The sequence below is a fragment of the Providencia sp. PROV_01 genome (genome assembly GCF_053098325.1).
This window is the reverse complement of the sequence record NZ_JBRFKD010000002.1, coordinates 1,189,478-1,247,148: the sequence shown is the minus strand read 5'-3', so window position 1 is coordinate 1,247,148 and position 57,671 is coordinate 1,189,478. Positions and strand designations below refer to the sequence as shown.

Below are 57,671 nucleotides of genomic sequence, written 5' to 3'. Positions count from 1 at the left end.
TTGAAGCAGCGATGAAAGAATACCCAAATATTAAAATCGTAACTAAATTGAACGGTAAACAAGAACGTGATACTGCGATGAACGTTACCGAAAATATGCTGCAAGCGAATCCAACTCTCAATGGGATCTTCAGTGTTAACGATGTCGGTTCTTTAGGTGCACTAGCAGCGATTGAATCTTCTGGCCGTGATGTCAAATTAGTGAGTGTTGACGGTTCTCCTGAAGCTGTTGCTGAAATTGCCAAAGGCAACTCTCCATTTATTGCAACTTCAGCGCAATTCCCTCGTGATCAAGTGCGTATTGGTTTAGCAATGGGCTTAGCAAAATACTGGGGTGCCAATGTTCCTAAAGAAGTCCCAATTGATGTTAAATTGATCGACAAAACCAATGCAAAAGATTTCCACTGGTAATCGCTAGTTATCAATAACCGATGTATTGCACCTGTATTTCTGATGTTCGGTGCAATACATTTTCATAAATATTAATTATTAAATGCATATTGGAATAAAAATTCCAAATGGCTTTGTTACCCATTTTTAAGCAGTTGAGAAATATAGGGAAGCAATATGATGCAATTATTAGCATTAAAAGATGTCAGCAAAACTTTCCCTGGGGTTAAGGCGTTAGATAATATTAATCTTTCCCTCGAAAAAGGAGAGGTTCACGCATTATTAGGTGAAAACGGCGCAGGTAAATCAACGCTAATGAAAGTGTTATGTGGAATACATAAACCTGACAGCGGACAAATCCTGATTGAGGGCAAAGAGCACACCTTTCATAACTACAGAGATGCAATCAAAGCTGGCGTAGGTATTATTTTCCAAGAATTTTCTCTTATTCCTTATTTAAATGCTTTTGAAAATATATTTTTAAATCGAGAGTTAAAAAATAAGTTTGGTTTATTAGATAGAAAATTAATGCGAAAAAAATCACAGGAAATCTTAGCTGAGCTGGGTGTCAACATTAATATTGATGAACCTATTAGCCATTTAAGTATCGCGGAACAGCAGTTTGTTGAAATCGCAAAGGCATTATCTTTAGACGCTAAAATTTTAGTATTAGATGAACCAACTGCAACATTAACCCCCAATGAAGCAAATCATTTATTCGATGTAATGCGTGATTTAAAAGCTAAAGGGGTTGGAATGTTTTTTATTTCACATCATTTAGAAGAAATTTATGAAATCTGTGACACCATCAGTGTACTGCGTGATGGACAATATATTGGGTCACGTAAGGTTGATGAAACAGATTTAGACGTTATCATCGAAATGATGGTTGGCCGTGAAGTTGAAAATATTTATCCTCATAAACGCCAATTCAACGAGCAAGAAGTCATCTTAGATGCTGAAATTCAGCGCTTCTCATATAGCCCAACTAACCACCTTCAATTAAAAAAAGGTGAAATTCTGGGGCTTGCGGGGTTGGTCGGTTCCGGTCGTACAGAGACTATTCTTGCCATGATTGGTGCTGACAAAGCATACAAGAAAAAAGTTATTTTAGAAGGCAAAGAAGTTAAAGTTAAATCGGCTGCAGCTGCGCTGCAATTAGGTATCGGTTTATTACCCGAAAGCCGAAAAACCCAAGGTCTTGTATTACCCTTCTCCGTTAAAGAAAATATATGGTTAAACAATCACGCTCAAAAATTATTTTTAATTCAAAATAAAAAAGAACTCACTTTATCTATTGATCTAATTTCCCAAGTAAAAGTTAAAACACCAGAGCCTCACACTGCGGTTTCTACTTTAAGTGGTGGAAATCAACAAAAGGTTGTTATTGCTCGCTGGCTAAATAAACAAGCCAAAATTCTTATTTTCGACGAACCCACTCGAGGAATTGATGTCGGGGCAAAATCAGAAATTTATCAGTTAATGCGCTCTCTAACTGAAAAAGGAATTTCCATTATTATGATTTCATCGGAGCTACCAGAAGTTATTGGTGTCAGTGATAGAGTTTTGGTTTTTCGAGATGGCGAAATTGCCGCTGAGTTAACTGGAGATGAAATAAACTCAACTCAGATCATGGTACATGCGGCCGGCAATATTATATAGGATAACGACTATGTCTAATCAAAGTGCAATTCCATTAACTAAAAATAAGTTTAGTTTTTCTAAGTTAACTAAAATACCTGCATTTTTACCACTTGTTGGTTTAATTCTTTTATTTGTCTGCATGTCCATTTTTAATGAACATTTTTTAACTGTAAATAACCTTTCTACTATTGCTCGTCAGGTTTCTATTAATGCCATTATCGCTATCGGTATGACATTTGCTATCTTAACTGGTGGAATTGACTTATCCGTTGGTGCTGTTATGGCACTTTCTGGAACCTTGATGGCTGGCTTAATGAAATATTATGGAATGGATCCTTATGCAGCCATTGCTCTGGGGTTATTATCCGGTGTTGCTTTTGGCTTTATTAATGGGATTTTAGCGGCTTATGGTAAAATGCCGCCCATCATTGTCACCTTGGGTGCCATGATCATTGCTAAAGGCCTCGCCTTAATTTATACCGGTGGCTACCCAGTTTCAGGATTACCTCAAGAGTTTGCTTTTTGGGGACGAGAAGAATTAATGGGGATCCAAGTTCCTATTTTATTAATGCTTGGCCTTTATCTTATTTTCTATGTTGTACTAAATCATGTCTCTTTTGGCCGCTATATTTACGCGATAGGCGGTAATGAAGAAGCCGCTCGTCTCAGTGGTATCCGCGTTGAACGTTATAAAATGTTAGTTTACGTCATTAGCGGTTTTACTGCGGCTTTCGCTGGGTTAATATTTACCTCTCGAGTCATGAGCGGGCAACCCAATGCAGGCGTAGGCTTTGAGTTAGATGCAATTGCTGCAGTCGTACTCGGCGGTGCTTCAATCGCAGGGGGCCGTGGTATGATCATTGGCACACTCATTGGCGCAATGATCTTAGGTGTACTCAATAATGGTTTAAATTTATTAGGTATTTCACCTTATGTTCAATATATTGTAAAAGGCCTAATTATTTGGGGGGCGACCTTAATTAGTTCAATGAAACGCTAAATGAATAGTTTCTCATAACCATTAAAATAGGCAGGTATCGTTACCTGCCTATTTATATTTTTCATACATTAAATTACATGTATGTTAACTGTGCTCATATGCAACTCAAATTCTTTAGAGTACATATAAAAATCATAACGTACTTTATTTCTGATTCTTATTAATAAACAACAAGTTTCCCATCAACAAATATTTGTTTTGTTTTATGATCTTTATGTGAATCTCGTTCTATCTCAGAAAACAATAACTCAGTTGTTAATTCACCAAGATATACCGAATCATGGTGTACACCAGAAATAGATAAATGGTAAGTATCTGCATAGGGAGGTAAATCAACAGAAAAATAGCGGCAAGAAAGGCCTAATTCTAAAATGATTTTATACATTCCAGCTGTAATAATTCCATTCAACCCAACTATATACATATTAGGTGTGTACAGCTCTTGGACTTTTTTCCTTAAATAATCTTCATCATTCTTATTAAACATATAGCTACTGTATAAGACATTGATGCTTTTTCTATTTGGAAAATTTTCATATATCCCCGCTAAACGGGATAAACTAATTTCGGAGCCTTCTGGCCCTGAAACAATAAGTGTATTCTCACTATTTTGTTGGTTAAGAAATTTTCCTGTTAAAGCACCTATTTCAAAGTTTTTCAAGAATAAACCCGAATACTTATTTTGATAACCATAAATTGAACGGTCAACAAAAACCAAAGGCACATTGTGTTGGTCAATTAATGATAAGTAACTTGGTTGATAGTCTTTATCGTCACGAACTGGCGATAGTAGAATACCGCTCGCCTTGTAACTGACTAACGTTTCAATTGCTGTTTTTTCTGCTTTTTCATCGCTATCTGAATCAAAAATCATGACTTGATAGCCTTTTTCTTTCGCTAAGCGTGAAACTGTTTGAATAAGCACCACATAAAATGGGTTAAATGTACTGTCAGTGACCACACCTATTATACGGCTATTTTTATTTTTCAGATTACGCGCAAAAAGGTTTGGGACATAATTGAGTTCTTGCGCAATAGCTAATATTTTATCTCGAGTTTCTTTCTTTACCATCTCAGGATGATTAAATGCTCTAGAAACTGTAATATCAGTTACATTAGCACGTTTTGCTATATCAATTATCGTTGTTGAGCTATCTTGTTTTGTCATAATTATACTAGTCAACCTTTAATGATTACCCGGAAGAATATATTAGCAATCCATTTTGCTATTATCTGGGTAGATAAAATGCGATTATTCATTATACCTCTTTGAGCTTGAAGATAAATCAATTTAACTTTCATTAAGGAGAATAAATGACTGATAATTCAAAATAGTGACACATGCCGCATGAATTATAAAAAACCACTTAATTGCTTGATATTTAAAATCTATTTTAAATAATATTTAATTCAATCAGTACTGATAAAATCAACCATAGAGCAACAAAGATAACAACACTTGAAAATAATATTTGGATAGCCTTATTGGAAATATAATGCGTTATTAATCGACCAATTAATAAACCAATAACACAAGAAGCAATGAAAACAAGACTAATTTCTTTAGGGTACTGGAACCCATTCCAGACATTAATGAAAATACTAATACTACCAATACAAAAAATGACCATTAATGATGTTGCAATAATACTCTTCATATTTAAATTAGTGAATTTTCGCAATGCAGGAACAATAATAAAACCACCTCCCACACCTAACAGCCCAGTAAGTAACCCAGTAACAACACCAATGCCCCCCAAGATTAAAGCAGTTTTAGTATTCCAAATAAATTTTCCAGTGTCTTTATTAATTATACAATGAACATCATTCTGCACATCTGCTCGATTGAAAAATATACGGCATCCGACGTAAATCATAACGAAACTAAAAGCAAGCGTTAACCAAATTGGTGGGGTAACATGGGCAAGATAAACACCATATTTAGCGGAAGGAATGCTCAATAATGCTATCCAAATAGCCGCTTTATAGCGAATGTTATTTTTTATAAGGCCCTGAACAACACCAATAAATGCAGCAATTGTAACCGCTAAAAGACCAACGGGTGCCGCTAATGCCACACTCCAATTTTGGCTTGCCATTAACGCTGGAACAGCAAGAATACCACCACCGGCTCCCGTTAAACCAAGTAGGCAACCTATCAATAACCCTTCTAATATCAGTATTAGCATTGTGAATGACTTATCATTATTTTCAAATATATTCGCTGAGCATTAACGCTTCCCAAGTGCTTTATTCAATACCATTAATGCACAATTAAATGACACTTCTCCAGCAATAATATCGATTAAACGAGTATCTTGGAAAATCGCAATTGTCGGCACTGATTTTATACCATATTTAGGAGCCAAAGTGGGTGACTGAGCAATATCCACAAGACCAAAAACAATATTATTTTGTTGAAAATGCTCAGAAAGTTTAATGAAAATAGGGTGCATGCTTTTACAAGGCAAACACCAAGACGCCGAAAAATAAACAACTACCGTTTGATGCTCTTCCTGACCTAGAGGGTAAAGTGTGCTTGAGAAATTATCACTATCTAACTGTAAGATATGAGGCATTATACGCTACCTTTTTATACATTTTTTCTTGAACTAACATACTGAAGTGATGCTTCAGATAATATATCACCTCTTATCCATTAGTTGTTCAATATTATTGATAAATTAAATATTACCTAAAAATCAATTGGTTGAGTTAAATTTAATCATAAAAAAATACACGTGTGAAAAATAATAAGTAGTTAAAATAAAATCTGTATTCATTTAACAAAAAATAACCATACAATATATATACGCTACTTTTATTTTTTATTATGCATTAATTTTTTGTTTGTGAATATTCTTGTCGTTATAGTAACGACGTCGTTTAATATAACTTAAAGGTGTTCATAATGAAAAATAGACTATATCTTTTACTCTTATTAATATTTAGCCCTTCAATTTTTGCTCATTTAGATTCTGCTTATTACAGAAGCGCTTCTGATGGATTTACGGCGAAGCCTAAATGGATGGATACTCTTAGAGATGATATAATGCTTTCCGAAATAGCATTACCTGGGACTCATGATAGTGCTGCATATAAAAATTTTGTAGATAGTGTGTCAACACAAGCATTAAATTTTGACCAACAATTAGAATATGGTATTAGAGTATTTGATATCAGGGTGAGGCATACGAGTAATGCATTTGCCCTACATCATGGTAGTATATTTCTTGATGTTATGTTTGGTGATTTTATGAATTCCATTAATATTTTTTTATCAAAAAACCCTTCTGAAACCATTATTTTTAGGTTAAAACAAGAAATAGCCCCTGACAATAATAACACTCGCCCCATGAATAAAACATTAGAGTATTACATTGAATTATATAAAGATAAATATTTTAATTTACAGTCTATGGATACAAAATTAGGTGATGTTAGGGGAAAATATATGATACTTAGCAATAATGCTGCTTTTCATAATTATGGTTTAGCTTACGAACTTACAAGTATACAAGATAATTTCCATTTAAAAACCAATTGGCATTTATATTCAAAATGGGAGGCAGTAAAAACACAATTAGACCGTGCAAGTAATGGAAATAATAATAGAATCTATATCAATTACTTGAGTGGCTCTGGCGGTTCGTTTCCTTATTTTGTTGCAAGCGGGCATTCATCTCCAGGTACCTCAGCACCCCGTCTTTCTACCGGCTTAACCACTCCAGGATGGAAAGATAGTTATCCGGATTTCCCTAGAACATCTTGTGCTGGTATTTGTACAATTTCCTTTGAAGGTACAAATATTCTAACTCGAGATAAATTAAAATATTATAATAGCCTAAATATGAAACGCTCTGTCGGGATAATTATGGCTGATTTTCCTGGTGAGTCTTTAATAAGCCATGTAATAGATAATAATAAGAACCTACGAAAATAATTATTTTAAAATAAAGCATATAAAAGAATAAATTTTTTCCTTTATTTTTAATAATATCCAAACAGATTTTATTTTAACTAGAAATTTATTACAAAATCACTTAACACCCAAATTTCTAATTTGCTATTTGGCTGGTGAGAGATAAGTTTATTAATGCAAGTCCCAGTATTTTCTAAGACTTGCATCCGTCCCGCAATATCCGTGATTTGTTTGCCTAACTGCTAATGACCGCACCATCGAGCTGGGCGTGAATGCCAGCGGTCACTTCTGTGTCGGTATAAAACTGGCTGTCACTCTTTTCAAATCCGCTGCCTTTATTCACACTCACATTGACATTCCAACCGCCTGTACTGATACCCGCACCGATTGAGCCACCTTTACTTTCATTTTTGCCACCCACCGTTTGCGTATTCGTCGCACTGGTCAGGTTAATATCATTTTTGGCAGTTATCCGGGTATTTTGTCCACTGATCTCACCTGAAAGTTGATTAATAACGGTCGTTGTGTTTAAAGCCAGTTCGCCAAGACTAGAAAATAAACAAGGAAAAACAATTTATTGATTTTCGGCTGATAACACAAAGCGGGAAAAAATACGCTTTATCCCGCTTTGTCAACAACCTCAAGGGCAGTTTTACTTTGCCCTTATATTCTGTGAAAGGAAAAATATCTAACTATTACTTATATTCAGTTTCAATGCAGCGGCGATAGCGAGAGGAGAAAAGGTAATGCTCGCTGCAAATAACGCGGCAAGAATGGCAAAATAGCCATCGAGAGGCATTTTAAAGCTATGTGCCTCCATCGTACCCGTTGCATAAATAAGCACTGGAATATAAAGCGGCAAAACGAGCAGACTAACTAAAACCCCGCCTTTTTTTAAGGAAACCGTTAATGCCGCACCAATCGCGCCAATAAAACTTAATACCGGCGTCCCTAGTAATAAAGTACCCGCCAACACCAATAGCGTGTCTGCACTAAAAGACAACATTAATGCCGCAACCGGAGATAACAAGATCAATGGCAACCCAGTTACTAGCCAGTGGGCGATCACCTTAGCAAATACGGTTATAAATAAAGGATGTGGCGCAAGTAACAATTGCTCAAGGGAGCCATCAAGATAGTCATCCTTAAATAAACGCTCTAGTGATAATAGTGAAGACAAAATAGCCGCGACCCAAAATACCCCAACGGCAATACGCGCTAATAATTGAGGCTCAGGACCGATACTAAGCGGAAATAATGTGATAACAATTAAGAAAAACCACAACGGGTTAACGAGCTCAGAAAAACCTCGGAAAGCAATTTTAAGCTCCCGTTTAATTAATAACCAAAACATGATTCAACCCCACCCGTCAGTTTTAGTGAACCAAATTGCCCTGACATCGCTTGGTGAGAGGTAAACAAAATAATCCCCCCCTGCTCTGCATGCTGATGAAAACGTTCTGTTAAACGAGCGACTCCCGCCACATCAATTGCGGTGAAAGGCTCATCAAGTATCCACAGAGGGGCTTCGCTTAGCCATAGCCTGGCTAAATTAACGCGCCGTTGTTGCCCTGCAGAAAGTTGGCTAACAGGAATATCTTCATAACCGATTAATGAAACTTCCTCTAAAGCAGACCAAATCCGCTCGCCTTCATGCCCTTTATGGTGCATTTGATAATAAAACTTGAGGTTTTCATAAGGTGTCAGTAACGATTTAACCGCAGGTTTGTGGCCTAAATAAAGTAAATGGCGAGTGAATTCTTCTTTTAGCTTATCAATCGATTGATTATTCCAACAGACCGCACCTTCATCAGGTTTTAATAACCCAGCCATCATACGTAGCAGGGTTGTTTTTCCCGCTCCATTAGGCCCTTCAACTTGTAAGATTTCACTGGGCTGCACAATAAAATCAAGTTGATGGAATAACACCCTATTTTGCCGATGGCAACTCACTTGTTGAGCACTTAGCATGAAGCACAATTCCTGTTGTTTTTATTTTGAGGTTAGCTTTTTGCAACTTTGTTCAACAGCATATCACTAATAGAGTCACTCGATATTGCTTCACCGCAAAGCACTTGCATCAAAACCTCTGAACCTAAGGTCGATAATGAAAACAACATATCAGGTTTAAGTAAGCGAACTTTATCCATATTACTTTCTTGATTAATTAACACCACGGTTTTCACCGTGCCCTCAACACCCGCTTGTTCTTTCACGCCCAATAGGGCAAAAGTGCTGAGCGAATCGCTATCCGTCATCACCAGTACGCACTTAGCATGTTTTACGTTTGCTGCTGCTAGCAATTCCGAACTGGTGGGGTCGCCCGTTACAATGTTATCTTTTTCTGGATAATGGCTACGATGGTTTTCTTGGCAAATCACGGCTACAGGTAGCTCTCGTTTTTTCAGCCCTTGATAAACATTGACGGCCATCGGTGTGCTACCAATCACCACATAATGATTTTTCATATAAGAAAACCTCTTACGCACAATTTCTTTCGTGCCTTTTGCTAACACCCCAACAATATAAACCACTGAAGTGGTAAAAATTGTGATCCCTAAAATAATCACTGTCACCGTGAACACACGCGCATCCACGGTGACCGGTACAATGTCACCAAACCCGACCGTCGTCATGCATACTAAAGCAAAATAAAAGGCCGTAGTGCCATCTTTAACCACTGGCGAAAATTCATTACCAATGTATAAAGTGCCAAAAATGGAGTAAAGCAACAATGCGATAATACACGTGATCGCCACAAACCCTGCACTAGTTAAGCTATGATGATGATATAGCTTCCAAAACACACACAATGCAATTAATAAAAAGAGCGAGAAATAACCTTGGTGAATGTTTTCTTGCGCTAACCTCAAATCAACAAATGAAATAATTCCAAGTAAAAATAATGAGAACACCCAGGCGATACGGGCTCCATTAACCATAAATAGCGATAGGAAGATAAGCGAAATCCCCAATAGAAAACGAGGAATATCCAGCAGTTTCATAAAACCGAGTGATTTCAACCACTGTGTCAGCCCAGACTCACGCCAATCAATATAGTCGGTATAAGCACTTAACACAGGCTTTAGAATCATTGTGCCATCAATAATAATTAATAATGAGAGCAGCACCCTGATTGATAAGGATGATTTCAAAAAAGCCACAAATGAGTTGTCTAACATAAGTTGCTCTCACCCTTTATTGATAATGTTGGTCAAATTTTTATACACCATAAATAGGTTAAAAGATAATATCAACTGAATGAAATATTATTAAACAATAATTCAAGATTTTACTGTTTTAGTATCAACGTATAAAACATTGTCTATAATGCAATATCATAGAAACAGTTTCGAGCTGTAACTTGGCTCAGAAGTGCAGTTAACCCCCTGCATCTTGAAAGATGCCGATTCATACTCTAAATATTTCGAGAGGCAGGTAGGCGACAAATGACGATAGGCAAGGAGCATAGGTAAACTATGTGACTTGGCGAGCGGAGTACAGTTAACACCCCTGCATCTTGAAAGATGACGAGTATGGGGAACTTAAATTACATCTTCATATCTAAAAATCGATTTCTCAATTATTTTTCAATTCGACTTAACAATAATAGAAAACAAGAGTTTAAAAACCTATGAGTAACACTACACACTCGGAAAAGTTTAGCTGGACCTCTCTGTTCTGGTTACTAATCTACTTTTGGTATTTTTCATCGTTATTACAGCTGTATGTGCTCGTAACAGGGCAAAGTAACTCCATTGGCCTTAGAGACTCACTACTTTATAGCTCCCTTTGGCTAATTCCTGCTTTATTGTTCCCAAAAAGAATCAAATTAGTTGCTGGGGTGATAGGTATTGTTCTTTGGCTATCCTCTGTTGTCGCACTCGCCTATTTTGTGGTTTATGGCCACCAAATATCGCAAAGTGTCATGTTCGTCATGTTTGAAACTAATACCAATGAAGCTGGTGAATTTCTTAAGCAATATTTTAGCTTCAAAGTCCTAGGCGTCATACTCGCCTATACTGTCGTGGCAATTTTCCTTTGGACGCGTCTAAAACCTGTCACATTACCCAAATCAGGGCGAATTGGTATTTCATTACTGATTTTAGTTATTTTATTCGGAATTCCTTATTATAACAAAGGGATAAAACAAGACCGACCAATGGCTAATGTTGCGTCTTATTTGAATAGTAAACTCGCCTATGCTGCACCATGGCAATTTGTTAGCGGTTACTTTTTATATAAAAACCAGTTGGCAAACATGGAAGAGCTAATCCGTGACAACAGTAAAATTCCGCCACTAGAAAACTTCGTCGATGCAAACGGTGATACTCCACGTACATTTGTATTAGTGATTGGTGAATCCACCAGCCGCGATAGAATGAGCCTGTATGGTTATTCACGCCCAACCACGCCTGAGTTAGAAGAACTTGCAAGGGATTATCCTAACAACTTATCAGTATTCAATGATGTTGTGACATCACGACCTTATACCATTGAAGCGCTACAGCAAATTCTGACGTTTGCGACACAAACTGAACCTGAATTGTTCAATTCACGCCCTTCTATCATGAATATGATGAAGCAAGCGGGCTTTAAAACGTTTTGGATCACCAACCAGCAGACAATGACTGAACGTAATACCTTATTAACCGCATTTTCTCGCCAAACAGATAAGCAATATTATTTGAATAATGATATGGCTCAAAGCTCACGTATTTATGATGACGTGGTTTTTTCTCCATTCAAAGAAGCACTTGCAGACCCTGCTGAAAAGAAATTTATCGTTGTTCATCTGTTAGGGACTCATATGCGCTATGAATTCCGCTATCCTGAAGATAAAGCTATTTTCAAAGACAAAGATAGCGTAGTTCCCGCTAATTTAAATGAGGATGAAGTAAAAGATTATAATGCGTATGATAACGCACAACATTATAATGACTATGTTGTTTCAACATTAATCAAAGACTTTGATTCTTCAAAAGAAAATGGTTTTTTGGTATTTTTCTCGGACCACGGTGAAGATGTTTATGATACCCCACCTCATGAAATGTTAGGGCGTAGTGAAGGTAAGCCGAGTAAGGTCATTTATAATGTGCCTTTCCTAGTTTGGCAATCACCCGAGTGGTTATCAACTCATCAATTTGATTTGAATGATAAAACAACTCGACCGTTCAGTAATATGGACTTTATCTATGCATGGTCTGATTTAGCAGGTTTAAATTATACTGGATTTGAACCTGAAAAAAGCCTGTTTAATGAGTCATTTAAGCCTCAGCCTCGTTATATTGGTGACCCAGATAATAAATCTTCATTAATGCTCTATGATGATTTGAAAAAGTAATTAAGCCCCTGTCGGTGAAATATTTTTTGTATTTCACCGACCTATTCATTTAAGCAATGACTTTTAGATGCTGTGCATTTTTGCGGTTTATTTTACCATCTCGCAAAATAAACGTGACTTCACCGCGCCAAAATTCAGCCAAGAAAATATCATTTATTGATTCAATGCCTTGTAATTCAATTTGCTGCATTAACCAGCTTTCATCTCTTTCGATGGACTCCAAACCATAGCTTCTAATAACCCCTTCTTTTATCAGGATCACTGATGGCATATTTTTTTCATCGCAAATAATAGTTAACTGCCCATCGGGCTCTATTTGTGCATAATAAATTTCTTGAAAAGAGTGGATTCCTTGCGCATGAATTCGAGATGAAATATTGATAAGGTCTATCTTATTGGATTTCTCTAAAATGTTTTCCATTATAAATTGGCCTTTTTTAATAATGGGTATGGGATTACCAATCGCCACATTACGAAAAAAATTAAATCTTTTTGTTAAAAAGTTTAAAAAGCTAATAAACAAAACACCAATAATTAAAATAGTCACATACTGGTACAATGGGATAGTATCACTGTAAATCACCCCGCCAATAATGCCCCCTAAGACGAAATTACCAATGAAATCAATAGGAGTCATTTGAGAAAGCTGCGTTTTTCCCGATAGGTTCATATGAGTGATAACAATGGCAAAACCGATAATAAACTTTAAAATAATCAACGAATAATAGTACGCCATATTGCTATTCCTTTGTTATCTAAAACATACATTTGTTTTCATTATTTATTTAACTATTAAGTTTCGAACAGTTTAGCTTGATTATCTACTTTTTATAACGCTATAGCATGGAACAAACGATTATTTTCCCAAAAAATAGGTTTCAACCCAAATCCAAATTCGAAAAATATCTTTATATTTCATCATGTTATATATTTGTTTTATAATACTCTTAATTTCAACTATAGTTAAATATACACATTGGCAATCATGCCAATATCGGGCTTTAATAATGTTTTTACCTACATCGTGCTAAGGATATGTTTATGAATATAAAACTCATCACTTCACTTCTTTTCGCGGGTCTTGTTACTGTTATCGCTGGTTGTGATGACTCATCCAAACCAAGTGATACCGTTAAACAAGCAGAAGAAAAAGCCCAGCAATTAAAAGAAGATGGTGAACAAAAAGCCAATGAGCTAACTAAAGATGCGCAAAATAAAGCTGAAGAGTTGAAACAAAACGCGTCAGAGCTAAGCCAAGAAGTCAAAACAGATGCGATTAATAAAGCCGATGAAGTGGCAACCGATATGAAAGAAAAAACGGAATCGCTCAAAGCAGAAAATGACGCTGAAACTGATAAAAAATAATTTCCTCCTCAGTTCTCTTCAAGAATGTGGGCTTTAAATGCCTGCATTCTTATTTGGTGCCAAAAAAAACAACAAAACCCGCCTAACTAGTTCGCCATTCCACGATATAATTACACTTCTTATTCATTAGCAACTAGGAAAACTAATGCAAATTAAACACAGTATTGGGTACGCAAACCCAGAACTCCTTACCGATGCTTTCAGCCTGCGCCAACAAGTTTTTACTCAAGAGCAGGGGTTCCCCGCTGATATCGATGTCGATGAATATGATGAATCCGCATTACATGTAGTTTTGTATTTAAATGATCAGCCAGCAGCTGTATTACGCTGCGTACTACTTGAAGACACTCTCATCAAAGTTGGTCGTGTCGCAGTACAAAAGCCACACCGCGGCAAAGGGCTTGGACGTGAACTAATGAAATTTGTAGAACAATATGGTCGCTCCCACCATTACCCTAGAATTGCTCTTTCAGCACAACATACGGCCATTGATTTTTACCATACCCTTGGGTATCAAACTGAAGGTGAAATGTATGATGAGGACGGAATGAACCACATTTACATGACATTATCTTTAGAGTAATAATTGCCCTTGAATTAAATTCTCTCGTCCCTATATTGATAGAAGGTCAAGATTCAATCAAATAGAGGTGAATAATGGCAAATGGTTGGGCAAATGAAGATGCCGTTCAAGAACAAATTGATGCCACTCTTGATGATGCGGTAGCGAAAGCGCGACGGCAATTACACTCCGGTGAAAGCGCCGAGTTTTGTGAGGAGTGTGGTGAAGCCATTCCTGAAGCCCGCCGCTTAGCATTGCCCGGCGTTAAATTCTGTATTAACTGCCAAAATGAATTAGATAAAAAACAATCTGCATTTAGTGGTTATAATCGACGTGGCAGTAAGGATAGCCAATTACGTTAGTTACATTTTCATCCCAATTTATCTGTGCTTTTTACTTACCTAGCACTTACTTTCACGTATTTGCGTTAACTTATTGGTAAAACATGTAAATAGTGCATCATTAACTATTAATTTAATGATAATTAACATGATATTTTCATCCCTTATTTAATCTTATTTCCCACTTTTGTTGATCATTCATCTATATCATGGCAGTATAACCGCCTATTTTTTAACTTATGAAGGTGGCAAAGACTCGGATTTCATTACTACTTTAGGCAGTTTAGCCTGTCATCAACACCATATTATTGTTCTTTCTATCTTGTTTCCTTAGGGAACCTTTTCGCAATTATTCATTGTTTCATTAAGAAGGACAGCGCGTTGCATACTTTGTCAATTTCGGTATGCCAAAAATAAAATAAAACAAAAGAAGGTTGTTATGAGTCAAATTGCTACTGATTCTAAAAAAGTTCGTTCTAAAATTAGTCCCCCTGTGTTTTATAGCTCTGCCATTATTATTTTGGTTATCGTTGGCTTTGCCGCTTTGATGCCAGAAGTCGCAGAATCTCATCTAAGTCATCTTCAACAAAATTTATTTAATAACGCAAGTTGGTTCTACATTCTTGCTGTCGCTATTATTCTTTTGAGTGTGACTTATCTGGGACTCTCCCGTTACGGGCAAATAAAATTGGGGCCAGATCATGCCCTACCAAATTTTAGCTATGTATCATGGTTTGCGATGTTGTTCTCCGCGGGTATGGGGATCGGCTTAATGTTCTTTGGGGTTGCTGAGCCTGTCATGCACTACCTCAACCCGCCCGTCGGTGAAGCACAAACGGTTGAAGCCGCTAAAGAAGCTATGCGCTTAACGTTCTTCCACTGGGGGCTACATGCTTGGGCTATCTATGCCATTGTCGCGTTAATTTTAGCGTTTTTTAGCTATCGTCATGGCCTCCCTCTGACATTACGTTCAGCCCTTTACCCCATTATTGGTGAGCGAATTTATGGCCCTATTGGTCATGCGGTTGATGTCTTTGCCGTTGTCGGTACCGTATTTGGTGTTGCCACTTCTCTCGGGTTCGGTGTGCTACAAGTAAACGCAGGTTTAAACCATTTGTTTGGTTGGCCTGTGAATGAAACTGTGCAGGTGATCTTAATTATCACCTTTACGGGTTTAGCGACACTTTCTGTGGTTTCGGGCCTTGATAAAGGTATCCGTATTTTATCTGAACTCAACCTTGGCCTTGCTTTCTTATTACTGGTACTTATTGTTGCTTTAGGGCCAACAGTACTTCTGCTTAAATCTTTCGTTGAAAATACGGGGGGTTATCTATCAGAGATCGTCACTAAAACCTTTAATTTATATGCGTATGAACCTAAGTCCAGTGGCTGGTTAGGGGGTTGGACCTTACTGTATTGGGGTTGGTGGTTATCATGGTCACCATTTGTCGGGATGTTTATTGCACGTATCTCCCGCGGCCGCACCATCCGTGAATTTGTCATGGGCGTATTATTCGTCCCTGCAGGGTTCACATTGATGTGGATGACGTTCTTTGGTAACACGGCGATAGATTTAATCAAAAATAAAGGCGCAACACTATTAGCAGATACGGTACAAGCTGATGTGTCTCTCGCTTTATTTGAGTTTCTTAATTACTTCCCATTTTCTTCTGTGCTCTCCTTTTTTGCTATGTTGATGGTAATTGTATTCTTTGTTACTTCAGCAGATTCAGGCGCTATGGTCGTTGATACCCTAGCCTCTGGTGGTGACTCAAATACCCCAATTTGGCAGCGTATTTTTTGGGCTGGGTTAATGGGTGTCGTTGCCATTACCATGCTGTTAGCTGGTGGTTTGCAAGCCTTGCAAACACTGACAATAGCCAGTGCGCTACCGTTTGCGATGGTGTTATTGGCCTCTATTTATGGGTTATTTAAAGCACTTCGAGTTGATGCGTATAAACGCGATAGCCAGCAATTAGCGACCATCGCCCCAACCGCCAGTCGTAACCCTATTCCATGGCAAAGGCGTTTACGTAACATCGTATATTTCCCTAAACGCGCGCATGTTAAACGCTTTATGGAAGAATCTGTGAAGCCATCAATGGAAATGGTATCGGAAGAACTGGCCAAACAAGGTACTGTATGCCATATCCATACTGACAAAGATGACCGAATAGGTTTTGAGGTCGATTTAGGCGACGATATGAACTTTTTATACGAAGTTCGCCTCCGTTACTATATTCAGCCCTCTTTTGCCTTAGCGGGTATGGGCACAGAAAGTGATGATGAAAAGAGTGAAGAACAACGCTACTACCGCGCTGAAATTCACTTAAAAGAAGGTGGGCAAGACTACGATGTGATGGGCTGGGCAAAAGAGCAGATCATTCACGATATTCTTGATCAGTACGAAAAACATATTCACTTTTTACACTTGTTGGGTAAGTAGCCCAAAAAGAGTGAGATTGAATATTAAAGACTGAAGTTTACACAGTAGTAACCGCCATCGTTACGTAAAGATGGCGGTTATTTATGATTATTTCCTAGCTTTGCCTTGTTTTATTTTTTCGCTTAATAGCCCATAACCTTAGTCATGGTACATACGCGGAAAATACTCACTAATTTTATCGTTATCCAGTAGCCTATCTTTTGTGAAATCAATAGTATCAGATATCGCAATTCCATGGCGCAATTCTTCAGGAAAGTCTTCAATTGAAGCATAAATAGTCGGCATCAAATAACGAAAATAATCCCCCATCTTAGTTTCACCTTCATAGCCGACAGGGTAATCATCTCCAGGGTTATTGCCTTCTATCGCTTGATAAATAAAAAAACCTTTATTGACTGTCAGATTAGTATCACTGTAATGTCCCGAAGTCATTAACTCATTTTCTATGCACTCTTCAACTTCTTTTTTCGAAGATAGATGTCGATAAAGACATGATGAATATAAATCTAAAATAGCTGAGCCACCTTTATTGAGGGGATAATTTACAAAGGTTGCTGATTCTTCCCACATGTATTCATTTAAATCATTCAAAAGCTCTGTAACATTATTAATCGCCAATAACGATTTAGGTAAATCACCAAAACCATTATTAATCATGACTGCAATTTTTCCGTTTTTATCCATGGCAAACCAAGTAAAAACCGAACCAAAGCTAGGTTTCCAATTAATATCTAACATACTCATCTATCTACTCCTGTTGGCCATGTAACTAGGCAATTGTCACATGTTTCTTTTATTGCTTTTAGCGAAATTGTATCTTTTCCCCAAACCTCTCTAGGCCTGACCGCTTGGGTAAATCGGATATTTTCTGGCTTAACTCCTTGGCGGATCAACGAGTCTGCTGCTGATACCTCAGCACAGGCGCCCACTTTATTTTTACAAAATGTTGTATATTCAGCTATTTTAACACCAAGTTTTTTCTCAACATAAATTACAGTGTCCTTGTTCAGCATTTCAGCTGAAATTTTACCATCGCTGTATCCAATAGCTATCTTCCCCGTTACAGGATCATATGCACCTATCATGGTGGCTGTATTTGCAGCCTGCGTCTTAGACGGGAGTCTATTAATTTCCGCAACCAATTTGTTAGTCGCAGAGGCATGTAATTGCTCTTTTTCTATGATGGGGATTAATTTAGAGGTATTAAGTTTGCCAGATGTTAATAACTCCTTTGAGGTAGTTGGTATTGCATTTTTTAATGATTTAAGTGCCTCCTCAGAGTTCGCTACAACCTTAAAGCCAGCGGCTGTAGAGGTTCCATAAGTAGCAGCCGCTACAGCAATGGCAATCACAGCACCTACGACTGGATTAAGGCTTTCAGTTTTTATATCCCACTGGCTATAAGCATCTTTTACAACAGCCCAATTGATGTTTTTGTTATTTTTAACGTCCCCGAGCCACTCATACCCCGGAGTGCGACTTAATATGGCTAGCGCCTGCTCGAATGACTGTCCTTCTTTGGTTTTGACATCCGCAGTGATCCCTTTATTCGCATCAACCGTCAACTTGCCACCAATATGAAGGCTGGGTAGAATCCATTTATCTGAGGTATACCCTTTATTGCGCTGTGTAATATAAAACCCGTTAGAATTTGTAATCACCTGTTCAAATTGCGAGTTTTTGACAGCCTTAAAATTCACCTTACCGGTTTGACTGGTGATTTTGGCATTCTTGCCCGTATTAATTTTGGTGGCTTCTAAGGTGACATCATCCTTGGCATATAGGTTAATATCACCACCTGCGGTAAATTCAGTGACTTTATTGGTTTTATCACTGCGTGTTTTTCTCACTTCCTTTTTCGTGATACAAAGCGTCCATCTATTGCATTTCTTTTTATACTCTTCGAAGTAACTGCTTTCCTCCATGGCTTGGGCATAGAGATACCCACCTTTTGCCGCAATATCCATCGCGCCTTTGGCAATGAGACGAGACGCTTGGAAAAGAATGCTCCCCTCAGACAAAATGGTCAGCGTTTTACCACTGTTAATTTCAGTGCCAATTTGGCGATATAACTCTTCATATGTTTTCCCTGACTGTTTTCGATAATTCGTTTTAACCGACTCTAACCGTACATTTCCCCCGCTTGGTCGCCACCAAAATCAACAATCCCCTGATATGTCTCAGACGTTACACTCGGAATAACCGATTCTGGCTTAACATTGTCATAAGATGGTGTTTTAAACGATGCACTCGGCTTTTTATCCGTCATTTCAATCTGTAATGCCGGTTTACCTGGTGCAATTTCAACAGAATATACACCTGGTCGCCCAGTTTTTTTAGCTTGAACAACATTGACCTGTTGCGGGTTTTTAGTCATTGCGGGCGTAACTTTATTCTTTTCTGGCGAAACAACCTGTTCAACCACAACCTTAGCCGGCACTGTTTTTTGACGAGAAATATCTTTAACGGGCATATCTGTCACGATGCTGACAGGAAGAGCCGTTAATGAATATGTTTGACTCTGTAATTTCTGATTAGCGACTAAATTGGCTAATTGTTGCTGATGTTCCCGAAAAGCAGGGTCCATTGTATCTAAAGCAATAGGGGTAGGTGTAAGTAAAGCACCAACGGCAGTTAAACGACCAGCCATCGGTAAGCTACTCTCCAATAACCCAGCCAAACGGGCAAAAGGCGAAGTGAGTGCAGTCGTATTAATTGTAATACCCCACGTTCCCTCAACTATCGCTATTTGGGACGGAATCGTCATTAACATGGCTGAGGCAATAGCTTGTTTTTCCGGCGTTTTGCTGAAATTCACCGATGAACCATTCCCTCCACCGCCTGAGTTACCGCCATCCCCATTACCTTCCGGACCAGTGCCTTTTCCGCTGTTATCATTTCCACCGTACGGATCATTCTCAGAACTCCATCCTGAACCATCTGAAGCATGTACACCCATAAAAATTTCCTTTTTTTATTAAGAATCCGTTTCATGGCACTGTGTAAATACACAGTTAAGTTAAATTAAATATAAACCTAATTCATGAATAAGAAAAAATACTAATGAATATTATTTTTGTTTGCATTACTTTTTACCTTCGCTTTCCTGCTCCCTCATCCACTCTTCATGAAATAAATCATCCTGCAGAAGGTAGCAATTGATTTTCTGTGTAGCCATAAGGCGAAATCATGAATAACGGTAAATATAATAAACGCCATATAATTTGATTATTTGTCATGTTGTTTAAGTTTTTGTCATTAACAGTCAGTTAATAGTAATGTAACTTATTCTCATTAACTGTTTTTAGATAAAAAATATTCACTATGACTAAAATTGAACACTTTCCTGTTTAATACGGTTTTTTGTGTTTATTTCATTCCATTATTTCGGTTAATACTTCATTAAAGATAATATTTAATATTACACACTGAAAATCAATCGATTGATTTTATTAGAAAATAATTTTGCTGAAGACTTTGTCACAAGTAGCCCTACAGGTAATTTCACAATTGCAAAAAAGGATATGACAGTGGGGAATTTAGCGTTTATCTAATGAGTATAAGTAAAGTTCGATTGCAGTGAATCTACAGGGAAAGGGAATTATTCAAGTGATAACTATACTCTAAATAATTCGAATTGTAGGAGCAGCAATTGAAGATAGTCAGATGAGCATACATCAGTATGTGACCCAAATAACCGAAAGAAGCCAACACAGCTAGAGCTCGAAATATGACGAAAATTTAGGCACTTTTCCGCTTATTCATCTCACGTATGTAACCCAAATAACCGAAATATGGCCAATGATTAAATTTCTAAATAGTTCGAACTCTAGCAAGGCGGCAATTGAGGATAGTTTGGGGAGCATACATCAATATATGACCCAAATAGCCGAAAGAAGCCAACACAGCTAGAGCTCGAAATATGACGAAAATTTAGGCGCTCTTTCTCTTATCAGCAGCGATATTACTATAATCTGGACTCTCTAAAGCGATTAGCTCATCCAACAACGCAGTTAATTGCTGCATTTTCTCTGGTGAAAATGCCAGCTCTATTTTTTGATAGCCTTCTTCCACTTCCTGCCGTGCTTTGTCATAGAGCTCTTGCCCTGCAGGTGTCAAAGAGACATATAATTTACGTTGGTCATTCAACGGTTTTAAGCGGAAAATTAAACCTTCGCGCTCCATACGGGTTAGGATCCCCGTTAAACTTGGGCGCAGAATACAGGTTTGAACTGATAATTCATGAAAATCAATTGAACGCTTATCAGCTAAAACTCGAATGATACGCCATTGCTGTTCAGTCAAATTATACGACTTTAATATCGGCCGGAAAAAACCCATTGCGGTTTCTCTTGCCTGCAATAATGCAATTGTCAATGATTCATGCATAAGATTAAAACTCACCACTTAATTAACGTTACTTAACCCAATTTTGGCATTTTATGGCAGTTGCCATTTCGCTTTGTTGGCCCTGTACTTTGATGAAATCACATACCATAACTATGAGCTTTCACATCACCAGTTTGCCTTATTTAAGAGTAGCACGGTCAAATAACAATCTCAAAGAAAAACCCTAAAATATTAATGAGTAAATAATTTAAAAACTCACTTTTAAGTTAATTTTTTGTAAATCAAAAAAAATTTAAAAAATAATAATTTCTTTTATAACATCAACTTACAAAAAGATAACTTAATTATGTTAATGAGATCACAATTAAAATTAACATTTCCATAAACCTATTGCTAATTTCAAAATTATACTTTATTAATATATTAATAATTACTCGAAAGTTGAATTCTTTTCATTAAGGAGTTGTCAATGAAAGGCACTGTATTTGCCGTTGCCCTCAATCATCAAAGCCAGCTTAGCCACTGGCTTGAGGCATTCCAGCAAGCCCCTTATAAAACCCCACCAAAAACCCCAGTGTGGTTTATTAAGCCGCGTAATACGCGTATCAATTCAGGCGAGAAAATTTTGCATCCCGCTGGTGAAGAAGTGCAAAGTGGCGCTACGCTTGCTTTGGTGATCGGTAAAAATGCACGTAAAGTCAGTAAGACAGATGCACATCAGTTTATTGCTGGGTTTGCGCTGGCAAATGAAGTGAGCTTGCCAGAAGACACCTTCTATCGCCCTGCCATTAAAGCAAAATGCCGCGACACGTTTTGTCCAATTGGTGAAATGGTTGCAACTTCGCTAAATAATCCTGTCGATATCATCACCCTAGTAAATGGTAAAGAAGTGGATCGCTGGTCAACAAAAGATCTGATCCGTGATGCGAGTGAGTTAGTTGCTGCATTAAGTGACTTCGCCACCTTAAAGCAAGGGGATGTGATCCTGCTCGGCACACCACAACAACGTGTCACCATCAAACCCGGTGACGAAGTGGTTATTCAAGCGGAAGGCTTTCCTAGCCTGAAAAATACCGTTGTGGCAGCAGGAGGAAAATAATGTCTACGATTACAAAACACGCAAAAATCCTTTTTAAAGGCACTGAATATTCCGTCACCGTCGGTGATAACGAAGCCATTACGTTACCTAACGGGGACGTGATTGCGGGTGATTCTCCTGATGTTGAATGGTTACCTCCTGCGCAAGGAACCTTGTTTGCCCTAGGCCTGAACTATGCCGACCACGCTGCCGAATTAGAATTTAAGCCACCTGAAGAGCCTTTAATTTTCTTAAAAGCAGAAAGCAGTTTAACGGGTCATCGCCAAGTTTCTGTTCGTCCTGATAATGTGGAATATATGCATTATGAGTCTGAATTAGTGGTGGTGATTGGCAAAACAGCTCACAAGGTCTCAAGAGAAGATGCCATGGACTATGTCGCAGGTTACACCGTGTGTAATGACTATGCGATCCGTGACTATTTAGAGAACTATTATCGCCCAAATTTACGTGTTAAGAGTCGTGATACTTTAACGCCGATTGGCCCTTGGATTGTCGATAAAGATGCCATTAAAGATCCGCATAATTTGGCTTTGTACACCTATGTAAATGGTGAATTGCGCCAAAAAGGCACCACGGCCGACCTAATTTTCGATATTCCCTTTTTAATTGCTTACCTCAGTGACTTTATGACATTGCAACCGGGAGACATGATTGCTACGGGGACACCAAAAGGGCTGTCTGACGTGGTACCGGGCGACGAAGTCATTGTTGAAGTTGAAGGCGTTGGCCGACTGGTCAACACCATTATCAGCGAAAAAGACTATGAGGAACGAGTGTAATGACTAAGATTAATCATTGGATCAACGGTAAAAACGTTGCCAGCAAAGACTATTTCGAAACCACCAACCCTGCAACGGGTGAAGTATTAGCAGAAGTCGCCGCGGGTGGACAAGATGAAATCAACCAAGCCGTTGCCGCAGCGAAAGACGCTTTTCCAAAGTGGGCCAATACCCCAATGAAAGAGCGCGCTCGCTTAATGCGTCGCCTTGGTGAATTGATCGACGAAAACGTCCCGCAAATCGCGGAAATGGAAACCAAAGATACCGGTTTACCTATTCACCAAACTAAAAACGTGTTGATCCCACGTGCTTCACATAACTTTGAATTTTTTGCTGAAATTTGCCAGCAAATGAACGGCCGTACATACCCTGTTGATGACAAGATGATGAACTACACCTTGGTTCAACCTGTGGGTGTCTGTGCGCTAATTTCCCCATGGAACGTGCCATTTATGACCGCCACATGGAAAACCGCCCCTTGTTTAGCACTGGGTAATACTGCGGTTCTGAAAATGTCTGAATTATCACCATTATCGGCAAATCGCCTCGGTGAACTGGCACTAGAAGCCGGTATTCCAGCAGGTGTTCTGAACGTGGTTCAAGGTTACGGTAGCACTGCGGGTGATGCGTTAGTTAAGCATCATGATGTCCGTGCGGTTTCCTTTACCGGCGGTACGGCTACTGGCCGCACCATTATGCAAAATGCAGGCTTGAAAAAGTATTCTATGGAGTTAGGTGGTAAATCACCTGTGTTGGTGTTTGAAGATGCCGATATTGAGCGTGCACTAGACGCAGCTCTGTTTACTATTTTCTCCATTAATGGTGAACGCTGTACAGCTGGCTCACGTATTTTCATTCAAGAAAGCATCTACCCTGAGTTTGTTAAACGCTTTGCTGAGCGGGCAAATCGCCTGATCGTCGGTGACCCGAACGATCCCAAAACCCAAGTGGGTGCATTGATCAGCCAGCAGCACTGGAACAAAGTTTCGGGTTATATTCGCTTAGGTATGGAAGAAGGCGCAACCTTGTTAGCGGGTGGTCCAGACAAACCGACTGATCTACCTGATCACCTCAAAGGCGGTAATTTCTTGCGTCCTACCGTATTGGCTGATGTCGATAACCGCATGCGTGTCGCCCAAGAAGAGATCTTTGGGCCTGTTGCTTGTTTAATTCCGTTTAAGTCTGAAGAAGACGGTTTACGCATGGCAAATGATATTGAGTACGGTCTTGCTTCGTATATTTGGACACAAGATGTCAGCAAGATTTTACGTTTATCACGCAGCATTGAGGCAGGCATGGTGTTTGTTAACACCCAAAACGTGCGTGACCTGCGCCAGCCTTTTGGTGGTGTAAAAGCTTCGGGTGTAGGCCGTGAAGGTGGCGAGTATAGCTTCGAAGTCTTCGCGGAAATGAAGAACGTCTGTATCTCCTACGGAGACCACAACATCCCTCGCTGGGGTGTGTAATAAAAAGCAAAATTATTCCGTAGCAAGCTACACCATTCTTTATTCTAAGTAATTTTGAATCAATGATAATTAATTTGGCTACTTATCCTAAATAATTCGTGTTGTAGCTAGGCGGTAAGTGAAGTTATCCCTAGGAGCATACTGAAGTATGTGACTAGGGTAACTTTATGAAGCCAACAACGCTACGGCGCGAAGTATGACGGATAAGCGAAGGAGGAAGGAAATGGGTAAGTTGGCACTCGCAGCAAAAATAACACACGTCCCATCCATGTACCTATCAGAACTACCAGGTAAAAACTTTGGATGTCGCCAAGCCGCTATCGATGGGCACAAAGAAATCAGTCGCCGCTGCCGTGAGTTGGGCGTTGATACTATTATTGTTTTTGATACACACTGGTTAGTTAACAGCGCCTATCATATTAACTGTGCTGACCACTTCAAAGGTATTTATACCAGTAATGAGCTTCCACATTTTATTCGTGATATGGAATATGAATATGATGGGAACTCCGTATTGGGCCAAATGATCGGTGAGGAAGCACGTAAATTAGGCGTTCGTGCTCAAGCACATGAAATTCCAAGCTTAACCCTCGAATACGCCACATTAGTCCCTATGCGCTATATGAATAGCGATCGTCACTTTAAAGTCATCTCGATTTCAGCCTTCTGTACTTCTCATAGTTTTGAAGACAGCCGTAAGTTAGGCGAAGCCGTACTGACTGCGATTGAAAAATACGATGGAACTGTGGCGGTACTAGCAAGTGGTTCATTATCTCACCGCTTTATTGATGACCAACGTGCTGAAGATGGCATGAACAGCTACACACGTGAATTTGATGAGCAAATGGATAAACGCGTCGTCAAACTTTGGCGTGAAGGACGTTTTGAAGAATTCTGCAAAATGTTACCTGAATATGCCGACTACTGCTATGGCGAAGGCCATATGCACGACACCGTGATGCTATTAGGTATGCTGGGTTGGGATAAATACGCCGAAAAAGTGGAAATTTTAACTGACTTGTTCGCAAGCTCTGGAACAGGGCAATTAAACGCGGTATTCCCTCTGCCTAGTTATATTACTGACAAACAAGCCACCACTGCGTAAGGAGTTGTTATGCCTCATTTTTATGCAGAATGTACAGAAAACATTCGTGATGACGCTCAGCTACCTGAGCTCTTCGCCAAAGTGAATGAAGCCCTTGCGGGAACAGGTATCTTCCCATTAGGTGGCATTCGTAGTCGTGCTATTTGGCTAGATACTTGGCAAATGGCCGATGGCAAGCACGATTATGCTTTTGTCCATATGACGTTGAAGATAGGTGCTGGGCGTTCTCTTGAAGATAGGCAAAAAACGGGGGAAATGATTTTTGAGCTGATCAAAAAACATTTTGCCGATTTGATGGCAAAACGCTACCTCGCATTATCTTTTACCATGGAAGAGCTTGATCCAGTTTTAAATTATAAGCAAAACAATGTTCATGCCTTATTTAAGGGTTAACAGTTTAAAGGTTAATGGTTTAAATCTTTATTTATCGTTTTATTGAGAGGGCAAGATGGTTAAAAATTTCGATAAACACATACCGCACTATTTGATCCCATTACTAGGGTCATTAGTGGCATTCGGTCCATTGTCTATCGATATGTACCTTCCTGCCCTCCCTCAAATGGGTATTGCGTTACACGCCACTCAAGGGCAAATGCAGTACACTCTTGGCGCCTTTTTTGCCGGATTCTGCATTGGAATGCTGTTTTATGGCCCACTAAGTGACCTTCTAGGTCGTCGGAAAATGTTGTTAAGTGGCCTTGCCATTTTTACTGTCGCCAGTTTGTTGTGCGCCCAAGCCACCAATGCAACTACTTTGATTGTATTCCGAGCGCTGCAAGCTTTTGGCAGTGGAGCGGCCATTGTGATGGCAAGAGCTATCGCTAGGGATGTTTACCCTGCTCATGAGTTACCTAAAGTACTGTCATTAATGACACTTGTGACCATGATAGCGCCATTACTGGCACCGCTATTGGGTGGTTTTTTACTCATTCATTTTCAGTGGCAAGTGATTTTCTATTTGCTGGCAGTGATTGGCTTGGCTTCGGTGTGTGCAATTTTTTTCTTACTCCCTGAAACGTTAACCCACCAGCGCGGTTCTGAAAATATACTTTGTGTCGCTTTCAAGAATTATGCACAGGTGCTCACAGACCGAGAAGCACTGAGTATTATTGGCACCATGGCTTTCTCCTTTGCCGGTATGTTTGCCTTTATCAGTGGTTCACCGTTTGTGTACATCAATTATTTCGGTGTTTCTGAACAACATTATGGTTTGCTGTTCGGCTGTAACATCTTGGGGATGATTGTCATGCTGTTGTTGAACGTTAAACTACTAAAAACCTATAGTTTAACGCGCATACTGACTATGCAAAGTGGGTTTCAATTAGCGTTTGGTCTGTTGTTACTCATATTTTACCAACAAAGTTTGCCCATAATTGTTATTCTAGTCGTACTGTTCTTATCGATGGTCAATGCTATCGGCACGAACAGTTTGTCACTATTACTGCAACATCGCGGGAAAATTGCAGGAAGTGCCAGTGCACTTGCCATTTCTATTCAGTTTGCCTTAGCGGCTGTCGCCAGCGTTGCAGTTTCTGTATTACAAGATGAATCCCCATTCGCTATGGCACTTGTTATGGCGCTTTGTGCCGGGTTAAGTTTTGCTAGCCAACAGCTATCAGCTAAAAATATCCGCCCACAAGTCCAATCAGTGTCTTCGGAGAACAACGAAAAATGAGCATAAATACCAATTCTACATTATTTCGCCAACAAGCTTATATCAACGGCCAATGGGTTGATGCCCAAAATAAAAGTGTATTTGAGGTCACTAACCCAGCAAATAACGAGGTTATCGCTAACGTCAGCAATGTCGGTGCTTTAGAAACTCAACAAGCTATCGAAGCCGCAGAAAAAGCCCTGCCGGCATGGCGTGCTAAAACCGCCAAAGAGCGCAGCCAAATTTTAAACAAATGGTTCCGTTTAATGATGGATAACCAAAAGGAATTGGCCGAATTACTCAGTGCTGAGCAAGGTAAGTCGATCACTGAATCGATGGGAGAAATTGCCTACGGTGCCAGCTTTATTGAGTGGTTTGCTGAAGAAGGTAAACGAGTGTATGGGGAAACCATTCCATCACCTCTGCCAGGACGTCGTCTGGTGACGATAAAACAGCCCGTGGGTGTGGTTGCGGCTATCACGCCATGGAACTTCCCAAATGCCATGATCACTCGCAAAGTCGGCCCTGCGCTTGCAGCTGGTTGTACGATGGTATTAAAACCTGCGGCAGAAACGCCATTATCAGCATTAGCATTGGCAGCGTTAGGGGAAGAAGCTGGCATTCCTGCTGGCGTGTTTAACATTGTTCCAGGTACTGATGCTAAAGCTATTGGTGGCGTTATGACTTCCAGCCCAATTGTTCGCAAACTCACATTCACGGGTTCAACGCGAGTCGGTAAGTTGCTGATGGAACAGTGTGCCAATACGGTGAAAAAGATGTCTCTGGAACTCGGTGGTAACGCGCCATTTATCGTGTTTGATGATGCTGATTTAGATGCAGCAGTACAAGGTGCATTAGCGGCTAAATTCCGTAATAGCGGGCAAACTTGTGTGTGTGCTAACCGTATTTTAGTCCAAGAAGGGGTTTACGATGAATTTGCAGCTCGTTTGGCAAAAGCGGTGAATGAACTGAAAATCGGACCAGCCACACAAGCAGACTCCCAACAAGGTCCTCTGATTAACCAAGCCGCGGTCGATAAAGTCACTGAACATATTGCAGATGCCGTTTCACACGGTGCAAAAGTGATTGCAGGGGGTAAACCAGCCCAATTAGGTGGCTTGTTCTTTGAACCGACGGTTATCACAGGTGTGACTGAGTCCATGAAGGTCGCAAAAGAAGAAACGTTCGGCCCACTGGCACCATTATTTAAATTCCGCGATGAACAAGAAGCGATTGCTCTTGCCAATGATACTGAATTTGGCTTGGCATCTTATTTCTATTCAAAAGATATCGGGCGTATCTACCGTGTTGCAGAGGCATTAGAAAGCGGCATGGTGGGTATTAATGAAGGCATTATTTCAAATGAAGTAGCCCCATTTGGTGGTATTAAGCAATCGGGTCTGGGGCGTGAAGGTTCACGCTACGGAATTGAAGATTATTTGGAAGTGAAATACCTCTGCTTTGGTGGTCTTTCCAATTAGAAAGACACATTAGCTGGCGGTCTTCGCTTTTAAAATCTTAGCTCTAAATAATTCGAGTTAGAACAAGGCAGTAAATGAGACTAATCCCTTAGGAGCATACCCGTGTGACTAGGGGATAGGCGCAAGCCTATCGTGAAGCTAACGCAGTTATAGCTCGAAGTATGACGAGCTGAGGTGCAAAAGGAAAATAAGATGTTACAAAAAGATGTCATATCGCAAATCGCACAGCGCCTAAATCAGGCTGAAAAATCACGTGAGCAAATTCGTCAGATCTCACTCGATCACCCAGAAATGACGATCGACGATGCTTATGCTATTCAAAAAGAGTGGGTTGGCGTGAAAATTGCTGAAGGACGCGTGTTAAAAGGCCATAAAATTGGGCTGACGTCTAAAGCAATGCAAGCCAGTTCACAGATTGATGAACCTGATTACGGCGCGCTTCTTGACGATATGTTTTTTGATGACGGCTGTGATATTCCAACAGACCGCTTTATCGTGCCACGCATTGAAGTTGAATTAGCTTTCGTACTCGCGAAGCCATTACGCGGGCCAAACTGCACCATCTTTGATGTGTATAACGCGACTGATTATGTGATCCCAGCACTTGAGCTAATTGATGCACGTTGCCACAACGTTGACCCTGAAACCAATCGCCCACGCAAAGTGTTCGATACCATTTCAGATAACGCAGCAAATGGCGCAGTAATTTTAGGTGGCAGACCAATCAAGCCACGCGATTTGGATATGCGCTGGATCAGCGCCCTGCTCTATCGCAATGGTGTCATTGAAGAATCTGGCGTAGCAGCGGCTGTACTCAACCACCCAGCGAATGGTGTGGCATGGCTAGCGAACAAATTAGCACCGCATAATGTACAACTTGAGCCGGGCCAAATTATTTTAGGTGGTTCATTTACACGCCCTGTCCCTGCTCGTAAAGGCGATGTATTCCATGTTGACTACGGCAATATGGGTTCCATTAGCTGCCGATTTGTATAAGGAATCCCCATGGATCTGTTAGAAAATAAATTCAAGAAAGCCTTAAAAAGTGGCCAACCGCAAATTGGTTTATGGCTTGGCTTGTGCAGCCCATATAGTGCTGAATTACTTGCCGGTGCAGGCTTCGACTGGTTATTAATTGATGGTGAACATGCACCAAATAATGTGCAAACGACCTTATCTCAGTTACAAGCTATTGCCCCTTATCCGTCACAACCCGTCGTTCGTCCGCCATGGAATGATCCAGTTATCATTAAGCAATTGCTAGATATTGGCGCACAAACGTTGTTGCTGCCAATGGTGCAAAATGCAGAGCAAGCCAAGCAAGCGGTATGCGCAACGCGTTATCCACCCGCAGGGATCCGTGGTGTCGGCAGTGCTTTAGCTCGCGCTTCTCGCTGGAACCGAGTACCTAATTATTTAACTCGTGCCAATGATGAAATGTGCGTGATAGTACAGGTTGAAACCCGTGAAGCCATGAATAATCTTCCTGAGATCTTAAAAGTTGAAGGTGTCGATGGCGTGTTTATCGGCCCTGCGGATCTTAGTGCAGATATGGGCTTTTCAGGTAACCCTAACCACCCAGAAGTCAAAGCTGCGATAGAAAAAGCGATTGTCCAAATTCGTGAGGCTGGCTTGGCACCAGGTATTTTAATGGCAGCCCCAGATGTTGCCGAACATTATCTTAAACTCGGCGCACTATTTGTTGCCGTCGGGGTCGATACCACGCTACTGGCACGTACCGCAGAAGCACTAGCAGCAAAGTTTGGTAAAACAGTTTCAGAGGTGACCTCGAGTGCACCCAGTGTTTATTAATAAAGCTATCTCTAAATAAGTTAATTTTAACCATACAGACAAATAACTTAATTAGATAAATAAAAAATCAATATCGCAATATAGGGCAGACAGCACCATGACTGCCTACTAGTCCCTTGTACCTATAATAATCTGCAAAAGAAAGAATTGAGGGCCCTACAATATGAGTAATCAACAACTTGCAAGCACTAACCCTGCTGAACAACATAAAAATTTAACCGAACCGCAGCAGCGGGTGATTAATAAACTATTTAAACGTCTCATTGTATTTTTATTTGTGCTGTTTGTTTTTTCTTTCTTAGACCGTATTAATATCGGCTTTGCAGGTCTAACTATGGGGAAAGATATCGGCCTAACTTCCACCATGTTTGGCTTAGCAGCCACCTTGTTCTATGCCACTTATGTGATTTTTGGTATTCCAAGTAACATCATGTTAGGGATTGTTGGGGCTCGCCGCTGGATAGCCACCATCATGGTACTTTGGGGTATCGCTTCTACAGCCACCATGTTTGCCACAGGGCCAACCAGTTTATACGTCCTACGGATGTTAGTGGGTATCGCTGAAGCTGGCTTCTTACCGGGGATTTTAGTTTATTTAACTTACTGGTTCCCTGCCTATTTCCGTGCTCGTGCTAATGCCTTATTTATGATTGCGATGCCAGTCACCATGGCATTCGGTTCACTAGCTTCTGGTTATATTTTAGGCATGGATGGCATTTTAAACCTAAAAGGCTGGCAGTGGCTGTTCCTGCTAGAAGGTTTCCCATCCGTGATCCTCGGTGTGTTGGTTTGGTTCTATTTGGATGATTCACCAAAGAAAGCCAAATGGCTGACCCAAGAAGATAAAGACACATTGCAAGAAATGATGGACCAGGACCAACTAGAGCTAGTGCAACCTCATGGTTCAAAAAGCCATACAGCAATGCAAAATAAAAGTTTATGGAAAGAAATCTTCACTCCAGTCATTCTGATGTATACCGTGGCCTACTTCTGTTTAACCAATACATTAAGTGCCATCAATATTTGGACGCCACAGATTATGCAAAGCTTCAATCAAGGCAGTAGTAATGCCATGATTGGGCTGTTAACTGCCATCCCACAGTTTTGTACTATCCTTGGGATGATCTATTGGAGCCGCCGCTCTGACCGGTTACAAGAACGGAAAATGCACACCGCCTTACCGTACTTATTTGCGGCAGCGGGATGGGTGCTCGCGGCGATGACTAGCCATCCAGTAATCCAATTAATTGGTATCATCATGGCATCAACAGGTTCATTTACTGCGATGGCTGTGTTCTGGACAACGCCAGACCAATCAATCAGTCTACGTGCTCGTGCTATCGGTATTGCTGTTATCAACGCAACAGGTAATATAGGTTCTGCCGTCAGTCCACTGTTAATTGGTTGGCTAAAAGACCAAACCGGTAGCTTTAACTCAGGCCTGTATTTTGTGGCTGGTCTGCTGGTGGTCGGCGCGCTGTTAGTCATTGCTATCCCAATGAAAAACTCAAGACCAAGAGCAACACCTTAATGTTTTGATGTTTTGATGTTTTGATGTTTTGATGTTTTAAATGTTTTAATAACTTACGCTGCAAATAATTATTAAAGGGTGTTACCCAAAATAACTTGCTTGCAGCTAGGCGGCAAGCAAGTTAATCCCTAGGAGCATACTGAAGTATGTGACTAGGGTTGGCTTGTGAGGCCAACAACGCTGCGAGCCGAAGAATGAAGGGTAACTCAACTTTAATTACCAATATAGACATCAGTACAGACTACGACGAAACCCAAGGCACCGACGACGTCCACTACCAAACCTTTGGCAACATGGCCGCCTTCTTTGGTCGCGACATGCAAGCTCATCGCCATGATGGTTTCTTTCAGTTGCACTATTTGGTTACCGGCCATATTACTTTGCAGCTCGATGAGTCACGCTATTCTGTTCAAGCCCCGTTATTTATTCTTACGCCCCCTTCGGTTGCACATGCATTTTTCACTCAAGAAGACACTGACGGCCACGTACTCACCGTACGGCAAGACCTGATCACCCCGCTTCTTGGCTCACTGTACCCTGCCAATCCAGATTTGGTCGATATTCCTGCTATTTGTTTATCTGTTACCGATAAGCCTGATGATATCGATACCTTTAACCATTACTGGGCATTAATGGCTCGTGAATCGGCTAATAACCATACAGGCAAAGACCAAGTTCTTGCCTCTTTAGCCCAAGCGCTATTTACCTTTCTACTGCGCTCTATTCCACTTGATGAGCACCCAACAACAGGGGTTAGAGGCGAACACCGCCTATTCCAGCGGTTTAATCAGCTTATTGACTTACACTATCATGAACACCTCGCAGTGCCTGAATATGCCAAAAAACTTGATGTTACGGAGTCACGCCTTAAAGATATGTGCCGGCGGTTCGCTAACCGGCCACCGAAAAGGTTAATTTTTGACAGAATATTGCGAGAAGCCAAGCGGATGTTACTGTTTTCCGATAGCCCCGTTTCAGAGATTGCCTACCAGCTCGGTTTCAAAGACCCCGCCTATTTTGCTCGTTTTTTTAACCGATTAGTCGGATGCTCTCCTAGCCTATGGCGGGAACAAAACCTTCATTAAAAAGGAGCTTTAGTGATTTTATTCTTATTTCTGAGAAAAAATCATCAATAGCTCCTTAGCTGTATCTCAAATCCTCTTCAAGTTTATCTCGATAAACTGTTACGCCCTCAAATCACGTTACATTTTAAAAACATTTTTGATATTTTATAAATTTCGTTTTAACTTTGTAAAAATACCAATAATGCTTAACCAAAAGTGAATACAAAGATCAAAAAAAGAACAATTACAAAAAATAATACAATTAATATTAATATAGAAATAATTTTATTATTGAATAACAATCAATATGTTACAAATAAAATTAAGCATTACATTAATATCAAAACATCGAAGTGATCACATTTCTTTCACAAAGAACAATTTTCAACGAAAAGTACCAGCGAACCTTTAGAAAATCTCTTTAAAACCCCCTCGAAAAACGATTCAATTAAGAAACACAAAATAAACATAAAATTAACATATTCGCTTGCAACCTTTATACCCTATCAATGCAAGCCCTCATTGTGAGATAACGAGGTAGACATGAAACCAGAAGATTTTCGTTCAGATGCTAAACGCCCTTTTAATAGCCAAGAATACTTAAAAAGCCTACAAGATGGCCGTGAAATCTATATTTATGGCGAGCGTGTGAAAGATGTCACTACTCATCCAGCTTTTCGTAACTCTGCAGCTTCAATAGGACAGTTATATGATGCGCTTCATGATAAAACGACTCATGACCAACTTTGTTGGAACACCGACACAGGTAACGGTGGATACACTCACAAATTCTTCCGTTTCGCAACCAGCCCAGAAGAATTACGCCAACAACGTGATGCCATCGCAGATTGGTCACGCCAGAGCTACGGATGGATGGGACGCACTCCAGACTATAAGGCGGCATTCGCCAGCTGTTTAGGTGCGAACCCTGAATATTATGGCCAATTTGCAGATAACGCGCGCAATTGGTACAAACGCATTCAAGAAAGCGGTCTGTACTTTAACCATGCGATCGTTAACCCACCGATTGATCGTCATAAGCCCGCTGATGAAGTGAAAGATGTTTATATCAAACTCGAAAAAGAGACAGATGCAGGGATTATCGTCAGTGGTGCGAAAGTCGTTGCGACCAACTCCGCATTAACACACTATAACTTTATCGGTTTTGGCTCTGCACAAGTAATGGGAAATAACCCTGATTTTGCCCTGATGTTTGTTGCCCCAATGGACGCAGACGGTGTGAAATTAATCTCACGTGCATCTTATGAATTAGTGGCTGGCGCAACAGGCGCACCATTTGATTACCCGCTTTCAAGCCGTTTCGATGAAAATGATGCCATCTTGGTGATGGATCACGTGTTAATTCCATGGGAAAACGTCCTGATCTACCGTGACTTTGACCGTGCACGTAATTGGGCTGTTCAAGGTGGATTCGCACGTTTATTCCCATTACAAGCTTGTGTCCGCTTAGCGGTTAAATTAGACTTCATTACCGGATTGTTACAAAAAAGTTTAGAATGTACAGGTGTTATTGATTTTCGTGGTGTACAAGCAGATTTAGGTGAAGTGGTTGCGTGGCGTAACCTGTTCTGGTCCTTGACTGACGCAATGACTTCTGAAGCCAAAGCCTGGGAAGGCGGTGCATTCTTACCGGATACCCAAGCTATCCAAACTTATCGAGTTATGGCACCAATGGCTTACACCAAAATCAAGAATATCATTGAAAGTAACGTAACAAGTGGTTTGATTTATCTGCCATCAAGCGTTCGTGATATGAATAATCCAGAAATTGATAAGTATTTAGCTAAATATGTTCGCGGTTCGAACGGAATGGATCACGTTGAACGCATCAAGATCCTTAAGTTAATGTGGGATGCTATTGGTAGTGAATTTGGTGGGCGCCATGAATTGTATGAAATTAACTACGCAGGAAGCCAAGACGAAATTCGTCTGCAATGTCTGCGTCATGCACAAGGTTCTGGCAATATGAAAGCCATGACAGATATGGTTGATCGTTGCTTATCAGATTACGATCAACATGGATGGAAACGTCCACACCTGCATAACAACAATGATATTAATCAGTTAGATTCGCTGCTGAAATAGTCGGCAGCAGGAGGTCAAAATGTCTTTAGAAAATGAACATCGCCTGCGTTTCAGAGATGCGATGGCAAGTCTTGGTGCAGCAGTCAATATCGTCACCACGGATGGGACTGAGGGTCGCTGTGGAATTACAGCTACCGCAGTCTGTTCAGTTACAGATACGCCACCCACTTTGATGGTCTGTGTCAACCGCAACAGTGCAATGAATGCGGTTTTTCAAAAGAATGGCCGCCTGTGCGTGAACGTGCTGAGCCATGACCAAGAAGAGTTAGCGTGCCATTTTGCTGGGATGAAAGGTTCCACAATGGAAGAGCGTTTTAGCTGGAATGTGTGGGAAAAAGGCCTCTTACAACAACCTCAATTAAAAGGTTCTCTTGCTAATTTAGAAGGTGAAATTACACAAGTGCAAGATATTGGTACGCACTCTGTCTACATGGTTGAAATGAAACAAATCATTGTTAACGATACAGGGCATGGTCTCGTTTACTTTAAACGTAAATTCCACCCTGTAATGCACCAAATCCTTGAACCAACCGCATAATTGGTAAAGTATTTATATTAAATAGCCTCTTATACTTGAGGCTATTTTTTTATATCTCATCGTTTAGTCAAAATAATAGCTAGCAACAGACTTACTCCCCATAAAATGTTTCAGTCTGAAATTTTTTATACATATAAATTATTAGTTATTTTGTATAATTTTTAAAGGATAGTGTTTTTCTGGAAAAACAAATACTCCTTTAGCCTCCCACCTTTAAACATAACATGCGTAAACAAAAACCCAACCACCTGATTTTTAAGGGTTTTTAAAATTACACTAAATATGATTAATTGACATAACATAAATAACAGGTATAAACTCAAATAATATAAATATTTTTCCTATAAATACAATCAATCTAAAAATGAACTATTTGATTAATAATCATATTAATTATGACAGTCATCAGGGGCTGTTATATACCGACAATGTTGATAATGCATTAAAATTAACAACTACTTTAAATCGCTTGTTATTAGTCTTAGTGCAAAACAACCATGATATCGTTGACCGAGAAACCATATTACGCAGGGTTTGGGAGGAACATAACCAAGTCGTCTCTGATAATAACCTGAATAGTAGTGTGTCTGTACTACGACGCCATTTATCTTCCTTTTCTGATGAAGAAATTATCACAACAGTACCTAAAGTTGGGATTAAGTTTTCTGCTGACCTGAAATTTGAGAATGAGCGTGAGGAAATAAAGGATAATAATGACAAAGAATTGCTCACTACTGAGGTTGAACTAGGTTCTTCATCAAAAGCACCCGAAGGGATTCCCCCCCAAGCAAGCGAAAATAAAAAAAACTACATACTGAATAACCGGTATGTTGAAATCTCACTTATTGGACTCATTATTTTTTGCTTATTATACCTATTTAAAAGTTATTTCTTTGCAAGCCGAACAGAATATCCTGAAGTTGGTCGTATCGATCAATGCAGTATCCGCTACATTAATAGTTACCATAAACCCGATACAACAACCATCAGCTTTGCGACAATTCAAAATGAACTAACAAAATTAAACCTTGATTGTAAAAAGCCAGCAACTGTTTTTTATTATAACGTTGGTATCGTTGCGAATGATAAAAATTTATATGACAATTTCCTATTTTTGTCGTATTGCCCAACAATACCGAAAGAGAGCACAACTGTGAGCTGTGAGAATTTTTATGTCAAATAAAGTATCAGCAAGAATGCTTTTTTTGTTTATTACATCTATAACTCTAGTTTTTATTAGCTTATATGTTCATCACATAATTAATACTCCTGTTATTCCAAATTGTCAGACAACCTTAAAAATAAATATCTCTGATCACCGTTCTACCTTAAAAGGATTTTACCTACTAAGTGTTATTCCTAATGAAAACAAACCTGACCAACACACGTTCATCATGAATGGAAATATTAATGAAAATGGTAAAAACTATACTATTTCACGAAAATTTCTGATGAAACATGAATACTTAGGCGACCATTTTTTTTTACGTGTTGACAATATATTTATAGACCCAGGTGATCAGGCTCAAGGAAAAATCAATATTCGGGGAGTCCCTGAAATGAATCAACTTTATTTTTTAAAAATAAAAAAATTAACCGATACAAGTTATATTTTTGAAGAAAATTTCTCTCCACTTTTTATTTGCACTCTGTAAATTCAAAAAAAACCACAAAAAATGCATCAAATATTAATATTTTGATGCATTTTTTTTATTTCTAAACATCTCCAACCTTAAAACACCTTAAAAGCACAAACATTAAACATTTCACAGCAAATTAAATCAATATAAAAACATTAATAGACATTAAAAAAAACTAAATATCAAACTATAACTTTGAATTTAATTAAAATTAAAGAATTTTATTCCATTTTACACCTGAGAAGGATAAGATTTCCTCCGTCGAAATGACCCACGCTAAAAACAATTATGTTAAGCGTTCTGTGATTAGGACATTTGAAAATCCATTGATGGATACTGAACTTTATTCCTATGCCAGTACTTATATAAAGGCTTACTAGGGATCAAATATTTACTTATTTTTAAGGATGTAAGATATGAAATTAAATAAACTTTCCATTGCTGTTTTATTCGCTACTTCTGCTATTTCAACTTCTATCTTTGCTAGTGGTAATAGCGGTGAATTACATTTCAGCGGCCAAGTTGTTAATGCTCCATGTAATATTGAATCAGAAAGTACAAAACAAGAAGTTCCATTCGGTCAACTTTCTCGTGCATCTTTAGAAGCGGGTAATGCAGCAGAGAAAGATATCGCAATTAAATTAAAAGAATGTAATTTTGATGAGTTTAGCAAAGACACTGAAGGTAAGTGGGTTGCTGTTAAAGATATTAAAATTACCTTTGGTGGTAAAAACTATGTCGGTACTGATAAAGAATTCTTAGGTACTACTGGTACAGCTTCAAATATCGGTATTCAAATCAAAGATTTCAAATTTGATGAAGCCAAATCTGTTATGAATCAAATTCGTAATAAACAAGGTGAAAACGTTTTAGAATTTACTGCATTAGCTAAACGTGTTGATGGTACAACACCCGTTACCGAAGGTGAATTTAGTTCTATTGCTGATTTTAAAATCACATACGAGTAATTTTTTTAGGGGAGAGAATTCTCTCCCCATAAAAGGCTCATTATGAAAAAAAATACTTATCTATGGATTGCCTTATTATTTAACTCGATTAACTCTAATGCGACTAGCTCTAACCTTGGACATATTCAAGATGGTCTTCGAGGTGAAACAGTAATGCAAGGTTATATCGTTGCGGCACCTTGTTCAATTGAAACTGATAGTCAATATCAATATATAAATTACGATTATATTTCTAACTATAGTATAAATAATATAGAAGATGAAAAATTAATGCGAAAACCTTTCTATATAAAATTAAATAACTGTATTAGTGAATATGACAGCAGTAATCATAAAGGTATTAAAATTCGTTTTTTTGCACCGCAAGATACGTATTCTAATGCAATAAAACTATCAGGCCCAAAGCCTGGGGTTGTCCTATATATATACGATATTAATAATAATTTATTAATGCCAAATAAACTCTATCCTATTTCTAATAATTACGTTTATTTTGATAAAAAGAGTAAAGAGAGCTTTTTAAAATATGAAACAGAATTGGGTGCAAGTAATAACGAAATTACACCTGGCGATTACTTTACCACAATTAAATTCAACGTTACTTACGATTAGTAAATAAACTCATAATTAATTTGATGAAAAAATCATGGTTAAATTTAATATTTACTCTTACATCATTGTGACTTCTTTTGTATCTTCAATCTCTTCGTTAGCCTATGCTGTCGAATTTAATACCGATATGTTAGATACGGAAGACACTCAAAATATTGACTTTAGCCAATTTTCTCAGGCTGGATTTATTATGCCTGGTATTTATCATTTAACCCTCAAAGTCAATAATGAGAGTATGGGTAGTGCACAAGATATCACTGTGATAGCGCCACAATCCCAAAACAATAATTTATTCGATACCGTTTGTGTTCCCGTTACTATTCTTGATCGTTTAGGGCTTACTCAAGACGCAATTAAATTAATTAAATATCGTGATGAGGGTAAATGCCTTGATTTATCTCCGCTTGAAGGTGCTTCATTAAATGTAGATTTATCAACATTAACGCTATCCATTTTAATTCCACAAAGCTATTTAGAATATACCGATCCCAGTTGGGTTCCTCCTTCACGTTGGGAGGAGGGGGTAAATGGGTTTTTATTAGATTACAACCTAACAGGTTCTTTAACGCGTCGAGATTCAGGTTCACGAGAATCGTACCTTTCTGCTAACGGAACAACAGGGCTTAATTTTGGTGCATGGCGTTTACGCGGTGATTACCAAGCAAACTATCGAAAATCGACAGGAAGCTTCAAGAACCAATATAGCGATGCCACATTTAGCCGATTATTTGCATATCGCTCAATAAAATCTATTGCATCTATTTTAACGTTAGGTGAGAACTACTTTTACTCTGCTATTTTTGATTCTTGGCAGTACACCGGGGTATCTCTTGAAACCGATGAAAATATGATGCCCCCTAAATTAACGGGTTATGCACCAGAAATTATTGGTATTGCTCAAACTAATGCCACTGTTATTGTCAAAAGCCATAACCGTATAGTTTTAGAAACAACCGTACCTGCTGGCCCTTTTCGTATCCAGACACTAGATAGCTCCATTCGTGGAACATTAGATGTGACTGTGCGAGAAGAAAATGGTGAAGAGCAACAATTTAGCATTACCACTGCAGCATTACCCTATTTAACGAGACCAGGGCAAATCCGCTATAAATTTGCAGCGGGTAAACCACGTTTTAATGGCCGCCAGCTCGAAGGTGATTTAACTGCGTCGGGAGAACTCTCTTACGGGTTAAATAACCTTTGGTCTATCTATGGGGGATCCGTTTTATCAAAAAATTATCAGGCATTTTCAGCTGGCTTTGGCCGTGACCTGTTTTCATTCGGTAGCCTTTCGTTCGATGCGACTCAGTCACATGCTCAATTGCTTGATAAAACATTAACTGGCCGAAGTTATCGACTTAGTTATTCAAAATCATTTGATGAAGCCAGAACTGACATTACATTCGCAGGGTATCGTTTCTCTGATGAAACCTATCGCTCTTTGCAACAAACGTTGGATGAACGACGTACTGGTAATGAAAGCCAAGCTCAAAAAGAAAGCTATCAAGTTAATATTAATAAATATTTTGATGATTTCTCATTGGGTGGAAACTATCAATATAATACTTATTGGAATAGTGAAACAGAAGAACAATACAGCTTATACCTAAGTACTCTTTTAAATTGGGCGGCTATTGGGCTAAAAAATATTAACCTGACAGCGTCTGCAACTCGTTCAAAAAGAGCAGGATATCAAGATGATGCGATCAGCTTATATTTCACTATTCCTTTAAGTCAAGGAAGTAGCGTCAGCTTTTCTGAAGGTTATACCCGCAACCAAAATGGCCAACACAGCTCAACACATAATATCGGCTATAGCGGATATAGTGAGCAGCGCAATTATAACTTAAATGTCGGTTATCAAACAGGAAGCCATCAGGATGACCAAACCAGCTTTAGTGGTTATTTAAACCAAAATCTTCCTTATGCCTCCATTTCGGGAAACGCAAGTTATGTCCCGAACGAATATCACAGTGTTGGGGGATCAATTAATGGTGGAATTACCTTAATTAAAGAAGGCATTGCCATGCACCAAGCCGCTTATGGCGGTACTCGACTCGTTGTAGAAACACCTGGAGCAGCTAACGTTCCTCTGAGTGGTGGCGTTTATCAAACTAATCACTTTGGACTCGCTGTATTGCCAAATGTGAGTAGTTATCGGAAAACCAGTGCATCTATTAATACCAGTAAATTACCAAAGGATGTTGAAGCATTAGAGACTGTCACCGATGCAACTTTGACTCGTGGAGCAATCGGATATCGTCGCCTCAACGTTATTCAAGGTGAAAAAACGTTCGCTCGCTTAAAGCTGGCTGATGACACTTATCCACCTTTTGGCACTAGCGTGCGTAATAGCAACAATATTGAACTCGGAATTGTTGGTGAACAAGGTATTACGTGGATTGTTGGTATCCAACCTAAAGACTTACTCAATCTCTATTGGGGAAATAAACACCAGTGTAGCGCCCATGTGCCTGATGTGATTAATCCTCAGGAGATTTACCCAACTATTATTTGCCGTTAATAAGAGAACTAAGATGAAATTGAATTCCCCTTTTTTATTACTTACTAGCGTATTCACGCTGACTATGAGTGTAATTTCAGTTACGAATGCTGCGGTTACACTTGATCGCACTCGTATAATTTTCGATGGAAATCAATCGTCTATTAATATTACGATCCGTAATGATAACCCGGAGCTACCTTATTTAGCCCAGTCGTGGTTGGAAAATGCATTAGAACAAAAATTGGAAACCGGCCCTATTATTGCCACTCCGCCGATTCAGCGCATGGAGCCCAAATCAACTAGCCTAGTTCGCCTAAGCACCGCACCTGACATTGCAAAGTTACCGCAAGACAGGGAATCCCTGTTTTATTACAACCTGCGTGAAATCCCGCCTAAATCATCAGAAGCGGGTGTGTTGCAAATTGCATTACAAAGCCGTGTAAAACTATTTTATCGCCCTGAAAACATTGTTGCACAAAGCAAAACAGATTGGACGAAACATATAACATTAACAACAACATCATCGGGCTATACGTTAAATAATCCAACACCATTTTATTTAACTGTAATTGGTTTAGGGAACAGCCAAAAACAATCTGAAGAAAGTGATTTTGACGCGGTTATGGTACCGCCAAAATCTAATCAAATGATTAAATCCTCCAAATTTTCAACACCTTACCTGACATATATCAATGATTATGGTGGAAAGCCTTCACTTGCTTTCAAATGCCAAGCTTCAAAGTGCAGTGTGACGGAATAATGAGTAAAAAATAGATAGGAGCAGAACAATGAAATTGAATTACCTAGCACTATGGGCTTTTGCTATACCTATTTTTGCTGAATCTGCTGTGCCTGTGACAACAGGCACAATATATATCAATGCGCGTATTGTTACTGCTCCTTGTCTACCTGATATCTCATTAAAATTAAATGAAAGTACTTTAATTGCAGCAACCTATAGCGTGGAAATGCATTTTTCTCATTGTAGCAAACCAATACAAAAGCAAGCTTGGGCGCCGTTTACACTGAAATTAGGCAATAACCAATACGTGCTAACACAACCACGACGCAATAACACCATTTTATTCTCTATTCCTGCTAGTAATAAGATGCAACGTGTGGAAATAAATTATGACTAGATACTCAACATTATTATTTAGCCTTTTATTCCTAACATGGAATACCAGCTTTGCCAATAGCCTAACCGTTTACTTTGAGGGTGTGCTAGTGCCTCTTGGTTGTCGGCTGAGTGATGATGATACACAAAAAAAAATATATCTTTCTGGGCTACGTTTTTCTTCAATCGAAACATTAGGACGTTCAGATATGCAGCCATTTAAGTTGGATATCATGGACTGTTCTACAATGGCTTTGAATAAAACGATCAAAATAACGTTAAATACCCAAAATATTGAAACACATAATGGTATTAATTATTTAAAAACCACAGGTGAATCTAATGTTTTATTAGCTCTGACTGATAGTCGTGGTAAAGAACTGGAGCTTAATACAACAATTGATGTCAGCACAGTTACTGAATCAGGTAAAGGATCCGTTAATACACTTTTATTTGGTGTTTATGCTCAAAAACCCTTTAGTAATCGTTTAAAAACAGGGGGGTTTTCCTCAACTGTTACTTTTAACCTTGATTATCAATAAGGAGAATTGAAATGAAATTCATTTGTTTTTCATTCCCTTTAATTAGCTTATTAGTTTCCTTAGGTACTCAAGCGGATGTGCTAATTTCTCTTTCTGCTAAATTGGTTAGACCGCCATGTGTACTTACAGCAGAAAATGGCGAAAAAGAATTAGTCATTAATTTTCGAGAGGTGGCGCTAGACAGACTAACTGAAGAAAAACAGTCCTTTGGTATTCTCATTAAACAATGTGAACTTCGAAAAAATTTACAAGTTTACCTATCTCCTAGAGAAGGAAGTACTTTAACAATAAACAATGAAACCGTGCTTGCGACCTCTATTAATGGATTGGGTATTCGTTTTTCAGAAGAAAATAAAAGTAATGCGCTCAACCTTAATAAATGGGAAAGGATTGCTCCATCCGTAAGTGGTGATACAGGGAAAGTTGTTATTCAATCACAATTAGTCACTAATCAAGCTATTGAAAATCTCACTGCAGGGCCATTTAGTGCCGCTTTATCAGTGATGGTTGATTATCTGTAATATTGGGAAGTCTTTATGAAAAATATAAAAATATATTCACCATTACTTTTGTTACTACTCTTAATTAGCTTAAATTCCTATAGTGCGACCCGCTATTCAGGAAGTGGTGGTGGTTATAAAATGAGTTTAGTATCTAACAACTCCGTTGTTTCTAACACCCCAGCAATTGGAAGTGATAACAATAAATATTTTTTAATCGCTCCAGCAAATAGCTCCGGTATTGTTATTAATGAAAGTACATCTCAGCCTTATGGCTCTGTATATTGTACTGTGAACTTCTTACAAGGTAATTATTCCGCTGGTCTTCCTTGGAGCTACGCCTACCACCGTGTCTTTGCCTATATGCCAGAGGCAGGCTTTACTATTAGTGGGCTGACCGCATATAAAATAAACAACAATACATTTTTTACTCTTTATTCTGAGAATGGAATAACCAGTGGCTGGCGAAATATTTCAGGGAGAGGATGTTCTAATGAAGAAATGGGGCCATTAGCAACATCATTTTTTACTGTTCATTTTCCTTTTACCGTTAGAGTTTATGTCAAAGATATTCCTGTTGATGGAAAAATTGTTATTCCAAACGCAATGATCGCAGGTTATACACGATTATTCCAAGACTATGGAACACCAGATATTTATGTACCTATTGATAAAGCCACCGTTAAATTAGACCTTGCTACATCAGTTATCAATTATCCGTCAAATTGCCGTTCCAATATTGATAATTTAAATATTGATCATAAAACACTGGATGCTTATGAATTTAATAGTAAAGAAACTCGTACTGTTACCTATACATGCGATAGAGTGCAGCCAGTTAAAGTAAAATTAACTTTAGACTATGCCACAGATAGCGATCCACAAAAAAGACTCCCTTTAAAATCAGGAAATAACACTATTTATTCTGAGCTTACAATTTATGATGAACAAAATAATCAAAGTGGAAAAACATTTGAAACAACAATTGATAAAGTAAAAAACATTATGATTGAAAGTAAAGTTTCTGGTTATGACGCCGAACCAGGAGACTACAAAGGTAATGCTTGGTTAATCGCCACATTTATTTAATTTAGCGGTAAGTGTACTATGATAATAATATCCCGCGCACTATTTATTGGTATCTTTATTGTTTGGCACCTTGCTAGTCTTATTTATATCGATAGCCTAGGAAGCCTAAGACAATCATTACCACAAAACATTATTAGTTGGTTATCTATTTCCTTGACAATATCTATTATTGCATTTACTGTTTTCTATCGGAAAATTAAAATAATCATTACATTACCTGCTATTTGCTACTGTTTCTCTTTAGCCATTCTAATGATGGGATTAATATCTTATCAGGGAGAAAATAATAGTATTGATTTTTGGTATTGTTCTGGTATTACTGTTGGCGTATTACTCTATATTGCAGGGTTACAAGTGAGAAAAAAATGGTTAATACAATCATTTTGTATTTACTGTTATATCACTATTAGTGTAGCTCAAGCCTTTATCACTGCATATCAATATATATTTGAAGCCGATATTTTTTATCTTGCATCTGGTATGAGGTCAAATGGATTATCACAACAAGTCAATATATTATCAGTTAACATGGCGGCTGCATGCTTATTATCTCTAATGACTCTTGTGTTATCACAATTTTCGTTGTTATCTGAGCGTTATGAAAAAATTAGGGTTGTATTACTTGGAACTTGTATTTTATTTTTCACATTAACTTTAGTTGTTCTGCAGTCTGTTATTGCTTGGCTAAGCTTTACTGTTTGTGCATTTATTTTTATTTGCCTTTTTTACAAGAAAAACCCTCTACGTGTTAGCGCTAGTTATTTTATTATTGCTGTAGCAATTTTTATTGGAATTTATCTAATAAGGCTATGCCCTCAGTATATTGCAACTGAAATTATGAACCAATTCCATTTAAAACAAATGTTGCGTTTTTCTATTACTTTATTCTTAGAGAAACCTTATGATGCATGGGAGCAGTCTTTTTTATTTGAAAACAGTTATGAAAGAACAGCAATTCCTTTTTTCAGCCCTAAAATGTATATTGTTCCTCATCCACATAATGAAATATTACTCTGGCTGATGACTGGAGGGTTCACTAATTTGATTTTTTTATCTTTATTATTAACCGGAGGTATCTATGTCGTATTTCAATCTTTTATAAAATATAAAATTAACGGAAATGGTTACCCATTGGCAATCATTCTATCAATAACCCCTATTATTATACATAATCATGTTGAATACCCTTTTTTACTTTCTGTATTACACTGGGGGATCGTCATATTATTTCTATCATTCTCAGATGCCGCTTTCGCATTAGAAGAACAATCCCTATTTTATATTAACAAGCAACTATCTTATTTATTCAGCTTTATTATATTTATTATTGGATTGGGTGTATTTATTATTGGGCTATTTCTATTTAATGGAGAGAAATCTTTTTATGCACAGGGTAGTTATCATAACGAAAGCATAGCAATTCGAGTATCGAGTTCAATTAGCTTAGAAAAAAATAACGTATAAAAAAACATAAATAAACCTAATTTTCACTCAAGTAGTGTTATATTAATCAGGACAGTATTATGAGAATATATCAAACTGAAATTTCAAACACCTATATAGGACTACAACTTCGTAAGCGCCGCTTGCAAATGGGCTGGACAGCACACACTTTAGGGAAAAAGTCGGGATTAAGCCAACAACAAATTTCCCGTTATGAACGCGGTACGCAGAATTTTACGATTCATCGACTATGTATATTTGCTAATGTACTGCAGTGTGACCTAGATTATTTTCTTGAACAGAATATCTATGAGAACCATTCCCTTGTCGATATAAATCTTTAAGCACTGTTTAAACAGTAAAATCTGATTTTGTCATAAAGCAAGATCAGATTTTCTTTATTCTAACCTCACTTTCATTCTTTTCTGATTGCATAAGCGATAAGGCTCTTATATTTTTAACTCAAATCACTGATCATGGGTTAAAAGGTACCAATATGACCATCACACTTATCGTTGTATTTGTTTTACTCTTATTGGCCATAGGTTGGGGGATCTCTATCTATAACCGCCTGGTCAATACCCGTAATCAAGTCAGCAATCAATTTGCCAATATTGATGTTATTTTAAAGCAAAGAGCAGATCAGATTCCTCAGCTAGTCACTATTACGGAAAAAGCGATTGAACATGAACAAACGTTATTTACCTCATTAAGTGATGCACGCCAACGCTATTTCAATGCCCAAAATATGAATGAAAAAATCGCAGCATCGAATGAAATGAACCGTGCACTGGGTAACCTTGTAGCCATTGCGGAAAATTACCCCACCCTCATTTCTGGTGAGCAATTCACCCAATTACAAATCGCTTTAAGTGATGTTGAAAATAAAATAGCCCAACGACGTGAAGGCTTTAACGACGCAACAACAGAGTATAATACTGCAATACAAATGTTCCCTGATAGCTTAATTGCCAATGCCTTTCGTTTTTCAGCACTGCCATTACTTGATATTTCTGAAGATGAAAAAAAATATCAAGGCGTCCAGTTTAAATAATGTAAGCCTAAAGGTATTAATGCGTGAATATGTATTTTTTACTCGGAGCCGCCATTGGTGCCTTAATTTTATTTATTGATAATAAATTCTCGGTAAATAAAAAAGTAAACTGGGGGATCATTCCTTTCGTCGGTGTTGCTTGTGGTATGTGGTACTCACTCTCACCTTCTACCCGTGATTATGTCAGTATCATTTATTATGTCGTTGTACTGGTCATCACCTTTTTTATTACTCGTAGTGTCGTCAATTCTAGCAAAGTAGCCTACCAACGTTATCAGCGCTTACAAAATGAAGGCTCATCAAAGTTTAGTGCGTTTCTTAGAGTCCTTGTGGGAATGCTGATCGCCACTTGCCTATTTGCTGGGTTCTTTATCGACATACGCGTATTTTTTATCGCATTTGTCTTAGCCTTCGTATTTAAAGCAATTGAAAATACACCAACCAAGCGCTTCTTAAAATTTCAGAAAAACCTAGCCACCTCTAAAATACGCTCAATGGCGATGGGACTTGTGGAAGTTGAAGGGAAAATCACGGCGGGCACGTCCATTAAAAGCCAGCTAGGTAATAAAACCTGCTATGGCTCCTTTTATTTTGAATATTCCATATCAAAAGATAAAGACGGTAAAAAAAGCTATACCTTACAAAGTAGTAAGTGCAACATGCACAGCTTTACCCTAACGGATGATACGGGCTCTGTTAAGGTAGAATGTGACCCTGATTATTTCGTTTACCCGGGCTTAGAGCCGCATATGGATGTTGAAAGCGGTAATCGCCGTTACACAGAGTATTTACTTGAAGCAAACCGCAGTTATTTATTAATTGGTACAGCAGACGCTAACGAAAAAGGCGAATCGGTTATTATACGTAAAGCACCTCATATGCTATTAGGCGTCTCCCCCTCGGACTATGTCGTTCGTTGGAACAAAACAGGTCCATTACGTCGAAATTTAGCTATTACCGCCATGATTGCACTTTTTCTGATTGGTGTGATTTTAGTTACGCCAATGGATTATCAAAACGGGCAGCTAAATATGCATTTCGACCAGATCGCATTATTTGATGGTAATGACTAACATGGAAAAGCTTATTTTTTTCATCATCATTGCGGTTATTAGCTATATTTTTATACGCTATCTTATTAATATTTATAATAATATTGTATTTTTAAAAAACAATTGCCATAAAGCGTTTGCTAATATTGATGTATTGCTAAAGAAGCAAATTGAATTAGTGCCGGTATTAACTCACGTTGCAGATAAAGCGATGGCACATGAAAAGCAGCTGTTTAGTGAATTGATTGCCAGCCGCCAGCGCTATTTATCCAGCAGCGCGATCGAAACCAAAGTCGATATTGCGAATCAACTGACAGCGAAAATAAAGCCACTGCTCGCGGTTGCAGAAAACTACCCAACACTAATTAGTAAAGCAGTCCTAAGGGAATTACAAACCCAAGTAAAACATATTGAAGACCAAATTGCAGACCGACGTGAATTTTTCAACCAAACCGTCACACTCTACAATACAGATATTCATGTTTTCCCCAATCTGATTTTTGCCAGATTATTTCGTTTTAAAGATATCCCCCTACTCTACTCTAAATAATTCGAGTTGCAGGTAGGCGACAAAGGAAGATAGGCCGATGAGCATACACAAGTATGTGATTCGGCTAGCTGAGTGTAGTCAACACCCTTGCAACTTGAAGTATGACGAGTATATGGCAAACAGGAGTGTTTATAATGATAAGTATCCCTTTCTCTTGGTTTGGTTTCACCGATTGGCTCATTGAGCAAGAGGCAGGGCTTATCATTATGTTTGCGACATTCGGTACACTACTTTTAACGGTTGCCGTCCTTATCATCCTCAATATATTCGGGTTAAAAAAGTACTCGCTCTACATTGCAGGTGCTTTATTTTGTTCCGTTTTCATTAGCATGATGGTCATGATCCCACTGTTACTGCTTTTTAGTATTGAAAATTCAATTAAGTTGCAACTTGTCTGGTTGGTGATCGTTGCCAGTTGCTTAATTTCATTTTTAAGCAACCGACACTATTTAGATATCTACTTCAATTCCATTGCAAAGAAAGCGAATAAAGAAGTCAAAAAACAAAATAAGAAACGTAAAAAATAGCACCGGATCTATTTATCTTAAACTCGCTCTGTTTCTAATCGCTGCATATAGCGGTAGTGCGAAAATGTCACTAACAGCGCAATAAAGGCAATTAACGCCCCTAATATAAACCCACCGGAATAGCCTACCGCTGCGGTTAAACCTACAAGCATCATTGAACTGGCTAATTCACCAATATCACGGGTACTTTGTACTGCTGTCATATCAGTACCTGCTTGCTGATAGCGCGATGCAAATTGCATCCCGGCCGTCATTATCGCGACTGATGTAATCCCCGCAGATAACGAACCAAATGTAATACACAGTGCAACTAAAGAAATAGAAACACCATTAGCCGATTGCAACAGCCATAACAATGAAGATAACAAAGCAAATAACAGACCAAATGAGAAAGCGCGCCACACACCGATTTTACCGATTAACCACGCCCCACCACCACAGCCTAGTACTAATGTGACCATCCCCCCTGCCATGCCCATTTTACCAATTTGCGCTAATGACCAACCCGCATCATTTAGGAATAGTTTGGCTAAACCAAAACCGGAAACAGCCGTCACCGCAGAAAGCAAAGTTAATAACAATAAACGCGGAGCACCACGACGTTTTACCGTTTTTAATAGGCTCGCTTTTTCGTTCATTTCCTGTGTTATTGATGGCGTTTTTAATGGACAGACACTAATAAACAATAAACTGAGTAACGGCACGCAGGCTAAAACCCCCAAAGCAAGGTGTTGGCCTAAACTTTCACTCATGATCATCAACCCTGCGCCACCAATAAAAAAGCCCGCCATCACCCCTGCTATCTGTACCGCATTGATCTTTGATAACATTGTGCCACTGACCTGCTCCGCAGCCATACCATCTGTTGCAATATCTTGGGTAGCACTGGCAAGGGAAGCGGCAAACAACAATACAATGCAGGGTAAAGCATTCTCAACCGATAACCCGATGGTGCTTAGTGCGAACATCGTTATCGTGACAATAATTTGCATTGGAATAATCCAACTTTTACGGCGACCTAAACGGTTCCCCCAATGGTTATCAACAAACGAAGCCCATAAAAATTTCACTACCCATGGCAAACCGACTAATGGCAAAAAAGCTAATGCTTTCAGTTCGCCTCCATCATGGCGTAAAAAAGTAGGCAATGCATCCATTGCTATCCCCATCGGTATCCCTTGCGCAAGATAAAGTAACCCCAAAGTCACCACTAACTGTTTATTTTGTAATAGATCTTTCATACTCACTCCGCGCACGTTTTGCTGTGCCTGACAATTTTCGACAACCGAATAAAATACATAAAAGCCCTATTCCGCCACATAACAAAACGAGATTGATACGAGAAAAAGGCAACGAACTAAACAGATAGGAGGCTATAAATGCGAATAGCAACAAAACAGCGGAGAATAAAAGGCATGCCTGCAAGCTCAACTGTGCATTTTTGCAGAGTAAACTCGCTATACAGGCTATCCCCCAGCCCATAAAAAAGTGCATTGGTAGCAAAGCAGTGAACCATGGTATTAGCGCTAATAGTGCGCATGCGGACAACAGCAATCCACCACAACTGCCCACAATGAACCTTGCCGCTAGGCTATAATTTCTTTTCCAACACCATATGGCGAGGCCGACAGAAACCAATATCAGCCCACTCACCCCTACGATAAAATGCAGATAACTCAATGTATTACTTATTTTAGGTAACCATTGATATTGCCCATAATGCAAAGGTTGGATGGCGATAAAAGCACGTGTCCAAATACCTTGCTGTGCAGAATTCCGCACTGCAACTAACTGGCGCTTTTTACTATCAAATTGATATTGTTCAAAGTTAGAGGTAGATAACTGTCCATTACGCACACCGCCAATCACCCACGTATCACCTTGCTTGAACAAGATTTGAGGGATAAAGCTAGGGACTGTTTGCTGTAATGCGCTGATTGCCGCAGTAATCGAGCTTTCAGCCGCGGGAACCGGTGTTTTCAGTGGTTTAAACTCGCCCATCAAGGTTTTCATGATAATTTGTGGATTATCCGGTGCAGCCCTTTCACCAAGGGAAACCGTTCCTAGCGCCCCTAGGCCTGATAATGCTCCGGTAAACGCAAATAAAACCAGCCACGGATAACACCATAGGCCAAGCCAGCTATGTAAATCATGGAGAAACACTCTCAAGTGTGTCACACGCGGCAAGCGCACCATTGTGGATATTCTGCGGCGTTGTATCACTAGCCCTGTGATTAACAAAACGGCGAATGCAAAACCAAATAAACTGATAAAAACTCGCCCAGGAAAATCCATAAATAAGTTTTTATGTAATGTTACTAGCCACATTGTCGGGCTGTTTAAGGCAACCAATTCACCGTTAATCGCGCTATAGCTTAATTCACATCTTCCCATACCTTGGCAAAAAGTGATCTCAGGATTATGCTGCTCAGGCAGCTGGATCATGGTTGCACTTGGTTGCAACGCAAGAAGCTGTTCGAGTGGTAATAACTCACCTGAAAGTGGCACATTGTTCCACCATAACCGCAATGCATCACTACCTAAGCTCCAACACCCTGTGAATAGGATCACAAACAGAAAAACGCCAAATAGCGCCCCAGCACTGCGATGTAATTGGTCTAAACGACGAGTGAGAGGCTGTTTATGCTTCATACCCACCCCGCCATCATTAAAAAAAGCGGCAATAGCCACCAGCTATAGCTACGTACTAATAATTTTCGCCAATTTAGTGCACTGAAGTTATAAACTAATAATCCCATCGTGATGATAACGCTTAGAAATATTGCACCATATACGCGTTCGAGCGGATCTGCTGATGGATAAAAACGTGCTATCAACATCGATAGCACGATCCCACCGAACAACGTGCCAATAACTGCTAGGCAACTGACTAATTTCATTAAAAATCAGCCTTCAATGTAAACATTACATTACGTGGATCACCATAGCGGTTATTCCATTGTGGAGAGAAGAGTCCTGAGTAATAACGACGGTCGAACAAGTTATTAACATTAACCGCTGCCGTCCATGTCTCATCGATTTGGTAACCTAAGCGGGCATTAAAAATGGCATACCCACCTTGACGCAAGGTTACATTACCATTGCTAGTGCTGTAGGCGCTTTGCGCTTGCATACCACCGCCCAAGCTCCATTTGCGCTCATTCCAAGGTAGGTCATAGTTAGACCACACGCGTAGCATATGACGAGGGGTTAAAGTGTTATAAGACTCCCCTTGATGCTGACTGTCATCACGGTATTTCGTATCCGTATAGGTATAACCCACCGATACATCCCAAAATGGGGTCAGATAACCAATACCTTCAAGCTCAAAACCTTGGCTACGAACTTTACCACCACTAATGAAATAGTTATTAAAGCCCCCTGTTGGGTGTGCAGGGTCAATTTGTGGGTTATTTTTAATATCAATTTGGTAAATAGCACCTGATAGGTTTAATCCGCCATTGAATAGCGCGCCTTTGACACCCGTTTCAAGCGTTTGCCCTTCAACAGGCTTGAGCATTTTTCCGCTCCACGTTTTTCCTGTTTGTGGCTGATAGACTGTTGAATAGCTGCTATACCATGACCATTGCGGCGTAAAATCCCAAATCACACCACCGTAGGGAGTAAGGCGGCCATTTTCGGTGAAGTTTGCTGTTGGTGTTTTGACATCCCACCAGCTATCACGCACCCCCGCAATAACAGTAACAGGTTCGATCACTTTGATACGTCCCATCCCGTATAGACCCTTTTGCGTCGTTTTGGTTGGCCCTGCGGAGCTATAAGCGCCAACATTAGGTTTTGGTACACTGTGAGGGTCCCAACGATACACGTTCACTGGTACATTTAAGGCGGGGTCTAAATCTGCGCTATATTGCTTTTCACTGGCATGTGAGTAACTTGCACCGACAACTACATCATGGGTTAACCCCCATGCGTCTACCTTACCGTTTACACTGGTATCTAAGCTGGTTTGTTCGTTACGGAATTTATACGCTCCCCCCATTAACATTGCACCATCACCGGTTACAGGGTCGATATTTCCCCATGCTCCTGCGTACAATAATCGGGCATTTACATGTTGATACTCTGCGTTAAGCTTATATTGCCAATCATCATTGATTTTATGTTCAATACCCGCAAATGAACGGGAGGTATCCCACTTGAAGCGGTCCCAATCCACATCTAAATAGGTTTTACGTGGTAAATGTAAATCACTGCCATCTTTACCGAAAGGAACACCTGCCATATTGGTAACAGAATCAATTGTTTGGAATTGTGCCCCCATACGCAGTAAAGTATCTGGGGTAACATCGATGTCAACAGTACCGTACATCAACCGTGTTTGTTGGTCAGAGATATCATAAAAATAGTCTTTATCTTCCCATGCCATGACAAACCGCCCACGCACTGAACCTGATTGATTCAGTAGGCCCCCAACGTCCACTTCTCCACGATAACGATCCCAACTTCCCGCACTTAAGCTCAACTTGGCCATATTTTCTTTTGGCGCATGTTTTCTTACCATATTGACGGTTGCGGCGGGGTTTCCCATACCATGTAAAAGGCCGTTCGACCCGCGAAGAATTTCAACCCGCTCATATACCGCCATATCTTGAGGAGAACTGGCCATGTTACCTAATAGAGCTGGCACACCATCAATTTCAAATGAATCAATCTGGAAGCCGCGCACATAATAAGCCGTTGTTAACTTCACATAGGGCGCACTGGTTACCCCTGTTGCACGTTGCATGACATCATCAAGCGTTTGTAGGTTTTGTTTTTCAATTTGCTCTCTATCAATCACGCTAACAGATTGCGCCACTTCCCGTGGTTTGAGTGCAATTTTTCCGAGTGTTGTCACCCCCGGTGCAACATAGTCATCATCAATCTCTGAAGATGCGGTCACTTGTATAACATCCTGTTTCGGTTGCATAGGTGCTGCATTCACCATCGCAGAGCAACTCACTGTTGCACACAAAAGGGCACAAGGTGTTAAGCGGAATTTTCCGCGTGACTTAATGTTATAAACGGACAGCATTTCCCACCCTAAAAAAGTTAAATGATAATTGTTATCAATTTAACAATTAATGTAATGGGATACTTTCGACCGCCGGAATTTGTCTATCGTTATCCGGCTACACACTGTTATTTTTTGAGTTGATTAGGTGAAATGCCAAAACGTTTGCGAAATGCAACGGAGAAATGAGCGGGGGTATAGCCGACTTGGTAAGCCACTGTTGAGATATTTGCATCATTCATACTCAATAGCTGGAAAGCTGTTTCCAAACGGGTCTCCTGCAACCAGCCATAAATACTATTGCCAAATAATTGGCGAAAGCCTTGCGTGAGTTTACGGGTATTGACCCCTAACCGTTTAGCCAATTCATCTAAACTGGGTGGGGATTCCATTTCCTGAATCAATATAGTTTTTGCCATATGCAAGATATCAATATCTCTCTGGCGCAATACGCTCATAACAGGCGTATTTGTATGAGATAGCGAATGATGTAAGCACAGTGCCGTAATTTCAGACACTTTAGCGCTTAAATAGAGTTGGCGTAATGACGAATGAGTTGGGCAAGCAAATAACTGATGAGTGATCGCCAGTACACTCGGTGGAATAACCAACTGTAATAGCTTTGGGGAACGAGGATGATAACAAGTATCTGGTAAACTTAATTGTTGCATTTCCAACCATTCAGGAGAAATATCTATCATGGTGTATTTCATGGTTTGCTGGCCATAAAATTGATTATTCAATAGATAATTTTGCGAGCTGCTCGATAAAATCAAAGAAGGTGAATTGACTTCAACATTTTGTCCCGCGCTACTACGGCAACCCATTGCTCCTTGATGGATAGCCACAATTTTGAGCCCAGCGGCTTGTTCTTCTTCAATACCTAAATCACGGTTAATCAGAAACTCACCGCGGCGGATCCGGATAAATTCACCAACAGATTGTTCTTCACGGGCTGAATGTGCTTGTGTGAATTTATCTTCAATACGCTGCTGCATAGGGCTCTTACCTAGACGAATAAATAAACAGTTATAGTGGCAAAAAAACACCAAGATAACAATAATTATCATTCGCAATAAAAAAGAGGAGATTAATTATCTTAAATTGAAGATTTGACTATAGCTTTTAGGGTTCAAACGCAAATAAAGAATCAATGTTACTAATACAAAGACCACATGCATTGCCCATACCCATGTAAAACTCTGGCTGACTTGATGTAACCAAGCCGCCACTAATGGCCCAAATGCAGCAATAATAAAGCCACCAGCCTGCATCAACGACGTTAATGCGCCTGCGCTAACGGGATGAGGAAGGTGATCTAAAGCCGTAATAATACTGAGTGCAAAGCAGCCGCCTAACCCCATGCCTAATAGCGCCACCCACAAAAGTGGCACATCGCTGGCAAACAGCATCAGCCCAGAAAAACCAAGTGCTTGGCAACTGAGCGTGACTATCAACCAAAAGCGACGATCAATATTATGCGAAGCAAATACAGGGATCATTAGCGCAGATAACGCCTGAAACACCGTTAATATGGCAACAAACGTGCCACTTTGTGCAGCACTCATTCCCTGCTCTTGGAAAAAAGGTGCCAACCAAGTCACTACGGTACCATAACCCGCATTAATCAGCCCAAAACCTGCCATCAATAACCATGCTCTCGGCTTTCGTAAGAACACCAATACTGAAACTGATTCTACTTTTGAACTCCGCTCTGTATGTACATTCGCCCAAATAGCCAACAACGCCAGCAAAGCTGGGAAGGCAAGCCACGCTAAGGCACTCTGCCAATGGCCTGTCATTTCCTCAACTAAAGGGGTGAGCTGTGCGCCAATTGCTCCCCCCGCCATTAACGTGGCGGAATACAACCCTGTCATCATCGCCATTTTTTGGGGGAAATTCGCTTTAATGAGCCCAGGAAATACCGACTGAATATAAGCCGCCCCCACACCACATAAAAAAGCCGTTAATAATAAAGCCGCACCATCAACAACAAAGTAACGAGCGAGTGAACCGACTAGCAGTAATAGCATTGCAGTACTGATCCCTGCACGCTCGCCTATACGTTGGTTTAACATCGGTACAACCAATGCCCCAACCCCCATCAACAACATGGGTAACAAGGTTAAAAGCGAAATGCTTTGATAACTCATCCCTGTCGTTTGAATGATATTGTCGATAACAGGCCCTGGGCCCGTCATAAAGGGCCGTAAATTCAACCCGACTAAGACAATGGTCAGTATCAACGCCAACGAAGATGGTGCTGTTTTACTCATTTAGATTGCCGTTCCCACCACTGTTGGTACAGGGTGCTGCGCATTTCACCGTTGGGCTTTAATTGCTCAAACCGTAAACCTGATTGTTGTTCAGGCGCGACTCTCAGCGCTTTTGCAATGGCATCCGTAGAAAGCCCAAAAGGTGCGGCATCATCGTTTGAATAGGCGTAAACGACCCGAGAGATACCCGCCATTCGCATGGCAGCAAGGCACATGGGACAAGGCTGTCCACTCGCATAAACCACACAGTCATCTAATTTCACGCGGCTTAATTTTTGCCCTGCCTGACGCAGCGCCATCAGCTCTGCATGGGCAGTTGGGTCATTGAGCTCAAGCATCTGGTTGACGCCACTTGCAACGACTTGCCCATCACAGACAACAATTGCGCCAAAAGGTCGTCCGCTAGCTTGCACGTTTTCCATTGCTAAGTTGATAGCTTGTTGCAAAAATTGCGTATCCGACATTATTTCGCTCCCGAATTCTCAAGAATTTCAATCAAATTACGGTAACCTTTGCTTTTTGCCAACGTCAACGGTGATATCCCCGAGCCATCCGCTAAATTGACATCTGCGCCGCCTTTAATTAATTCAGTGACAATTTGTGCGTACTTATCGCTACCATCACCCAAAATAATCGCCTCAATCAGTGCAGTCCAACCCAACCGATTAACGTGATTCACATCAACCCCTGCATCAATCAAGGTTTTGACCGTCGTTACGTGTCCGCGTTCTGCCGCAGGGATCAACGCAGTTCCCCCGTAGCGGTTAGTACTTTTTAAAT

General features: G+C 39.5%; 58 protein-coding genes (2 of these 58 running past the window's edge). 38 read left to right on the top strand and 20 right to left on the bottom strand.

Features of this window, described 5'->3' with window-relative positions; all coding sequences use genetic code 11:
- The 3 genes from ACU696_RS06280 to ACU696_RS06270 all read left to right on the top strand — a co-directional run.
- Positions 1–410: the end of an ABC transporter substrate-binding protein gene (locus ACU696_RS06280; protein ID WP_370661211.1), read on the top strand. The gene continues 451 nt to the left of window position 1, outside the view; 410 of the gene's 861 nt are visible here — the last part of the coding sequence; its start codon lies beyond the left edge, outside the window; the stop codon is at positions 408–410.
- A 156-nt stretch (positions 411–566) separates the two neighbouring features.
- Complete coding sequence (locus ACU696_RS06275; protein ID WP_109911950.1) at positions 567–2,051, top strand: sugar ABC transporter ATP-binding protein; 1,485 nt, start codon at positions 567–569, stop codon at positions 2,049–2,051.
- A 10-nt stretch (positions 2,052–2,061) separates the two neighbouring features.
- Positions 2,062–3,033: an ABC transporter permease gene (locus ACU696_RS06270; protein WP_004905244.1), complete on the top strand. Its 972-nt coding sequence runs from the start codon at positions 2,062–2,064 to the stop codon at positions 3,031–3,033.
- A 160-nt stretch (positions 3,034–3,193) separates the two neighbouring features.
- On the opposite strand, the gene ACU696_RS06265 is transcribed toward ACU696_RS06270, so the two are convergent.
- The 3 genes from ACU696_RS06265 to ACU696_RS06255 form a co-directional block, all read right to left on the bottom strand.
- Entirely contained in the window at positions 3,194–4,201 is a 1,008-nt protein-coding gene (locus ACU696_RS06265; RefSeq protein ID WP_109911949.1) for a LacI family DNA-binding transcriptional regulator, read from the bottom strand.
- 226 nt (positions 4,202–4,427) lie between these two features.
- Positions 4,428–5,222 (bottom strand): sulfite exporter TauE/SafE family protein, encoded by a 795-nt coding sequence (locus tag ACU696_RS06260; RefSeq protein ID WP_164528466.1) that lies wholly within the window; start codon positions 5,220–5,222, stop codon positions 4,428–4,430.
- Positions 5,223–5,264: 42 nt separating this feature from the next.
- Positions 5,265–5,612 carry a thioredoxin family protein gene (locus ACU696_RS06255; protein ID WP_117162832.1) on the bottom strand — a complete coding sequence of 116 codons (348 nt, stop codon included), beginning with the start codon at positions 5,610–5,612 and terminating at the stop codon, positions 5,265–5,267.
- A gap of 332 nt (positions 5,613–5,944) precedes the next feature.
- On the opposite strand from ACU696_RS06255, the gene ACU696_RS06250 reads away from it, so the two are divergent.
- Positions 5,945–6,976 carry a phosphatidylinositol-specific phospholipase C gene (locus tag ACU696_RS06250; RefSeq protein ID WP_004914233.1) on the top strand — a complete coding sequence of 344 codons (1,032 nt, stop codon included), beginning with the start codon at positions 5,945–5,947 and terminating at the stop codon, positions 6,974–6,976.
- Between the two features lie 214 nt (positions 6,977–7,190).
- On the opposite strand, the gene ACU696_RS06245 is transcribed toward ACU696_RS06250, so the two are convergent.
- From ACU696_RS06245 to ACU696_RS06230, 4 genes are all read right to left on the bottom strand, one after another.
- Entirely contained in the window at positions 7,191–7,493 is a 303-nt protein-coding gene (locus ACU696_RS06245; RefSeq protein ID WP_247602663.1) for a hemagglutinin repeat-containing protein, read from the bottom strand.
- 150 nt (positions 7,494–7,643) lie between these two features.
- On the bottom strand, positions 7,644–8,309 hold the full coding sequence (gene ccmB / locus ACU696_RS06240) for a heme exporter protein CcmB (protein WP_004914238.1): 666 nt from the start codon (positions 8,307–8,309) through the stop codon (positions 7,644–7,646).
- On the bottom strand, positions 8,294–8,926 hold the full coding sequence (ccmA, locus tag ACU696_RS06235; RefSeq protein WP_004914240.1) for a cytochrome c biogenesis heme-transporting ATPase CcmA: 633 nt from the start codon (positions 8,924–8,926) through the stop codon (positions 8,294–8,296). Before ccmA ends, ccmB begins: the two co-directional genes overlap by 16 nt.
- A gap of 32 nt (positions 8,927–8,958) precedes the next feature.
- Positions 8,959–10,137: an ion channel gene (locus ACU696_RS06230; protein WP_004914242.1), complete on the bottom strand. Its 1,179-nt coding sequence runs from the start codon at positions 10,135–10,137 to the stop codon at positions 8,959–8,961.
- Between the two features lie 452 nt (positions 10,138–10,589).
- On the opposite strand from ACU696_RS06230, the gene cptA reads away from it, so the two are divergent.
- Entirely contained in the window at positions 10,590–12,299 is a 1,710-nt protein-coding gene (cptA, locus tag ACU696_RS06225; RefSeq protein WP_109911944.1) for a phosphoethanolamine transferase CptA, read from the top strand.
- A gap of 49 nt (positions 12,300–12,348) precedes the next feature.
- Here cptA and ACU696_RS06220 read toward each other — a convergent pair whose 3' ends face one another.
- The gene (locus ACU696_RS06220; RefSeq protein WP_004914249.1) at positions 12,349–13,035 is read right to left on the bottom strand and encodes a DUF421 domain-containing protein; all 687 of its coding nucleotides are present in this window, start codon (positions 13,033–13,035) and stop codon (positions 12,349–12,351) included.
- A 305-nt stretch (positions 13,036–13,340) separates the two neighbouring features.
- Between ACU696_RS06220 and ACU696_RS06215 the strand changes: the two genes are divergently transcribed.
- From ACU696_RS06215 to ACU696_RS06200, 4 genes are all read left to right on the top strand, one after another.
- Positions 13,341–13,664: a hypothetical protein gene (locus ACU696_RS06215; RefSeq protein WP_004914251.1), complete on the top strand. Its 324-nt coding sequence runs from the start codon at positions 13,341–13,343 to the stop codon at positions 13,662–13,664.
- Positions 13,665–13,809: 145 nt separating this feature from the next.
- Positions 13,810–14,247 carry a GNAT family N-acetyltransferase gene (locus tag ACU696_RS06210; RefSeq protein ID WP_209102219.1) on the top strand — a complete coding sequence of 146 codons (438 nt, stop codon included), beginning with the start codon at positions 13,810–13,812 and terminating at the stop codon, positions 14,245–14,247.
- 74 nt (positions 14,248–14,321) lie between these two features.
- Entirely contained in the window at positions 14,322–14,588 is a 267-nt protein-coding gene (locus ACU696_RS06205; protein ID WP_109911943.1) for a DksA/TraR family C4-type zinc finger protein, read from the top strand.
- Positions 14,589–15,006: 418 nt separating this feature from the next.
- Positions 15,007–17,013, top strand: a complete 2,007-nt coding sequence (locus tag ACU696_RS06200; protein WP_004914264.1) for a BCCT family transporter — start codon at positions 15,007–15,009, stop codon at positions 17,011–17,013.
- A gap of 138 nt (positions 17,014–17,151) precedes the next feature.
- Here the strand turns inward: ACU696_RS06200 and ACU696_RS06195 are convergent, their stop codons facing one another.
- The 4 genes from ACU696_RS06195 to hpaR all read right to left on the bottom strand — a co-directional run bounded on the left by ACU696_RS06195 (position 17,152) and on the right by hpaR (position 21,402).
- A complete protein-coding gene (locus ACU696_RS06195; protein WP_123382472.1) occupies positions 17,152–17,757 on the bottom strand; it encodes a hypothetical protein in 606 nt (201 codons plus the stop codon).
- Positions 17,754–18,980, bottom strand: coding sequence for a hypothetical protein (locus tag ACU696_RS06190; RefSeq protein ID WP_336298647.1), 1,227 nt, complete (start codon positions 18,978–18,980; stop codon positions 17,754–17,756). Before ACU696_RS06190 ends, ACU696_RS06195 begins: the two co-directional genes overlap by 4 nt.
- Before the next feature lie 155 nt (positions 18,981–19,135).
- Positions 19,136–19,972: a colicin-like bacteriocin tRNase domain-containing protein gene (locus tag ACU696_RS06185; protein WP_209102221.1), complete on the bottom strand. Its 837-nt coding sequence runs from the start codon at positions 19,970–19,972 to the stop codon at positions 19,136–19,138.
- Between the two features lie 974 nt (positions 19,973–20,946).
- Positions 20,947–21,402 carry a homoprotocatechuate degradation operon regulator HpaR gene (gene hpaR, locus ACU696_RS06180; protein ID WP_004905292.1) on the bottom strand — a complete coding sequence of 152 codons (456 nt, stop codon included), beginning with the start codon at positions 21,400–21,402 and terminating at the stop codon, positions 20,947–20,949.
- Between the two features lie 430 nt (positions 21,403–21,832).
- Between hpaR and ACU696_RS06175 the strand changes: the two genes are divergently transcribed.
- The 29 genes from ACU696_RS06175 to ACU696_RS06035 all read left to right on the top strand — a co-directional run bounded on the left by ACU696_RS06175 (position 21,833) and on the right by ACU696_RS06035 (position 49,598).
- A complete protein-coding gene (locus ACU696_RS06175) occupies positions 21,833–22,462 on the top strand; it encodes a fumarylacetoacetate hydrolase family protein (protein WP_109911939.1) in 630 nt (209 codons plus the stop codon).
- Entirely contained in the window at positions 22,462–23,241 is a 780-nt protein-coding gene (locus tag ACU696_RS06170) for a fumarylacetoacetate hydrolase family protein (protein WP_004914288.1), read from the top strand. The genes ACU696_RS06175 and ACU696_RS06170 overlap by 1 nt, the downstream gene beginning before the upstream one ends.
- Positions 23,241–24,707: a 5-carboxymethyl-2-hydroxymuconate semialdehyde dehydrogenase gene (hpaE, locus tag ACU696_RS06165; RefSeq protein WP_004905295.1), complete on the top strand. Its 1,467-nt coding sequence runs from the start codon at positions 23,241–23,243 to the stop codon at positions 24,705–24,707. Before ACU696_RS06170 ends, hpaE begins: the two co-directional genes overlap by 1 nt.
- 223 nt (positions 24,708–24,930) lie before the next feature.
- Positions 24,931–25,812: a 3,4-dihydroxyphenylacetate 2,3-dioxygenase gene (gene hpaD / locus ACU696_RS06160; protein ID WP_004914293.1), complete on the top strand. Its 882-nt coding sequence runs from the start codon at positions 24,931–24,933 to the stop codon at positions 25,810–25,812.
- Positions 25,813–25,821: 9 nt separating this feature from the next.
- Complete coding sequence (locus ACU696_RS06155; RefSeq protein ID WP_004914298.1) at positions 25,822–26,205, top strand: 5-carboxymethyl-2-hydroxymuconate Delta-isomerase; 384 nt, start codon at positions 25,822–25,824, stop codon at positions 26,203–26,205.
- A gap of 55 nt (positions 26,206–26,260) precedes the next feature.
- The gene (locus ACU696_RS06150; protein WP_209102223.1) at positions 26,261–27,487 is read left to right on the top strand and encodes a Bcr/CflA family multidrug efflux MFS transporter; all 1,227 of its coding nucleotides are present in this window, start codon (positions 26,261–26,263) and stop codon (positions 27,485–27,487) included.
- A complete protein-coding gene (locus ACU696_RS06145; protein ID WP_110732248.1) occupies positions 27,484–28,947 on the top strand; it encodes an NAD-dependent succinate-semialdehyde dehydrogenase in 1,464 nt (487 codons plus the stop codon). Before ACU696_RS06150 ends, ACU696_RS06145 begins: the two co-directional genes overlap by 4 nt.
- A gap of 192 nt (positions 28,948–29,139) precedes the next feature.
- Positions 29,140–29,943 (top strand): 2-oxo-hept-4-ene-1,7-dioate hydratase, encoded by an 804-nt coding sequence (gene hpaH / locus ACU696_RS06140; protein ID WP_004914311.1) that lies wholly within the window; start codon positions 29,140–29,142, stop codon positions 29,941–29,943.
- Between the two features lie 9 nt (positions 29,944–29,952).
- Positions 29,953–30,759 carry a 4-hydroxy-2-oxoheptanedioate aldolase gene (gene hpaI / locus ACU696_RS06135; protein ID WP_004914313.1) on the top strand — a complete coding sequence of 269 codons (807 nt, stop codon included), beginning with the start codon at positions 29,953–29,955 and terminating at the stop codon, positions 30,757–30,759.
- 163 nt (positions 30,760–30,922) lie between these two features.
- Complete coding sequence (gene hpaX, locus ACU696_RS06130; RefSeq protein WP_004914317.1) at positions 30,923–32,290, top strand: 4-hydroxyphenylacetate permease; 1,368 nt, start codon at positions 30,923–30,925, stop codon at positions 32,288–32,290.
- A gap of 194 nt (positions 32,291–32,484) precedes the next feature.
- Positions 32,485–33,375 (top strand): 4-hydroxyphenylacetate catabolism regulatory protein HpaA, encoded by an 891-nt coding sequence (gene hpaA / locus ACU696_RS06125; RefSeq protein WP_447343048.1) that lies wholly within the window; start codon positions 32,485–32,487, stop codon positions 33,373–33,375.
- A gap of 522 nt (positions 33,376–33,897) precedes the next feature.
- The gene (gene hpaB / locus ACU696_RS06120; protein ID WP_004914324.1) at positions 33,898–35,460 is read left to right on the top strand and encodes a 4-hydroxyphenylacetate 3-monooxygenase, oxygenase component; all 1,563 of its coding nucleotides are present in this window, start codon (positions 33,898–33,900) and stop codon (positions 35,458–35,460) included.
- Positions 35,461–35,479: 19 nt separating this feature from the next.
- Positions 35,480–35,998, top strand: a complete 519-nt coding sequence (gene hpaC / locus ACU696_RS06115) for a 4-hydroxyphenylacetate 3-monooxygenase, reductase component (RefSeq protein WP_109911935.1) — start codon at positions 35,480–35,482, stop codon at positions 35,996–35,998.
- Positions 35,999–36,362: 364 nt separating this feature from the next.
- The gene (locus ACU696_RS06110; protein WP_164528459.1) at positions 36,363–37,181 is read left to right on the top strand and encodes a winged helix-turn-helix domain-containing protein; all 819 of its coding nucleotides are present in this window, start codon (positions 36,363–36,365) and stop codon (positions 37,179–37,181) included.
- Positions 37,171–37,653, top strand: a complete 483-nt coding sequence (locus ACU696_RS06105) for a FidL-like protein (protein ID WP_109911933.1) — start codon at positions 37,171–37,173, stop codon at positions 37,651–37,653. Before ACU696_RS06110 ends, ACU696_RS06105 begins: the two co-directional genes overlap by 11 nt.
- A 401-nt stretch (positions 37,654–38,054) precedes the next feature.
- Entirely contained in the window at positions 38,055–38,606 is a 552-nt protein-coding gene (locus tag ACU696_RS06100) for a fimbrial protein (protein WP_109911932.1), read from the top strand.
- Between the two features lie 42 nt (positions 38,607–38,648).
- Complete coding sequence (locus ACU696_RS06095; protein ID WP_109911931.1) at positions 38,649–39,218, top strand: fimbrial protein; 570 nt, start codon at positions 38,649–38,651, stop codon at positions 39,216–39,218.
- Positions 39,219–39,252: 34 nt separating this feature from the next.
- Positions 39,253–41,742 carry a fimbria/pilus outer membrane usher protein gene (locus ACU696_RS06090; RefSeq protein ID WP_164528458.1) on the top strand — a complete coding sequence of 830 codons (2,490 nt, stop codon included), beginning with the start codon at positions 39,253–39,255 and terminating at the stop codon, positions 41,740–41,742.
- Positions 41,743–41,755: 13 nt separating this feature from the next.
- Positions 41,756–42,484 (top strand): fimbria/pilus periplasmic chaperone, encoded by a 729-nt coding sequence (locus ACU696_RS06085; RefSeq protein WP_109911929.1) that lies wholly within the window; start codon positions 41,756–41,758, stop codon positions 42,482–42,484.
- Between the two features lie 28 nt (positions 42,485–42,512).
- Complete coding sequence (locus ACU696_RS06080; protein WP_102139510.1) at positions 42,513–42,863, top strand: hypothetical protein; 351 nt, start codon at positions 42,513–42,515, stop codon at positions 42,861–42,863.
- Positions 42,856–43,383: a fimbrial protein gene (locus tag ACU696_RS06075; RefSeq protein WP_209102225.1), complete on the top strand. Its 528-nt coding sequence runs from the start codon at positions 42,856–42,858 to the stop codon at positions 43,381–43,383. Before ACU696_RS06080 ends, ACU696_RS06075 begins: the two co-directional genes overlap by 8 nt.
- A gap of 11 nt (positions 43,384–43,394) precedes the next feature.
- Entirely contained in the window at positions 43,395–43,904 is a 510-nt protein-coding gene (locus ACU696_RS06070; RefSeq protein ID WP_004905345.1) for a fimbrial protein, read from the top strand.
- A 15-nt stretch (positions 43,905–43,919) separates the two neighbouring features.
- On the top strand, positions 43,920–44,972 hold the full coding sequence (locus ACU696_RS06065; RefSeq protein WP_209102227.1) for an adhesin: 1,053 nt from the start codon (positions 43,920–43,922) through the stop codon (positions 44,970–44,972).
- 18 nt (positions 44,973–44,990) lie between these two features.
- Complete coding sequence (locus ACU696_RS06060; RefSeq protein WP_226538033.1) at positions 44,991–46,436, top strand: O-antigen ligase domain-containing protein; 1,446 nt, start codon at positions 44,991–44,993, stop codon at positions 46,434–46,436.
- Positions 46,437–46,495: 59 nt separating this feature from the next.
- Positions 46,496–46,759: a helix-turn-helix domain-containing protein gene (locus ACU696_RS06055; RefSeq protein ID WP_109911926.1), complete on the top strand. Its 264-nt coding sequence runs from the start codon at positions 46,496–46,498 to the stop codon at positions 46,757–46,759.
- 152 nt (positions 46,760–46,911) lie between these two features.
- The gene (locus ACU696_RS06050; protein ID WP_109911925.1) at positions 46,912–47,469 is read left to right on the top strand and encodes a LemA family protein; all 558 of its coding nucleotides are present in this window, start codon (positions 46,912–46,914) and stop codon (positions 47,467–47,469) included.
- A gap of 29 nt (positions 47,470–47,498) precedes the next feature.
- Complete coding sequence (locus ACU696_RS06045; protein WP_181937081.1) at positions 47,499–48,542, top strand: hypothetical protein; 1,044 nt, start codon at positions 47,499–47,501, stop codon at positions 48,540–48,542.
- A gap of 1 nt (position 48,543) precedes the next feature.
- Positions 48,544–49,071 (top strand): LemA family protein, encoded by a 528-nt coding sequence (locus tag ACU696_RS06040; protein WP_110732251.1) that lies wholly within the window; start codon positions 48,544–48,546, stop codon positions 49,069–49,071.
- Between the two features lie 134 nt (positions 49,072–49,205).
- The gene (locus ACU696_RS06035) at positions 49,206–49,598 is read left to right on the top strand and encodes a hypothetical protein (RefSeq protein ID WP_109911923.1); all 393 of its coding nucleotides are present in this window, start codon (positions 49,206–49,208) and stop codon (positions 49,596–49,598) included.
- Between the two features lie 17 nt (positions 49,599–49,615).
- Here ACU696_RS06035 and ACU696_RS06030 read toward each other — a convergent pair whose 3' ends face one another.
- From ACU696_RS06030 to ACU696_RS05995, 8 genes are all read right to left on the bottom strand, one after another.
- Positions 49,616–50,839, bottom strand: a complete 1,224-nt coding sequence (locus ACU696_RS06030) for a RhtX/FptX family siderophore transporter (RefSeq protein WP_004914377.1) — start codon at positions 50,837–50,839, stop codon at positions 49,616–49,618.
- A complete protein-coding gene (locus ACU696_RS06025; protein WP_209102229.1) occupies positions 50,817–52,250 on the bottom strand; it encodes a PepSY-associated TM helix domain-containing protein in 1,434 nt (477 codons plus the stop codon). Before ACU696_RS06025 ends, ACU696_RS06030 begins: the two co-directional genes overlap by 23 nt.
- Complete coding sequence (locus ACU696_RS06020) at positions 52,247–52,498, bottom strand: hypothetical protein (RefSeq protein ID WP_109911920.1); 252 nt, start codon at positions 52,496–52,498, stop codon at positions 52,247–52,249. The genes ACU696_RS06025 and ACU696_RS06020 overlap by 4 nt, the downstream gene beginning before the upstream one ends.
- On the bottom strand, positions 52,498–54,636 hold the full coding sequence (locus ACU696_RS06015) for a TonB-dependent siderophore receptor (RefSeq protein ID WP_209102231.1): 2,139 nt from the start codon (positions 54,634–54,636) through the stop codon (positions 52,498–52,500). Before ACU696_RS06015 ends, ACU696_RS06020 begins: the two co-directional genes overlap by 1 nt.
- A gap of 107 nt (positions 54,637–54,743) precedes the next feature.
- Positions 54,744–55,613 carry a helix-turn-helix transcriptional regulator gene (locus ACU696_RS06010; protein ID WP_004914388.1) on the bottom strand — a complete coding sequence of 290 codons (870 nt, stop codon included), beginning with the start codon at positions 55,611–55,613 and terminating at the stop codon, positions 54,744–54,746.
- Positions 55,614–55,709: 96 nt separating this feature from the next.
- Positions 55,710–56,891: a cyanate transporter gene (locus ACU696_RS06005; protein ID WP_123382483.1), complete on the bottom strand. Its 1,182-nt coding sequence runs from the start codon at positions 56,889–56,891 to the stop codon at positions 55,710–55,712.
- Entirely contained in the window at positions 56,888–57,355 is a 468-nt protein-coding gene (locus ACU696_RS06000; protein WP_209102233.1) for a nucleoside deaminase, read from the bottom strand. The genes ACU696_RS06005 and ACU696_RS06000 overlap by 4 nt, the downstream gene beginning before the upstream one ends.
- Positions 57,355–57,671: the 3' end of an ankyrin repeat domain-containing protein gene (locus ACU696_RS05995; RefSeq protein ID WP_109911915.1), read on the bottom strand. The gene runs 370 nt beyond the window's last position; 317 of the gene's 687 nt are visible here — the last part of the coding sequence; the start codon falls outside the window, past its right edge — the gene reads right to left on this strand; the stop codon is at positions 57,355–57,357. The genes ACU696_RS06000 and ACU696_RS05995 overlap by 1 nt, the downstream gene beginning before the upstream one ends.

What these genes read in the sequence shown, in the direction of transcription:
- hpaH (WP_004914311.1), top strand. Translation starts at nt 29,140, where the DNA reads ATGTTACAAAAAGATGTCATATCGCAAATCGCACAGCGCCTAAATCAG.
- ACU696_RS06090 (WP_164528458.1), top strand. Translation starts at nt 39,253, where the DNA reads ATGGTTAAATTTAATATTTACTCTTACATCATTGTGACTTCTTTTGTA.
- ACU696_RS06015 (WP_209102231.1), bottom strand. Translation starts at nt 54,636, where the DNA reads ATGCTGTCCGTTTATAACATTAAGTCACGCGGAAAATTCCGCTTAACA.
- ACU696_RS06210 (WP_209102219.1), top strand. Translation starts at nt 13,810, where the DNA reads ATGCAAATTAAACACAGTATTGGGTACGCAAACCCAGAACTCCTTACC.
- ACU696_RS06050 (WP_109911925.1), top strand. Translation starts at nt 46,912, where the DNA reads ATGACCATCACACTTATCGTTGTATTTGTTTTACTCTTATTGGCCATA.
- hpaA (WP_447343048.1), top strand. Translation starts at nt 32,485, where the DNA reads ATGAAGGGTAACTCAACTTTAATTACCAATATAGACATCAGTACAGAC.
- ACU696_RS06000 (WP_209102233.1), bottom strand. Translation starts at nt 57,355, where the DNA reads ATGTCGGATACGCAATTTTTGCAACAAGCTATCAACTTAGCAATGGAA.
- ACU696_RS06275 (WP_109911950.1), top strand. Translation starts at nt 567, where the DNA reads ATGATGCAATTATTAGCATTAAAAGATGTCAGCAAAACTTTCCCTGGG.
- ACU696_RS06145 (WP_110732248.1), top strand. Translation starts at nt 27,484, where the DNA reads ATGAGCATAAATACCAATTCTACATTATTTCGCCAACAAGCTTATATC.
- ACU696_RS06095 (WP_109911931.1), top strand. Translation starts at nt 38,649, where the DNA reads ATGAAAAAAAATACTTATCTATGGATTGCCTTATTATTTAACTCGATT.
- ACU696_RS06100 (WP_109911932.1), top strand. Translation starts at nt 38,055, where the DNA reads ATGAAATTAAATAAACTTTCCATTGCTGTTTTATTCGCTACTTCTGCT.
- ACU696_RS06055 (WP_109911926.1), top strand. Translation starts at nt 46,496, where the DNA reads ATGAGAATATATCAAACTGAAATTTCAAACACCTATATAGGACTACAA.
- hpaI (WP_004914313.1), top strand. Translation starts at nt 29,953, where the DNA reads ATGGATCTGTTAGAAAATAAATTCAAGAAAGCCTTAAAAAGTGGCCAA.
- ACU696_RS06005 (WP_123382483.1), bottom strand. Translation starts at nt 56,891, where the DNA reads ATGAGTAAAACAGCACCATCTTCGTTGGCGTTGATACTGACCATTGTC.
- ACU696_RS06250 (WP_004914233.1), top strand. Translation starts at nt 5,945, where the DNA reads ATGAAAAATAGACTATATCTTTTACTCTTATTAATATTTAGCCCTTCA.
- ACU696_RS06070 (WP_004905345.1), top strand. Translation starts at nt 43,395, where the DNA reads ATGAAATTCATTTGTTTTTCATTCCCTTTAATTAGCTTATTAGTTTCC.
- hpaB (WP_004914324.1), top strand. Translation starts at nt 33,898, where the DNA reads ATGAAACCAGAAGATTTTCGTTCAGATGCTAAACGCCCTTTTAATAGC.
- ACU696_RS06175 (WP_109911939.1), top strand. Translation starts at nt 21,833, where the DNA reads ATGAAAGGCACTGTATTTGCCGTTGCCCTCAATCATCAAAGCCAGCTT.
- ACU696_RS06080 (WP_102139510.1), top strand. Translation starts at nt 42,513, where the DNA reads ATGAAATTGAATTACCTAGCACTATGGGCTTTTGCTATACCTATTTTT.
- ACU696_RS06230 (WP_004914242.1), bottom strand. Translation starts at nt 10,137, where the DNA reads ATGTTAGACAACTCATTTGTGGCTTTTTTGAAATCATCCTTATCAATC.
- ACU696_RS06065 (WP_209102227.1), top strand. Translation starts at nt 43,920, where the DNA reads ATGAAAAATATAAAAATATATTCACCATTACTTTTGTTACTACTCTTA.
- ACU696_RS06260 (WP_164528466.1), bottom strand. Translation starts at nt 5,222, where the DNA reads ATGCTAATACTGATATTAGAAGGGTTATTGATAGGTTGCCTACTTGGT.
- hpaC (WP_109911935.1), top strand. Translation starts at nt 35,480, where the DNA reads ATGTCTTTAGAAAATGAACATCGCCTGCGTTTCAGAGATGCGATGGCA.
- ACU696_RS06085 (WP_109911929.1), top strand. Translation starts at nt 41,756, where the DNA reads ATGAAATTGAATTCCCCTTTTTTATTACTTACTAGCGTATTCACGCTG.
- ACU696_RS06170 (WP_004914288.1), top strand. Translation starts at nt 22,462, where the DNA reads ATGTCTACGATTACAAAACACGCAAAAATCCTTTTTAAAGGCACTGAA.
- hpaX (WP_004914317.1), top strand. Translation starts at nt 30,923, where the DNA reads ATGAGTAATCAACAACTTGCAAGCACTAACCCTGCTGAACAACATAAA.
- ACU696_RS06030 (WP_004914377.1), bottom strand. Translation starts at nt 50,839, where the DNA reads ATGAAAGATCTATTACAAAATAAACAGTTAGTGGTGACTTTGGGGTTA.
- hpaR (WP_004905292.1), bottom strand. Translation starts at nt 21,402, where the DNA reads ATGCATGAATCATTGACAATTGCATTATTGCAGGCAAGAGAAACCGCA.
- ACU696_RS06265 (WP_109911949.1), bottom strand. Translation starts at nt 4,201, where the DNA reads ATGACAAAACAAGATAGCTCAACAACGATAATTGATATAGCAAAACGT.
- ACU696_RS06200 (WP_004914264.1), top strand. Translation starts at nt 15,007, where the DNA reads ATGAGTCAAATTGCTACTGATTCTAAAAAAGTTCGTTCTAAAATTAGT.
- ACU696_RS06190 (WP_336298647.1), bottom strand. Translation starts at nt 18,980, where the DNA reads ATGGATATTGCGGCAAAAGGTGGGTATCTCTATGCCCAAGCCATGGAG.
- ACU696_RS06035 (WP_109911923.1), top strand. Translation starts at nt 49,206, where the DNA reads ATGATAAGTATCCCTTTCTCTTGGTTTGGTTTCACCGATTGGCTCATT.
- ACU696_RS06020 (WP_109911920.1), bottom strand. Translation starts at nt 52,498, where the DNA reads ATGAAATTAGTCAGTTGCCTAGCAGTTATTGGCACGTTGTTCGGTGGG.
- hpaE (WP_004905295.1), top strand. Translation starts at nt 23,241, where the DNA reads ATGACTAAGATTAATCATTGGATCAACGGTAAAAACGTTGCCAGCAAA.
- ACU696_RS06185 (WP_209102221.1), bottom strand. Translation starts at nt 19,972, where the DNA reads ATGGGTGTACATGCTTCAGATGGTTCAGGATGGAGTTCTGAGAATGAT.
- ACU696_RS06150 (WP_209102223.1), top strand. Translation starts at nt 26,261, where the DNA reads ATGGTTAAAAATTTCGATAAACACATACCGCACTATTTGATCCCATTA.
- ACU696_RS06060 (WP_226538033.1), top strand. Translation starts at nt 44,991, where the DNA reads ATGATAATAATATCCCGCGCACTATTTATTGGTATCTTTATTGTTTGG.
- ACU696_RS06155 (WP_004914298.1), top strand. Translation starts at nt 25,822, where the DNA reads ATGCCTCATTTTTATGCAGAATGTACAGAAAACATTCGTGATGACGCT.
- ACU696_RS06195 (WP_123382472.1), bottom strand. Translation starts at nt 17,757, where the DNA reads ATGAGTATGTTAGATATTAATTGGAAACCTAGCTTTGGTTCGGTTTTT.
- ACU696_RS06025 (WP_209102229.1), bottom strand. Translation starts at nt 52,250, where the DNA reads ATGAAGCATAAACAGCCTCTCACTCGTCGTTTAGACCAATTACATCGC.
- ACU696_RS06010 (WP_004914388.1), bottom strand. Translation starts at nt 55,613, where the DNA reads ATGCAGCAGCGTATTGAAGATAAATTCACACAAGCACATTCAGCCCGT.
- ACU696_RS06205 (WP_109911943.1), top strand. Translation starts at nt 14,322, where the DNA reads ATGGCAAATGGTTGGGCAAATGAAGATGCCGTTCAAGAACAAATTGAT.
- ccmA (WP_004914240.1), bottom strand. Translation starts at nt 8,926, where the DNA reads ATGCTAAGTGCTCAACAAGTGAGTTGCCATCGGCAAAATAGGGTGTTA.
- ACU696_RS06040 (WP_110732251.1), top strand. Translation starts at nt 48,544, where the DNA reads ATGGAAAAGCTTATTTTTTTCATCATCATTGCGGTTATTAGCTATATT.
- ACU696_RS06255 (WP_117162832.1), bottom strand. Translation starts at nt 5,612, where the DNA reads ATGCCTCATATCTTACAGTTAGATAGTGATAATTTCTCAAGCACACTT.
- ACU696_RS06045 (WP_181937081.1), top strand. Translation starts at nt 47,499, where the DNA reads ATGTATTTTTTACTCGGAGCCGCCATTGGTGCCTTAATTTTATTTATT.
- ACU696_RS06105 (WP_109911933.1), top strand. Translation starts at nt 37,171, where the DNA reads ATGTCAAATAAAGTATCAGCAAGAATGCTTTTTTTGTTTATTACATCT.
- ACU696_RS06075 (WP_209102225.1), top strand. Translation starts at nt 42,856, where the DNA reads ATGACTAGATACTCAACATTATTATTTAGCCTTTTATTCCTAACATGG.
- ccmB (WP_004914238.1), bottom strand. Translation starts at nt 8,309, where the DNA reads ATGTTTTGGTTATTAATTAAACGGGAGCTTAAAATTGCTTTCCGAGGT.
- ACU696_RS06270 (WP_004905244.1), top strand. Translation starts at nt 2,062, where the DNA reads ATGTCTAATCAAAGTGCAATTCCATTAACTAAAAATAAGTTTAGTTTT.
- ACU696_RS06110 (WP_164528459.1), top strand. Translation starts at nt 36,363, where the DNA reads ATGAACTATTTGATTAATAATCATATTAATTATGACAGTCATCAGGGG.
- hpaD (WP_004914293.1), top strand. Translation starts at nt 24,931, where the DNA reads ATGGGTAAGTTGGCACTCGCAGCAAAAATAACACACGTCCCATCCATG.
- ACU696_RS06220 (WP_004914249.1), bottom strand. Translation starts at nt 13,035, where the DNA reads ATGGCGTACTATTATTCGTTGATTATTTTAAAGTTTATTATCGGTTTT.
- cptA (WP_109911944.1), top strand. Translation starts at nt 10,590, where the DNA reads ATGAGTAACACTACACACTCGGAAAAGTTTAGCTGGACCTCTCTGTTC.
- ACU696_RS06215 (WP_004914251.1), top strand. Translation starts at nt 13,341, where the DNA reads ATGAATATAAAACTCATCACTTCACTTCTTTTCGCGGGTCTTGTTACT.